The 52,043-nt window shown below is 54.7% G+C and carries 49 protein-coding genes and 4 tRNA genes; 34 read left to right on the top strand and 19 right to left on the bottom strand.

Annotated elements, in window-relative coordinates; genetic code table 11:
• Positions 1–734 precede the first annotated feature (734 nt).
• The gene (locus IE105_RS15555) at positions 735–863 is read right to left on the bottom strand and encodes a hypothetical protein (protein ID WP_267904689.1); all 129 of its coding nucleotides are present in this window, start codon (positions 861–863) and stop codon (positions 735–737) included.
• 309 nt (positions 864–1,172) lie between these two features.
• Here IE105_RS15555 and IE105_RS13095 point away from each other — a divergent pair, with 309 nt between their 5' ends.
• The 3 genes from IE105_RS13095 (at position 1,173) to IE105_RS13105 (ending at position 2,511) form a co-directional block, all read left to right on the top strand.
• On the top strand, positions 1,173–1,613 hold the full coding sequence (locus IE105_RS13095; RefSeq protein WP_189499209.1) for a BLUF domain-containing protein: 441 nt from the start codon (positions 1,173–1,175) through the stop codon (positions 1,611–1,613).
• A 53-nt stretch (positions 1,614–1,666) separates the two neighbouring features.
• Positions 1,667–2,014: a hypothetical protein gene (locus IE105_RS13100; protein ID WP_189499211.1), complete on the top strand. Its 348-nt coding sequence runs from the start codon at positions 1,667–1,669 to the stop codon at positions 2,012–2,014.
• A gap of 287 nt (positions 2,015–2,301) precedes the next feature.
• On the top strand, positions 2,302–2,511 hold the full coding sequence (locus IE105_RS13105) for a cold-shock protein (protein ID WP_189499273.1): 210 nt from the start codon (positions 2,302–2,304) through the stop codon (positions 2,509–2,511).
• Between the two features lie 67 nt (positions 2,512–2,578).
• Here IE105_RS13105 and IE105_RS13110 read toward each other — a convergent pair whose 3' ends face one another.
• The 3 genes from IE105_RS13110 to IE105_RS13120 form a co-directional block, all read right to left on the bottom strand.
• The gene (locus tag IE105_RS13110; protein ID WP_189499213.1) at positions 2,579–2,884 is read right to left on the bottom strand and encodes a SemiSWEET family sugar transporter; all 306 of its coding nucleotides are present in this window, start codon (positions 2,882–2,884) and stop codon (positions 2,579–2,581) included.
• A 245-nt stretch (positions 2,885–3,129) separates the two neighbouring features.
• A tRNA-Asp gene (locus IE105_RS13115) sits at positions 3,130–3,206 on the bottom strand.
• Positions 3,207–3,268: 62 nt separating this feature from the next.
• On the bottom strand, positions 3,269–3,643 hold the full coding sequence (locus IE105_RS13120; protein WP_189499214.1) for an MmcQ/YjbR family DNA-binding protein: 375 nt from the start codon (positions 3,641–3,643) through the stop codon (positions 3,269–3,271).
• 59 nt (positions 3,644–3,702) lie between these two features.
• Between IE105_RS13120 and IE105_RS13125 the strand changes: the two genes are divergently transcribed.
• The 4 genes from IE105_RS13125 (at position 3,703) to IE105_RS13140 (ending at position 7,978) form a co-directional block, all read left to right on the top strand.
• A tRNA-Val gene (locus IE105_RS13125) sits at positions 3,703–3,778 on the top strand.
• Positions 3,779–3,950: 172 nt separating this feature from the next.
• Positions 3,951–6,098: a PQQ-dependent dehydrogenase, methanol/ethanol family gene (locus IE105_RS13130; RefSeq protein WP_189499216.1), complete on the top strand. Its 2,148-nt coding sequence runs from the start codon at positions 3,951–3,953 to the stop codon at positions 6,096–6,098.
• Between the two features lie 57 nt (positions 6,099–6,155).
• On the top strand, positions 6,156–7,145 hold the full coding sequence (gene dusA, locus IE105_RS13135; RefSeq protein WP_233354156.1) for a tRNA dihydrouridine(20/20a) synthase DusA: 990 nt from the start codon (positions 6,156–6,158) through the stop codon (positions 7,143–7,145).
• Positions 7,142–7,978 (top strand): sulfite exporter TauE/SafE family protein, encoded by an 837-nt coding sequence (locus tag IE105_RS13140; RefSeq protein ID WP_233354157.1) that lies wholly within the window; start codon positions 7,142–7,144, stop codon positions 7,976–7,978. Before dusA ends, IE105_RS13140 begins: the two co-directional genes overlap by 4 nt.
• Before the next feature lie 9 nt (positions 7,979–7,987).
• Here IE105_RS13140 and IE105_RS13145 read toward each other — a convergent pair whose 3' ends face one another.
• Entirely contained in the window at positions 7,988–8,512 is a 525-nt protein-coding gene (locus IE105_RS13145; RefSeq protein WP_189499218.1) for a retropepsin-like aspartic protease family protein, read from the bottom strand.
• Between the two features lie 137 nt (positions 8,513–8,649).
• Here IE105_RS13145 and IE105_RS13150 point away from each other — a divergent pair, with 137 nt between their 5' ends.
• From IE105_RS13150 to IE105_RS13180, 7 genes are all read left to right on the top strand, one after another.
• Positions 8,650–9,612: a nicotinate-nucleotide--dimethylbenzimidazole phosphoribosyltransferase gene (locus IE105_RS13150; protein WP_189499220.1), complete on the top strand. Its 963-nt coding sequence runs from the start codon at positions 8,650–8,652 to the stop codon at positions 9,610–9,612.
• A 65-nt stretch (positions 9,613–9,677) separates the two neighbouring features.
• Positions 9,678–10,733, top strand: coding sequence for a Leu/Phe/Val dehydrogenase (locus tag IE105_RS13155; protein WP_189499222.1), 1,056 nt, complete (start codon positions 9,678–9,680; stop codon positions 10,731–10,733).
• Positions 10,734–10,786: 53 nt separating this feature from the next.
• Positions 10,787–11,206, top strand: a complete 420-nt coding sequence (locus IE105_RS13160) for an MAPEG family protein (protein ID WP_189499224.1) — start codon at positions 10,787–10,789, stop codon at positions 11,204–11,206.
• A gap of 9 nt (positions 11,207–11,215) precedes the next feature.
• Positions 11,216–11,515, top strand: coding sequence for a DUF1330 domain-containing protein (locus tag IE105_RS13165; RefSeq protein WP_189499226.1), 300 nt, complete (start codon positions 11,216–11,218; stop codon positions 11,513–11,515).
• Positions 11,512–12,003, top strand: a complete 492-nt coding sequence (locus IE105_RS13170; RefSeq protein ID WP_189499228.1) for a thioredoxin family protein — start codon at positions 11,512–11,514, stop codon at positions 12,001–12,003. Before IE105_RS13165 ends, IE105_RS13170 begins: the two co-directional genes overlap by 4 nt.
• Positions 12,004–12,049: 46 nt before the next feature.
• Positions 12,050–12,733 (top strand): hypothetical protein, encoded by a 684-nt coding sequence (locus IE105_RS13175; RefSeq protein ID WP_189499229.1) that lies wholly within the window; start codon positions 12,050–12,052, stop codon positions 12,731–12,733.
• Positions 12,703–13,248 carry a hypothetical protein gene (locus IE105_RS13180; RefSeq protein ID WP_189499231.1) on the top strand — a complete coding sequence of 182 codons (546 nt, stop codon included), beginning with the start codon at positions 12,703–12,705 and terminating at the stop codon, positions 13,246–13,248. The genes IE105_RS13175 and IE105_RS13180 overlap by 31 nt, the downstream gene beginning before the upstream one ends.
• On the opposite strand, the gene IE105_RS13185 is transcribed toward IE105_RS13180, so the two are convergent.
• Positions 13,229–14,566 carry a DNA polymerase IV gene (locus tag IE105_RS13185; RefSeq protein ID WP_233354158.1) on the bottom strand — a complete coding sequence of 446 codons (1,338 nt, stop codon included), beginning with the start codon at positions 14,564–14,566 and terminating at the stop codon, positions 13,229–13,231. The genes IE105_RS13180 and IE105_RS13185 overlap by 20 nt on opposite strands.
• Positions 14,567–14,773: 207 nt before the next feature.
• Between IE105_RS13185 and IE105_RS13190 the strand changes: the two genes are divergently transcribed.
• Positions 14,774–15,145, top strand: coding sequence for a response regulator (locus IE105_RS13190; protein ID WP_189499233.1), 372 nt, complete (start codon positions 14,774–14,776; stop codon positions 15,143–15,145).
• 12 nt (positions 15,146–15,157) lie between these two features.
• Positions 15,158–16,543 carry a PleD family two-component system response regulator gene (locus tag IE105_RS13195; protein ID WP_189499235.1) on the top strand — a complete coding sequence of 462 codons (1,386 nt, stop codon included), beginning with the start codon at positions 15,158–15,160 and terminating at the stop codon, positions 16,541–16,543.
• Positions 16,544–16,595: 52 nt separating this feature from the next.
• On the opposite strand, the gene rpmG is transcribed toward IE105_RS13195, so the two are convergent.
• The 5 genes from rpmG to IE105_RS13220 form a co-directional block, all read right to left on the bottom strand.
• Complete coding sequence (gene rpmG, locus IE105_RS13200) at positions 16,596–16,763, bottom strand: 50S ribosomal protein L33 (protein WP_189499237.1); 168 nt, start codon at positions 16,761–16,763, stop codon at positions 16,596–16,598.
• A 75-nt stretch (positions 16,764–16,838) separates the two neighbouring features.
• Entirely contained in the window at positions 16,839–17,609 is a 771-nt protein-coding gene (locus IE105_RS13205; protein ID WP_189499239.1) for an NUDIX hydrolase, read from the bottom strand.
• Positions 17,606–19,897 (bottom strand): ribonuclease R, encoded by a 2,292-nt coding sequence (gene rnr, locus IE105_RS13210; protein ID WP_189499240.1) that lies wholly within the window; start codon positions 19,895–19,897, stop codon positions 17,606–17,608. The genes IE105_RS13205 and rnr overlap by 4 nt, the downstream gene beginning before the upstream one ends.
• A 381-nt stretch (positions 19,898–20,278) precedes the next feature.
• Positions 20,279–22,969 carry a type I DNA topoisomerase gene (topA, locus tag IE105_RS13215; protein ID WP_189499241.1) on the bottom strand — a complete coding sequence of 897 codons (2,691 nt, stop codon included), beginning with the start codon at positions 22,967–22,969 and terminating at the stop codon, positions 20,279–20,281.
• Positions 22,970–23,099: 130 nt separating this feature from the next.
• Entirely contained in the window at positions 23,100–23,660 is a 561-nt protein-coding gene (locus IE105_RS13220; RefSeq protein WP_189499242.1) for a hypothetical protein, read from the bottom strand.
• Positions 23,661–23,907: 247 nt separating this feature from the next.
• Between IE105_RS13220 and IE105_RS13225 the strand changes: the two genes are divergently transcribed.
• The gene (locus IE105_RS13225) at positions 23,908–24,096 is read left to right on the top strand and encodes a hypothetical protein (RefSeq protein ID WP_189499243.1); all 189 of its coding nucleotides are present in this window, start codon (positions 23,908–23,910) and stop codon (positions 24,094–24,096) included.
• Between the two features lie 44 nt (positions 24,097–24,140).
• On the opposite strand, the gene dprA is transcribed toward IE105_RS13225, so the two are convergent.
• Both dprA and plsY read right to left on the bottom strand, forming a co-directional pair.
• Complete coding sequence (gene dprA, locus IE105_RS13230) at positions 24,141–25,259, bottom strand: DNA-processing protein DprA (protein ID WP_189499244.1); 1,119 nt, start codon at positions 25,257–25,259, stop codon at positions 24,141–24,143.
• Positions 25,256–25,840, bottom strand: a complete 585-nt coding sequence (gene plsY / locus IE105_RS13235) for a glycerol-3-phosphate 1-O-acyltransferase PlsY (protein ID WP_189499245.1) — start codon at positions 25,838–25,840, stop codon at positions 25,256–25,258. Before plsY ends, dprA begins: the two co-directional genes overlap by 4 nt.
• A 212-nt stretch (positions 25,841–26,052) precedes the next feature.
• Between plsY and IE105_RS13240 the strand changes: the two genes are divergently transcribed.
• Positions 26,053–26,742 carry a sulfotransferase family protein gene (locus tag IE105_RS13240; RefSeq protein ID WP_189499246.1) on the top strand — a complete coding sequence of 230 codons (690 nt, stop codon included), beginning with the start codon at positions 26,053–26,055 and terminating at the stop codon, positions 26,740–26,742.
• A gap of 150 nt (positions 26,743–26,892) precedes the next feature.
• On the opposite strand, the gene IE105_RS13245 is transcribed toward IE105_RS13240, so the two are convergent.
• A tRNA-Cys gene (locus IE105_RS13245) sits at positions 26,893–26,966 on the bottom strand.
• 211 nt (positions 26,967–27,177) lie between these two features.
• On the opposite strand from IE105_RS13245, the gene IE105_RS13250 reads away from it, so the two are divergent.
• The 6 genes from IE105_RS13250 (at position 27,178) to IE105_RS13275 (ending at position 35,900) form a co-directional block, all read left to right on the top strand.
• A complete protein-coding gene (locus tag IE105_RS13250; protein ID WP_189499247.1) occupies positions 27,178–27,837 on the top strand; it encodes a protein-L-isoaspartate O-methyltransferase family protein in 660 nt (219 codons plus the stop codon).
• A 23-nt stretch (positions 27,838–27,860) separates the two neighbouring features.
• A complete protein-coding gene (locus IE105_RS13255) occupies positions 27,861–29,420 on the top strand; it encodes a TolC family outer membrane protein (protein ID WP_189499248.1) in 1,560 nt (519 codons plus the stop codon).
• Positions 29,421–29,621: 201 nt separating this feature from the next.
• On the top strand, positions 29,622–30,926 hold the full coding sequence (locus IE105_RS15440; RefSeq protein ID WP_233354159.1) for a DUF2497 domain-containing protein: 1,305 nt from the start codon (positions 29,622–29,624) through the stop codon (positions 30,924–30,926).
• Between the two features lie 127 nt (positions 30,927–31,053).
• Positions 31,054–34,017, top strand: coding sequence for a valine--tRNA ligase (locus IE105_RS13265; RefSeq protein ID WP_308429118.1), 2,964 nt, complete (start codon positions 31,054–31,056; stop codon positions 34,015–34,017).
• A complete protein-coding gene (locus IE105_RS13270) occupies positions 34,017–34,973 on the top strand; it encodes a DUF3137 domain-containing protein (RefSeq protein WP_189499249.1) in 957 nt (318 codons plus the stop codon). The genes IE105_RS13265 and IE105_RS13270 overlap by 1 nt, the downstream gene beginning before the upstream one ends.
• Positions 34,974–35,021: 48 nt before the next feature.
• Positions 35,022–35,900 carry a DUF3137 domain-containing protein gene (locus tag IE105_RS13275; protein ID WP_189499250.1) on the top strand — a complete coding sequence of 293 codons (879 nt, stop codon included), beginning with the start codon at positions 35,022–35,024 and terminating at the stop codon, positions 35,898–35,900.
• A 14-nt stretch (positions 35,901–35,914) separates the two neighbouring features.
• On the opposite strand, the gene IE105_RS13280 is transcribed toward IE105_RS13275, so the two are convergent.
• Together IE105_RS13280 and IE105_RS13285 are read right to left on the bottom strand one after the other, a co-directional pair.
• Complete coding sequence (locus tag IE105_RS13280; protein ID WP_189499251.1) at positions 35,915–36,856, bottom strand: calcium/sodium antiporter; 942 nt, start codon at positions 36,854–36,856, stop codon at positions 35,915–35,917.
• Between the two features lie 3 nt (positions 36,857–36,859).
• Entirely contained in the window at positions 36,860–37,177 is a 318-nt protein-coding gene (locus IE105_RS13285; protein WP_189499252.1) for a 2Fe-2S iron-sulfur cluster-binding protein, read from the bottom strand.
• A 77-nt stretch (positions 37,178–37,254) separates the two neighbouring features.
• Between IE105_RS13285 and tsaE the strand changes: the two genes are divergently transcribed.
• Genes tsaE through trxA form a run of 6 tightly spaced genes read left to right on the top strand, consistent with a single transcriptional unit; the run spans position 37,255 to position 46,307 of the window.
• Positions 37,255–37,692, top strand: coding sequence for a tRNA (adenosine(37)-N6)-threonylcarbamoyltransferase complex ATPase subunit type 1 TsaE (tsaE, locus tag IE105_RS13290; protein ID WP_189499253.1), 438 nt, complete (start codon positions 37,255–37,257; stop codon positions 37,690–37,692).
• Positions 37,685–38,767: an aminoglycoside phosphotransferase family protein gene (locus IE105_RS13295; RefSeq protein ID WP_189499254.1), complete on the top strand. Its 1,083-nt coding sequence runs from the start codon at positions 37,685–37,687 to the stop codon at positions 38,765–38,767. Before tsaE ends, IE105_RS13295 begins: the two co-directional genes overlap by 8 nt.
• Positions 38,764–39,483 (top strand): nucleotidyltransferase family protein, encoded by a 720-nt coding sequence (locus tag IE105_RS13300; protein ID WP_233354160.1) that lies wholly within the window; start codon positions 38,764–38,766, stop codon positions 39,481–39,483. Before IE105_RS13295 ends, IE105_RS13300 begins: the two co-directional genes overlap by 4 nt.
• Entirely contained in the window at positions 39,480–42,515 is a 3,036-nt protein-coding gene (locus tag IE105_RS13305) for a PD-(D/E)XK nuclease family protein (RefSeq protein WP_189499256.1), read from the top strand. Before IE105_RS13300 ends, IE105_RS13305 begins: the two co-directional genes overlap by 4 nt.
• Entirely contained in the window at positions 42,457–45,975 is a 3,519-nt protein-coding gene (gene addA / locus IE105_RS13310; protein WP_189499257.1) for a double-strand break repair helicase AddA, read from the top strand. The genes IE105_RS13305 and addA overlap by 59 nt, the downstream gene beginning before the upstream one ends.
• 11 nt (positions 45,976–45,986) lie before the next feature.
• Positions 45,987–46,307: a thioredoxin gene (gene trxA, locus IE105_RS13315; RefSeq protein ID WP_189499259.1), complete on the top strand. Its 321-nt coding sequence runs from the start codon at positions 45,987–45,989 to the stop codon at positions 46,305–46,307.
• A gap of 275 nt (positions 46,308–46,582) precedes the next feature.
• Here trxA and IE105_RS13320 read toward each other — a convergent pair whose 3' ends face one another.
• A complete protein-coding gene (locus IE105_RS13320) occupies positions 46,583–47,152 on the bottom strand; it encodes a hypothetical protein (protein WP_189499261.1) in 570 nt (189 codons plus the stop codon).
• Positions 47,153–47,402: 250 nt separating this feature from the next.
• Here IE105_RS13320 and IE105_RS13325 point away from each other — a divergent pair, with 250 nt between their 5' ends.
• Both IE105_RS13325 and IE105_RS13330 read left to right on the top strand, forming a co-directional pair.
• On the top strand, positions 47,403–47,738 hold the full coding sequence (locus IE105_RS13325) for a hypothetical protein (protein ID WP_189499263.1): 336 nt from the start codon (positions 47,403–47,405) through the stop codon (positions 47,736–47,738).
• Between the two features lie 59 nt (positions 47,739–47,797).
• Positions 47,798–48,322 (top strand): redoxin domain-containing protein, encoded by a 525-nt coding sequence (locus IE105_RS13330; RefSeq protein WP_189499265.1) that lies wholly within the window; start codon positions 47,798–47,800, stop codon positions 48,320–48,322.
• Here the strand turns inward: IE105_RS13330 and IE105_RS13335 are convergent.
• Together IE105_RS13335 and IE105_RS13340 are read right to left on the bottom strand one after the other, a co-directional pair.
• Positions 48,319–49,632, bottom strand: coding sequence for a bifunctional folylpolyglutamate synthase/dihydrofolate synthase (locus IE105_RS13335; RefSeq protein WP_189499267.1), 1,314 nt, complete (start codon positions 49,630–49,632; stop codon positions 48,319–48,321). The genes IE105_RS13330 and IE105_RS13335 overlap by 4 nt on opposite strands.
• Positions 49,629–50,519, bottom strand: a complete 891-nt coding sequence (locus IE105_RS13340; RefSeq protein WP_189499269.1) for an acetyl-CoA carboxylase carboxyltransferase subunit beta — start codon at positions 50,517–50,519, stop codon at positions 49,629–49,631. The genes IE105_RS13335 and IE105_RS13340 overlap by 4 nt, the downstream gene beginning before the upstream one ends.
• A gap of 93 nt (positions 50,520–50,612) precedes the next feature.
• Here IE105_RS13340 and IE105_RS13345 point away from each other — a divergent pair, with 93 nt between their 5' ends.
• Both IE105_RS13345 and IE105_RS13350 read left to right on the top strand, forming a co-directional pair.
• Entirely contained in the window at positions 50,613–51,149 is a 537-nt protein-coding gene (locus tag IE105_RS13345; protein ID WP_189499271.1) for a DsbE family thiol:disulfide interchange protein, read from the top strand.
• 36 nt (positions 51,150–51,185) lie between these two features.
• A tRNA-Arg gene (locus tag IE105_RS13350) sits at positions 51,186–51,262 on the top strand.
• The last annotated feature ends 781 nt before the right edge of the window (positions 51,263–52,043 follow it).

The following is a 52,043-nucleotide window of genomic DNA, read 5'->3' on the forward strand; positions in this document are numbered from 1 at the left end:
AACGCTGTGTCCTCTGTGCGTGACCTGCGCCACAGCCCCTAATTTAAACTCTTCTGTATATCGAATGCGACTGCCCATAAGACACTCTCCTTGCTTCCAGTTTTATCCAACAAGGTGTCTACAAAGCTAGGGGCACATCAGGGCTCGGAGAAATTCGGAAGTGGTTTTTGTTTGAGGTGAATGGATTGAAGGCAAAAGGTTGGTTCGACGACTTTTTCCTCCCCCGGACAGGGGGAGGGGGACCGCCGCGTAGCTGGTGTGGAGGGGGAGAGGCCGAGGGTGATATTTACGCTGATTAAGATGTGTTTCTCATAAATCGCGTCTCCCCCTCCGACCGTCTCCGACCGTCGTCTGGGCTCGCCTCATGCGCTTCGCGGGCATTCCGCCCGCTTTGGCGCAAACCCCCTATCCGGGGGAGGAACAGTTCCGCGCATCCCCGCCTGCACCACCCGAACGGCGCGGGCCGTTCGGCACTTCGCTATTGTCTATCCCCCGGATAGACAATCAGAGACGCTTTCGTGTCCCCCCTTTCAAAACCTCCGATACGCTCTCCCGTCCTGCTGATGGCACGAGGGGTACATTGCCTTTGTCTCGGTGGGGTTCGGTGAGCGGGGTGGTGCGCGAGGTAATGTGGCGCGCATCGGTCCATTTGGCGAAGCGACTGATGATGTGAGAGACGTGAGTCACGAGCTTGATGAAGACGCAGATTGCCCCTGAGTTTTGGGGCGTGTGCGTCACGGGGCCGGATCGGCGAGAGCCGGGCCGGAGCAGCCAGCATCAGGTGCGCCCGTTCTCTGACAGGCGGCAGGCGGTGCGGGATCGAAAGTCCCGTATCCGCCGCACCGCCGACGGTGTGAGCTCATGGCGGGCCGCCCGGTCACAGCGTTTTTGATCGAATGTGTTCACCGGACGCGCGGGCTTTGGCTTGTGTAAATCGGTTCTATTTTACTTTGTCCGTCACAGGGCAAAGCCCGCGCTTCGTGCCGCTTTTTATGAGGGGTTACGGGAGTTGCCGCCGGACCTTCGAGGCGGTTGGACAATCGCGCGTGTCTTGAAGGGGGACGAGAGTTAGACAGTGCTCCCTCGTGAGCGTGGTTAAGGGACGACCTCTGTTTAGTGGATATTAAGTTGGCTCAAGTAGCTGGGGAATCTTGGGGTGGCGATTACGACTTATGTCATTGGTGCAATATATTTATAGCTCGATCTGCACCGATAAAATGACGGGGGACAAAGGCGTCCTGATTTCGATCAAGAGTGTCGAAATTTGCGAGCGTTTGGGCTTAACGGGCCGGGTGTTTTCAAACCGCACGCATACGTTCGCCATTACCGAAGGTCCGGAAATGTTGGTGCAGCATTATTATAATGCTGTGAAGGCGGACCCGCTGGTTGAAACGATGGTGCTTCACGGGCAGCGGACCATCGCAGCGCGGGAATTCGATGACTATTCCGTCTGGCTCGATATTAATCATCCGTTTGATCCGCATCCCCAGGTGCATCCGATGACGGCCGGATCGCTTGCGCGCGCCATGCCGGATGTGCCGTCTGTCCGATTGCGGGTCATGGTCGATGCCTTCTTCGACGCGGGTCGATTGGTCGCCCAAGCGCGACGATAGGCGGGCGAACGTGCCACACTTGCCGTGGTCCGGTGAGGGGCCTAGTCAACGGTATGGCTGATCTTGCACTCTATATATCCGGGGGTCTGACCCTGCTTGTCGCTATCACGCATGGCTGGCTGGGGGCCGTCAAAATTGTTGAACCCGTGCAAGCCGCCCCTGCGGCCAAACGAATTCTGCACGCGATCATGTTTTTGTCCGCCGTCTATTGGTTCGCGGCGGGCGGGCTTTTGCTGGCGACGCCGACCTTGTTTGCGGGCGACGTCCGACATTGGGTTGTGATCGGCTGCGCGCTTATGCTGGGCAGTGGTGGGATCGGGAACATCTGGGCCATGCGGGGGCGTCATTTCGGGGGCTACGCGTTGCTCGTTATTTCTGCGCTTGCCGTGTTAGGACGATAAACGGCGGGAGTTGGCGCAGGCGAGGACATTAACTATCATACGGATTTGTCATAATTAGGACGCAAACGACACTTGCTATCACAACAATAGAGCGCCATATGGAAATTATCGACCAAGGGCCAGAATATCGGCCTGCCGCTTGTTTGTGATTTTTGATTACACGCCGACGCAGAATGCTTTTCCTACCAGACGTCGAGACTTTGTAGGCCGAAAATTTTCGGTTCTACGCCCGTAAGGCATGTCGCCGGACCGGGAACCGACGATCTAAAGGATTACACATGTCGGATATGAAAACAGGTACTGTTAAATTTTTCAATACTACTAAAGGCTTCGGCTTTATCGCTCCCGATGGTGGCGGCGATGACATCTTCATCCACATCACTGCTCTTCAGCGTGCAGGCCTCCAAGGCTTGAACGAAGGTGACAAAGTTGAATTCAACACTGCTGTCAACGAACGCTCCGGTAAAACGGCCGTTGACTCGGTTTCGATGGCTTAACGCCAACTCGAATTGAATGTGAAAGGCTCCCATCTGGGGGCCTTTTTTTGCCTGAAAATACGGGGTTTTAGTCGCCGATGACAACGGCGCGAACGCGGTCTCGCGCGCTGACGCTCCGACGACGATTGCGGATGATCAGCGATAAAATGACAAGCGCAAAAGCCAGTGTCACCAAATTTGCGAGGGCCACAGGCCAGCTCTTTACGGCGAGGCCATAGGCCAACCACAGCGCCACACCGGCAGAGAACATGGCGTACATCGGTAAGCTCAACCCCTCTGTCTGGCCTGAGCGAACAGACCCTATCGCTTGTGGTAAGAAAGAGAGCGTTGTCAGGCTCGCGGCTGTGTAGCCGATAATGTCAATAATAGTCATCGCTCCAATTTAGGCATTCTAAATGCGGCGAGAACGCATAGCGATGCAGGGACGGATTGCGAAAATGCCGAGGGCCGGTGTGCCGCTTAGCACAAAGGGGAGGCTATTTACGGCTCAACGGCCTCAAGAGGCGCCAGCGCGGGTTTGATTGAAATGGCGGGGTGCCACAATCCGCCGGGTCGTAAAAATGCAAAAGGCCCAGCCGAAGCTGAGCCTTTTTAGCGGCACGGCCATTTCAAAAGAAATGGCGCGAGTGACGGGACTCGAACCCGCGGCCTCCGGCGTGACAGGCCGGCGCTCTAACCAACTGAGCTACACCCGCTAAAGTGTGAGCGCGCGATAGGCGGAACATCACGAGGCGTCAACGCGAAAACTGACAAGAATTCAGTCTAAACCGAACTTTTTTTGTATGACCTTCGGTAGGGTCGCTGCAACAAGGGCATGAGAGGCGGTCAGACGCTCACTCACATCGTCTGGCGAGAGCAAATCCAGCTTAAGTGCAACCCAGCCCCCGCGCGGAAGATGGGCGTTGCGTTCCGCCACACCCGCTTGGATGAGCAAATCTGCGATATCCGGACTGGCGGTTTTCAAAGTGAGCTTGGATTGGCCCGGGCTGAGAATCGCAAACATCTTGAAACGCTCTGCATCCCCGACTTTGTAGACATGGCTGCCCATCCATTGCTCCGTCATAAACGCGGATGTCAGGGCGATTGCCACCGTATGCACATGGGCGTCGGATGTTGTTGTGTTTACACTCATATTTTCTGCTTGGCAGAATTGCCAAGCCCTGTGAAGCTTGCCATAGGCTGATCCCTTAAGGGCGGTTAGCTCAGCTGGTAGAGCATCTCGTTTACACCGAGAGGGTCAGCGGTTCGAACCCGTTACCGCCCACCATCATTTCAGATGACTGATTTCCGATGTGACCCTGTGTACGGTCATCATCGGGGCATCTCCCATGCGATGGACCGTGGTCTGCGGCAATTCCACCCTTTGGCATTTCTGGTCGCTGCGCTACTGTCATTATGACGACGGCTCATAAAAAGCTGCGTCACTGGGGAGATACAGAATGCGCAAAACGCTCTTATTGGCTGCGACGGCTTTGATTCTATCGGCCTGTGCCGAACAGACGGCCATTGAGACAACAGACACGGGATCGACGGCGATTTTTGCCGTGGTCGATGATGCGCGTATTAAAACGGCCTCAGCCAGTGAAGAATGGCTGACGCATGGCGGAACTTATGATGAGCAGCGTCATTCAACGCTAACGCAGATCAACGCCGACACGGTCGGCGATCTCGGTGTGACGTGGACCTATGATTTAGCGACAAATCGCGGTGTCGAAAGCACGCCGATTGTCGTTGATGGCGTGATGTACGTTACCTCAGCCTGGTCAATAGTCTATGCGCTAGACGCCAAAACAGGGGAAGAACTCTGGGTTCATGAACCTGATGTTGACCGGGCTGTTGGTATAAAAGCCTGTTGTGATGTCGTAAACCGAGGCGTTGCGGTCTATGACGGCAAGGTCTTCGTTGGCGTGATCGACGGACGGTTGCAGGCGCTCGACGCGATGACGGGTAAGCTCCTGTGGGATGTGGTGACGGTTGATCAAAATAAGCCTTACACAATTACGGGCGCGCCGCGCGTCGTCAAAGACAAGGTTTTGATTGGTAATGGCGGCGCCGAGTTGGGCGTTCGTGGTTATATTTCGGCCTATGATGTCAATACAGGCGACAAAGTTTGGCGATTCTACACCGTCCCCAACCCGAACAAACTGCCGGACGGCGAAGCGTCAGATGCTGCGTTTGAGACAGTCGGCAACGTCAGCTGGGGCGATACTGGCGCTTGGACAATAGAGGGCGGAGGCGGAACCGTCTGGGATTCAATCGTATATGATGAAGTGAATGATCGGATTATTTTTGGGGTTGGTAATGGCAGCCCGTGGAACTGGGAACGCCGGGACCCGTCGGGCCTCGATAATTTATTCCTCTCCTCAATCGTTGCCGTTGATGTCGATACGGGTGAATATGCGTGGCATTTCCAGACAACGCCCGGTGATACGTGGGACTATACGGCCACGCAGAGCATCATTCTCGCGGACTTGCCTTTGGGTGAGGAGGGCGCAAGCCGCCGTGTTGCGATGCAAGCCCCGAAAAACGGTTTCTTCTATGTTGTTGATGCCGCGACAGGTGAATTCATCCAAGGCGCTCCGTTTGTGCCGCAGAATTGGACCACGGGCCTGACCGCTGAAGGTCGTCCCGTCGTGACGCCGGAAGCTCTCGATCAGAACACGGCGCATATGCAAACACCGGGTCCGCTCGGCGCGCATAACTGGCATCCGATGGCCTATAATCCAGACCTGCGATTGGCTTATATTCCTGCGCAAGAACTCCCGCAGGCCTACGTGGTTGATCCTTTGGGAACCGAAAAGCCGGCGAAATGGAATACGGGCATCGATTTCGCAGCGGGCGTCCCGCCGGAATTCACCCCCGCAATTCGGGCCATGGTACGCCCGACTCTGAAAGGACGCCTTATCGCCTGGGACCCAATCGCGAATGAGCAGCGTTGGTCCTATGAGCATAATAATGCGTGGAATGGCGGCGTATTATCCACGGCAGGCGGGCTGGTTTTCCAAGGGCAACTGGAAGGCACGTTTGCCGCGTTTGATTCTGCGACGGGCGAGAAGCTCTGGTCGCAAAATGTAAAATCTGGCGCGGCGTCAGGACCTGGCACGTACATGATTGATGGCGAACAATATGTCACCATCACCACGGGCTGGGGGTCAGCTTATGCCCTGACCGTCGGAATTGGATATGACGAAGCTGTATCGCCGACAGTCGGCAAGGTCGTCACGTTCAAATTGGGGGCAAATGAAACGATCCCGCAAGTTGATATGCCGAAGATCGCGATGACACCAAAAGCGGAGAAATTTGGCGATGAGGATCTGCTGAGCGAAGGGTTGGTTCACTATGCTCGCAATTGTGCGACGTGCCACGGCCCCTTCGCGATCAGTTCGGGAGTATTGCCCGATCTTCGATGGTCCGAAATTTCGGGCGATCATGAAGTTTGGTATGATGTCGTGCATGAAGGGGCGTTCGCTGGAAATGGCATGGTCGCTTTTGATGACGTCTTGACCGAAGATGAGATGGAAGCCATCCGCGCCTATGTCATTGCGCAGGGCCATGCTTATACCGAGGCCAGTACTGCGGGGAATTAGGCGCGCGACTCCCTCAAACCCTTTTCAAACCGCGTCGCAGCCCTTAGGTCGCGGCGCGTGAGTGACTTGAGCCAAAATTATCAAATTTCCGTCGCGCCCATGATGGATTGGACGGATCGGCACTGTCGGTTCTTTCACCGTCAGCTGTCGCGGCGTGTTCGCCTTTATACGGAAATGGTTGTTGCTGACGCCGTGATCCACGGACCGCGAGATCGTCTTCTAAGCTTTGATAAGGTTGAGCACCCTATCGCTTTGCAGCTTGGGGGCTCTGATCCGGAGAAATTGCGAAAAGCGTCTGAAATCGGCGCGAGCTATGGCTATGATGAGATCAATTTGAACGTCGGTTGCCCATCAGACCGCGTGCAATCAGGGCGTTTTGGGGCGTGCCTTATGGCAGAGGCGACCTTGGTCGGTGACTGTTACCAAGCGATCTGTGACGGGGCCGGAGACGCGGTCGTAACAGTTAAATGCCGTCTGGGCATTGATGATCAGATCGAATCCGAAACGCTACCGCATTTCATCGACACAGTGGCCAAAGCAGGTTGTGAGACTTTTATCGTCCATGCGCGCAAAGCGTGGTTGAAGGGATTGTCTCCTAAGGAAAACCGCACCGTGCCACCGATTGATTATGACCTCGTTGCACAGATGAAACGCACGTATCCGAATGTGGCGATTATGGTCAATGGGCAGATCGAAACGGTTGCTCATGGACGAGAGATTGCAGACGGGCTTGATGGCTTCATGATGGGGCGAGCGGCCTATCATGACCCATGGTCGTTGACGGACGTTGATCCGGCCTATGGCGATCCCGCCGCAGCTCTGGATCGACATTTAGTCGCCGAAGAAATGGTGCGCTATTTAGAAAAAAATCAGGACATAGACCCCAGCGCGAAGGCCTTGATCCGGCATATGATGGGATTGTTTTCAGGCCAACCCGGCGCCCGGACGTGGCGGCGAACCTTGTCCGAAGGGTTGGGTGCCAAACTGTCACCATCAAAGGCACTCAGCGGCGGGATCGCTGTTATGAGCCAAGGGCAGGCGGCTTGACCGAATTGCTCCCACTTATCGCGCTGCTGCTTGCGGTCGGCGCGTTGGCCGGGTTTACGGCTGGGTTATTCGGGATCGGCGGCGGGGCCGTTATGGTGCCGGCGTTATTTTTTGCCTTTGCATCGCTGGGTGTTGACCCTGAAATCTTGATGCATTGCGCGGTCGCAACCAGCGCGTCTGTCATCATCGTCAATGGATACCGCTCAACCCGCGGCCATCTCGCACGCGACAGCGTCGATTTGGCGATTCTATGCCCCCCCCAAATTTGGCGTAGCTATGGTCTGTGGATCGGGATCGGGTCTTTTATTGGGGCGTGGTGGCTCGCGCCTAAGCTTGGCTCTGATATGTTGACGCTGATCTTTGCGTGTGTGGCCTTTATTGTCGCCGCTCAGTTTATTTTTGGGCGACCTGATTTCCAATTTCGAGACACTGTGCCGGGCGGTATCGCGCCGCCGTTGGTCGGGGGCTCGGTCGGGGTTTTGTCAGCGATTATGGGTATTGGCGGCGGCTCGATTAGCGTGCCTCTTCTAACATTGTGCGGCATGCCTGTTCACCGTGCGGTTGGTACGGCGGCAGGCTTTGGCCTCGCTATCGCAATTCCAGCGACGATCGGGTTTGTCATATCAGGATGGGCGGTTCCAGGCCGTCCGCCCTTCTCGGTGGGCTATGTCAATATGGCTGGGTTTGCTCTGATTGTGATGAGCGCTTGGTTCATGGTTCCGCTTGGCACGGCGATGGCACATAGGCTCAAAGCTGTACCCTTGCGGCGGATTTTTGGGATTTGTCTGGCGTTGGTCGCGCTGAATATGGCGCGAAAAGTAGGGCTGTTTTAATCGCGGGGCTTAACGGCGCAGGATGAGCTGGTTGGGCATGACTTCAACTTTTTGAAGTTCTCCCAGAAAGGTCATTCCTAACAGCGAAATGTGCAACCCTTCGGAGAGGACGAGTGCGCGAACGTTTGTCACGCGGACCCCCCCGATGCGGACTTCTTTGAGCAGGGCATTAGCGGCCATGACCCGGCCATTCGCTGTATCAACGGGTACATTATAGACGAGCGTGTTTACTTTAATGCCCGATTTCCGCGCGTCCTCAAGCGTGAGGGCGACGGTCGATGCCCCAGTATCGACTAAGAACCGTACAGAGCCGCTATTGACGCGACCTTGGGCAAAGAATTGTCCGTTGGTGCGGGGAATGGACACAACCGATCCGCGCGCGAGTGGCGTCTCTTGTTTCGATTGATAGCCGGGCTTGATATCTTCGACTTCGACCTTGGTTTCTTCAACATCCATGTTGTCGGCAAGATAATAGGTCCCGCCAATTGATGCGCCGATAAGGACGGCAACTTGGAACATGAAAGTAGGAGACATAGGCGTTTAGATAGGGGGACGACGTTAAAACGCTGCCAAAGATCACGGTTAATCGTGTGCAAACTTTTGCGGCTGACAAGCATATGTCACGGAATTATGCGGTGACGCCTGTCGCGAACAGTTCTATGGGATTCGTTATGATTGAACCCCGCCCTTTTGATGACGTGCATAATCTGGCTCAAACTGTGCCTGTGCGCGACTCTGACATCTATGCTGACCTTTTGAAACGCGCAGATGGATTGGGTCGAAACCTTAATCCTTTGGGGTCATTGGCGCGGCCATTAGCCCGCATTGCCTCTGTCCAAGGTCAAGCGTCCCCCCGATTAACCCGGTCACTCGTGTCAGTTTTTACCGGCAGTCACGGGACGATGGCCGATGCGCCGCTCCATGTTGCGGCGCGTGTGGCGAACTTGTCCAATGGGTCAGCCGCCGTTCGCGGCGCTGCACAAGCCGCCGGGGCAGCATTCAAAGTTTATGAATTTGGCAATGATTATCCGTCGAGCGATTATCGCGTAGGGCCTTCATTGTCTGAACGCGACTGCGCGGGCGCCATCGCCTTTGGGATGGAAGTCGTCGCAGAAGGCGCGGACGTTATCGTTTTGGGCAATGCCGGTTTTGGCTCGGCCACCGCGGCAGCCGCAATCGCGCGCGGGCTATACGGCGGTGCGGCGGATTATTGGGCTGGCGGGTCCGGAGAGAAAGCGAAAATTCGCATAGACGCTGTCGCGCAAGGCGCGAAAGCCAATTCCGAGCTTCTGTCTGATCCGCTTGGTGTCCTTCGGGCTTTTGGAGGCCGTGATATCGCGGGAACTGTGGGCGCTATTCTGGCGTGTGCGCATCAACATATTCCCGTTATTTTGGACGGTTACGTTGTGTGTGCTGCGGCGGCGATCATCCACGCTTTGAATCCGGATGCTGTGGCGCACTGCCTCGCGGGGCATGTCACGGCAGAACCTGCCCACCGCGCGCTTCTTGACCGGATGGATCTCGATCCGGTTCTGGATCTGGGCATCAATATTGGTGACGGTACAGGCGGGACTTTAGCGTTGAGCTTGTTACAAGCAGCCAGTGCGGGTTTAGCAACCCTCGATCAAGGTTAGAACAGGCAAGCAATTGCGCCTGGAATGATTATGAGGGTTCTACCCTACAACTTTATGCGAAGATCATGAGCATTTTTTCCCACCCCGATTTCGATAATCACGAGGCCGTTCATACCTTTTGCGATCCAGCATCGGGTTTGCGCGCTTTTATCGCTGTACATAATACCAACCGTGGCCCGGCCAGTGGCGGAACGCGGTTCTGGCAATATGCCAATGATGAGGCGGCTCTGACTGACGTCTTGCGTCTATCTCGGGCGATGAGTTTCAAAAATGCGATGGCGCAGCTGGATATTGGCGGCGGCAAGGCCGTGATTTTGCGTCCAGAAGGCGATTTCGATCGTGAAGCACTCTTTACCGCCTATGGCCGATTCGTTGAGACGATTAGTGGTACGTATATTACCGCCGAAGACGTCGGCGTTTCCCCGGCGGACATGGCGACAATAAAAACGCAAACCAATCACGTTGCCGGTCTGTCAGAGGGTGACAATGCGTCAGGCGACCCATCGCCTGTGACGGCCGATGGTGTGTTTCGCGGCATAAAAATTGCGGCCGAGCGCGTGTTCGGATCCAAGGATTTGTCGGGACGCCGCATTTCGGTGCAGGGTCTCGGACATGTTGGTTACGCGCTAGCTGAACATCTGGCAAACGCGGGCGCGGTGCTTAGCGTTGCAGACATAAATTTAGACACGCTGGCGAAAGCGAAAGCGGAATTGGGCGCCATAATTGTGCCTGTTGGCGAAATCCATACAGTTGACGCGGACATCTTCTCCCCTTGCGCTTTGGGCGGCGCAATCCGGCACGAAACATTGTCACGGCTTTCGGCGAAAATTGTGGCGGGTGCCGCGAATAATCAACTCCTGACGTCGGATATGGCCGTGGCTCTGAAACAGCGCGGTATTTTATATGCGCCAGACTATGTCATCAATGCCGGCGGGATCATCAATGTGGCTGCCGAACTGTCCGGCCATTATAATCCGGCGTGGGTGACAGCCAAATTGGACCAATTAGAGGAAACGCTCGCTACTGTCTTTGATCGTGCGGCGAACGAAGACCGGACAACACAGGATGTGGCCGATGAAATGGCCCGTCAACGCATGGCCGCCATTCGAAAGTGGCGTTGACACAAGAGTAAATTACCGCACTGTCCTCCTTCATTGTTTGAGAGGACATGATCATGGACACAACAGGATTTCTGACCCCGGTCATTGCTTTGATTGTTTGGACATTGATGGTCTGGATCATCATGTATGCGCGGCGAATTCCTGCCATGCAGGCCGCGAAAATAGATCCAGATACCGCTAAATCACCAGATGGCGAGTGGAAGTCTAAGCTCCCGATGAATGTTCAAGCGGCGGCGCATAATTATAATCACCTGATGGAACAGCCGACCATTTTCTACGCCTTTATGTTTTGGGCGCTCCTGTCGGGCGTGGGTAGCGCGCTAATTGGACTGCTTGCATGGGTCTATGTTGGCCTTCGGGTTGTTCACAGCGTGATTCAAATTTCTGCGGGTCCGGTTATGCTGCGTTTTAGTGTTTTCACTCTCGCGACTCTCTGCCTGATCAGCATGATCGTTCTCGCCCTACTGACTTAGGAGTCCTTAATGTCGACAATCATTGTGAGTTTTCTCAATTTCATCGACCGTGATCACTACGCAACTTATGCGGCAATGGCGGGTAAAATTCTGATGCGGGACGGGGTGAAAATTATCGTGAATGATGAAAATCCAACCGTCGTGGCAGGTGACGATAGCATTGATAAAGTCGTTGTGCTGGAATTCCGCGATGATGATCATATGATGGCCGTGCTTGGCTCTGATGAGTATAAAGCCGCAATGGTCTATCGTGAAAAGGCGATTAAGATGCGCAGCGTGAAGGTTGATCGTTTTGAGATGCCGTCATGATCCGCGCGGCTTTTTTTGGGCTATCGTTGGCACTGACGGCCTGCGCGACGCAGGGCCATACAGGCGATGGCCATCATTCTATGCAGGATGAGCCGCAACCGTTTCAGGCGGACCGCGATGCCAATGTTGATGTTGACGCTGCGCTTGCGCGTGCGACGGAACGGGGAACCAAAGCCTTGATCGTAATGGGCGGGAACTGGTGTCATGATAGCCGCGCTTTTGCCGCCGCAATTGCGCAGCCAGAAACCGCTACATTGATCGCAGATAAATATGAACTCGTTTGGGTCGATGTTGGCATGAAAGTGCTCAATCAGGATGTCGCTGAGCGGTTTGGTCTTGATGGGACTCCAGGTACGCCAACCGTCATCGTTGCGCGCGGCGACGGGACAATTTTGAACTTTGAAGACGCGCCGACCTGGCGGAATGCCGCGTCCCGAGATTCAGACGACATCCATCAATATTTCGTCGACATGGCAGCCAAAGAGTAGCCAGTACGTCGCGTTGGGCCAAAGCGCCTTAGGGAAGGGGAACTCCATGTTTATTGGTCACTATGGACCTGCCGTTTATGATGTGCTGCGAACTGGCAAAGTTAAGCTCTGGCAGGCCTTTTTGGCGGTTCAGGCGATGGATATTGTCTTTTGCCTATTGGCGTTGTTTGGAATTGAAGGCGCAGCCAGTGTTGTCGATGGCAATTTGGTGTTTGATATTCCGTGGTCACACTCCTTGGTCAGCGCGATTGTGATCGCCTTTTTTGTCGCCTCGATTTACCGCCTTACGTATCGTGGGAATAGCGGCAGTATGCGGGGCTACTGGACCATGTGGCTGTTGGCCTTCTCGCATTGGCCGCTTGATTGGCTCGTGCATCGTCCCGATTTGCCCGTCTACCCAGGTGGCGAGATGATGATGGGGCTATCGCTGTGGGACTTTGCGTGGCCGACTTATGGTCTCGAAGTTCTCCTGCTCGGCGGCGCCATTGCGTTCTGGTTGGTCAAAACGAAAGGGCCGCGCTGGACGGCTATATGCGCGTGGCTGTTGGTCGCGTTGCTTTGCGCGGTGCAGTATTTTTCCGTCACTAAAACAACGTTGAATCAGCAAGCCGGAATTTTGGACGTCACCACGCTCCCAAGCGGTGTGCCGTTCGCGGTGTCAGGGCTGGCTTTCTACATTTTCGTGGCAAATGTGATCGGGTGGCTGGAGAACAAGCGGAGTTATCGCTGATGCTGCGCTCACTGGTAGGTCCGTATAGAACTACCTTTGTTTTGCTGCTCTCTGTTTTTGTGACGAGTTTTATCCTGTCTGTCTTATTTGGGGGCTCCCCAGAAATAAGTTTGTGGCTTTTCACTATCGTTTTTGGGTGGTCGCTATTTGGAGTCTATTTTATTTTTAGAACGGCCAGTGCTTATCGTGTTCGCATTGATCAGACAGCAAGCCTGATTGACTTATATTTGTCAGTCTGTGCTATTTTGGGGTTTTCGCTGTTTTTAGGGACCTCTTCGCCAGTTATGTTCGACGAAAGTGTTATGGGAATGCTGCTAGGGTATTTTTTGGTAATCATATTGATTGCGTCACGTATGATTGCCGGGGCGAAATTAACGCGTCTTGCTGGATTGGAGCAGTCGCTGATAAATAGAGCGTTCAGTTCGATGAATTACTACTTCTGGATGATCGGTGCCCCATTTATACTCAGGCATGCGCGTCTAGACGGTCCCGCGCCTAAAAAATATCATCCCTGATCTTACCGGGTAGGGAGGTCGCCGAAGATTGTTTCGCCTTTGCCAGACGGAGCCCGCGGCCCGTGAAAACGGCGTCTGAGCCGAATTTTGCGCGCGCTATATCCGACGCCCGCTCCGCAGCGCCGCGTTTAGAGGCTTTCAGATCGAGGAGATCGGCGGCGTCGCCGACAGGTTGGCACAGAGCGCTAATGCCAGCCCCAATCAGGCGGTAAGCGCCGCCTTTTACTTCTGCTTCGAGTAAGGGCTCCAACGCATGAAACATGGCGTCAGCGAGCTGGATGGGTTGGCTTAACGTTCGCCGCCTTGTAATCGATTTGAATCGCGCCGTTTTGAGTTTCAAGGTTACGATCGATCCCGCCATATTCTTGGCTTTGCTACGATCCGCCGTTTTTAAACAGACCTGCCACAGCTTATCTTTGAGCGCTTCTAGATCGCAGATGTCGTCAGAGAAAGTTGTCTCTGCGCTGATGGATTTACGCGTATGTGTTGGATTGACGCGGCGATGATCCTCCCCGCGTGATAATCGCGCGAGGCGCAACCCTTGATCACCGAACTTTTCTGCCAGTCGTTTGTCGCTCCATTGGCGGACATCAGCGATAGTGCGTAAGCCGGACCGTTCGAGCTTGGCGGTAAACGCCGGGCCAATGCCGTAAATAAATCCAACGGACTGTTTCGCCAAAAAAGCCTGCGCATCAGTCCGGCCCAGCACCGCAAACCCATTGGGTTTATCGAGATCGGACGCCGTCTTGGCGAGGAACTTATTGTAAGAGAGCCCCACAGACACAGTCACACCGACGTCTTCGAGAATGCGGTTTTGCAAAGCGATCAGACTTTGCGCCGGACTGCGCCCGTGCAAACGCGCCGTCCCCGAGAGATCAAGAAAGGCTTCGTCAATCGAGAGAGGTTCTACAAGCGGCGTTAATTCGCTCATGAGCATCCTGATCCGTCGACCCTCATAGGCATATTTATCCATGTTACCTTTAACGACAACGGCATCAGGGCAAAGTTGCAATGCTTTGAACATCGGCATGGCTGAATGCACGCCGTATATGCGCGCATGGTAACAGGCTGCAGAGACGACGCCGCGCCGTCCGCCCCCGACGAGGACAGGCTTGTCGCGCAAGGACGGATCATCGCGTTTCTCAACCGAGGCGTAAAAGGCGTCGCAATCCACATGGGCAATGCTAAGCGTGTCGAGCTCTGGATGGGACAGAGTCCGTGTTCCCCCGCACACTGTGCATCGATCAGTTACTTTACGCGCAGTCCCGCAGTCCCGACACAAAATAGGCGCGGTCATCCTGTTATCGTCGGCTGGCATGATTTAGGGACTCTTTAAGGTGTTCATGGTATGTTCTATATACGCTGGGGTAGCATGGTTAAGTCAAGCTGAAGGCTAGTTCCACGGTTCTTTAAGGATGCTCTGGCAAAGACGTGAAAGTCAAACAAGACGCTGACCCGCCAAACTCCCCGTTAAGGGAGTGGTGAGAGATCAGCGCCACAGGTGATGGAAGAAATGCTACAAATCATGCCCAAGAAGGTCCTGATCGTTGAAGACAATGAGTTGAACATGAAACTGTTCAGCGATCTGCTCGACGCCCATGGATATGAAGTTCGACAGACCCGCGAGGGCCTGAAAGCCATTTCCATTGCTAAAGAATTTGTTCCCGATCTGATTCTTATGGATATTCAATTGCCCGAAGTGTCCGGATTGGAAGTCACTAAGTGGCTGAAAGATGATATTGGCCTCGCGGGAATTCCTGTTGTCGCCGTGACGGCGTTCGCCATGAAAGGCGATGAAAAACGCATTCGTGACGGGGGCTGTGTCGGATATATTTCTAAGCCGATTACGGTGAGTAGCTTCCTCGAGACGGTCCGTAAATATAGTCAAGCGGCGTAGGGGCTGACGGCTATGTCTGCCCGCATTCTGGTTGTTGACGATCTCGCGCCCAACAGAAATTTGTTGGATGTCAAACTCTCGGCCGAATATTATGATGTCCTGACGGCGTCGAGTGGTGAAGAAGCCCTGGAAATTGCCGCGAAAGAACGTCTTGATCTCATTATGATGGATATCATCATGCCGGGCGGTATGAACGGATTCGAAGCGACAAGAATTCTCAAGAGCGACCCCTCACTCTATCATATTCCCGTCATTATGGTGACAGCGTTAGAAGAATCCAAAGATATGGTTCGGGGCCTCGAAGCCGGCGCAGATGATTTTATTACGAAGCCCATTGATGATTTTAACCTGACAGCGCGTGTTAGATCGCTGCTGCGGCTTAAAATGACGACTGATCAGCTCATGTCACATACGGGCCACACGGCAGAAAACTGCCGGCCGATGTTCGAAAAAATTCAAGGCCGCAAAGGCCGGATTTTGTTAATCGGCGACGAAGGCGGCCAGCCCGCCCGTATTTCCCGGATGATTGGCGAAGCGCATGAGGTCGTGATCGAATACGATCCCGCTGAAGCCATGCGGAAAGCAAAATCGCACTTTGATTTGGTTATCGTCAGTCTCGTCGCGAAATCCTTCGATGGGCTGCGTTTGTGCGCGTCCCTTCGGTTTAGTGCTGAAACCCGCGATACGCCTATTCTTGTGATTGGGGATTCGGACGATCAACAGACGTTCGTAAAAGCTTATGATTTAGGCGTGAATGATTCGATCATGCGTCCGGTTGAAACCCAAGAGCTGCGCGCCCGGATGGCCACTTTGTTGCGTCGAAAATTCACCGCTGATTCGTTGAAGGAGAACTTCAACGAAGATCTTGAAATGGTCATTTCTGACCCGCTAACCGGGCTGGGCAATCGCCGGTTTTTTGACCGTCAAGTTGAACCGCTCTTTGATGAGCTAAAAGACGGCGGCGAAGATTTCTCTATTCTTGTATTCGACATCGACCATTTCAAACGCGTCAATGATATGTTGGGCCACGACATGGGCGATCAAATCCTCAAAGAGGTCGCAGCGCGAATCGTGACGAATATGCGCGCTGTCGACATCGTCTCACGATATGGCGGTGAAGAGTTCATGATTGCGATGCCCGGCACGACACAGGACGAAGCATTTTTCGCCGCAGACAGGGTCCGTCAATCAATGGCAGGAACCCCCATTTTCGTGGATGGGCAAGGGCTATCAATCACAATGAGTTGCGGCGTGGCGCAGGTTATTCCCGGCGAGCAACTCCGCGAAGTCTTCCGTCGGGCTGACACAGCTCTCTACCATGCCAAACGTAATGGCCGGAATCAGGTTAAGGCTGCTGACCTAGGCAGGACTGAGTCAAAAACGGCAACTGCGGCATAAAAAAGCCGCCTCGTAGGGCGGCCCTCAAATCCATAGAAGATTGTCGGCAGATCTACTTGATCTTGCCTTCTTTGAACTCGACGTGCTTGCGCACAACGGGGTCATACTTCCGCTTGACCATTTTCTCGGTCATCGTGCGGGAGTTCTTCTTGGTGACATAGAAGAAACCTGTACCAGCTGTGCTGTTCAGGCGGATTTTAATTGTGGTTGGCTTCGCCATGGTTCTCGTCCGGAAAGGGATGTTATTCGAAGGCGGGCCATTACGAACCGTGCTCGGTCAAGTCAAGTCAACGCATCAGGGAAAGCGCTCTTGTTGAAAGGTTCCATGTCTAGCGCGTGAGAAAAATATTACAGGCGCCGGTGCGGGGCGTCGGACATAGTCCTTAAACACGCCCATCATCATGACCGTTGCGCGCTGCAGCTCCAATTCCTCAATCTCGTCCAATGTAAACCAGCCTACATTGAGCAATTCTCGACTATCGCCGACTTCGGGTGGGGCGACATCGCCGAGGTGGCGGTGAAAAAACCATGCATCAAAGCGTTTGTGTCGATGCGGCGGCGTAATGGCACGACCAAAGACTTCCAGATTTGAAATATCAGGCACCTGTCCGGCCTGACGAAACGCGTCATAGGTCGGGTTGTTCATATTGCGGCGTTGGTGGGCGGCGTCCGTCCCAATCATTAAACCGGTTTCCTCATAGGTCTCCCGAATACAGGACAGGGCAATGGCGCGGGCCTTGCGGGGCGGGACGGCGGCCTCCAGCACGCGTTCTGTTCGTGCAGAGAGATCACCCGCATAAGGCGCGAAACTATCGATTCGGTCGACCCGTCCGCCCGGGAAGACATAGACGCTCGGCATGAAGTCATGACGCTTAGAGCGCTGGCCCATCAATATTTTTGGATTATGACGGTCGCCAATGGTCAACACGACAGTCGCGGCGATGCGCGGGCGCGGCGCTTTTTCAAGTTGTTTACGCGCGGACCGTTCTGTGTCAGTTAGGTGCATGCCCGACACTTTCGACGGTTTCATGGGATCAGATATTTTCGTCGGGTCAGGGAGGGTCATGATCTGCGTTTCCGCTTATGTTTCGATCCACGGGAGCCTTTGGAGCCAGAATGAGATCCGCCGCGATGGCGGGACCCGCCCTTGGGCGGTTTACCGGGCTCGGGCTTGCTAACCATTTCGAGGATCAGCCCGCCGGTGACGGGGGTGGCTTCGACTAGCTTCACGTCCACTTCGCGTCCGAACCGATAGGTTCCGCCAGACTCTGATCCAACAAGGCTTTTCGTTTTCTCATCCAGCACAAAATATTCTTGCCCTAACGATCGCACGGGGATGAGGCCGTCTGCGCCTGTTTCTGACAGGCTCGCAAACAGTCCGAACTTTGTCACACCCGTGATCCGCGCCTTGAATGTCGCGCCGACCCGATCTTTTAAATAGGCCGCGATATAGCGGTCCACGGCATCGCGTTCCGCAACCATTGCCCGACGTTCTGTGACGCTGATGTGATCGGCCGTCTCGGTTAGGCGAACTTCTTCTTCCTTGGTCGTGCCGCCAGCGCCGAGTTTGAAGGTCTTGATTAACGCTCGGTGCAGGACAAGGTCAGCATAGCGCCGGATGGGGCTGGTGAAATGACCATAATGAGTCAGATTTAGCCCGAAGTGACCCATTTTATCGGCCGAGTAGATCGCTTGTGATTGCGTCCGTAAAACCGCCATACCGACAGTTTCGACCAGATCTTTTTCCTTGGCTTGTTCGAGCAGGCGGTTGAACCGAGCCGGGGTCACACGTTGTCCGGGCGAAAATTTCATATTTAACGCGGGGACGAAGTCCGTCAGATCTTTGACGCGCTGAAAGTCAGGGTCATCGTGGAACCGCATGATGGTCCGCACGCCTTTATCAGACAGGGCTTCAGCGGCGGCAACATTGGCTTGAACCATGAATTCTTCGACTAGCTTATGCGCGTCGAATCTGTCGCGCAGCGTGATGGACGTGACGTGACCAGCCTCGTTCACATGAACGCGCCGTTCCGGCAGATCAATCTCGAGCGGCTCGCGCTGTGCACGCGCGCCACGGAGCGCTTTGTAGCAAGCGTAGAGGTTGGATAGCTCCGGCAGCACATCTTGGCTCTCCGGCCCGTTCTGGCCCTCAAACGCGTCTTGTGCTTGGCGGTAGGTGAGGCGTGCGCGGGAGCGGATGATGCCACGGTGGAATTCGTGGGCCGTTTTGAACCCGCCACTGTCAAACGTCATTTTGACGAGCATTGACGCGCGGTCTTCATTCGGGCGCAAAGAGCACAGATCAGACGACAGCTCATGCGGGAGCATCGGTTCGACACGATCCGGTAAGTAAACAGAATTCCCTTTTTCCCACGCATCTTTGTCGAGCGCGGAGCCAGACGTCACAAAAGCTGAGACATCGGCGATGCCGACCCAAACAATCCAGCCGCCGGGATTCTTGGGGTTGTCGTCGGGTGTCGCGCAGATCGCGTCATCAAAATCTTTCGCATCAACCGGATCGATGGTGAGCAGCGGCAGATGGCGCAAATCCTCATGCCCGATCTCGCCGACTTTGGGCATTGTAGCTTGTTTGGCTTGTTCTTTCGCGTCGTCAGAAAATCCGAGCGGAATTTCGTTCTCATGGAGCGAAATGAGCGAAGCCGCGCGTTCATCCTTCATACTGCCGATGGTGTCGATCACTTCGGCTAATCGGAGTTGTCCGCGATTACGCCGGGTTGAGCGGAACATGACAAGATCGCCGTCTTCAGCGCTATCGGGTAGGCCGTCGACGCCGTAATCATGGCGGGCTTTCTTGGACACAGGTTGAATGCGCCAGCCCTTGCCTGTCTTATTTAACACGCCCAAATAGCTCGATGCGCCTTGACCAAGACGTTTCAGCACGTGGCCCGTAATTGTCCCATCTTTGCGCAATTTTATCCGCACCAGCGCCCGGTGGCCCACACCCAATGCCCCGTCCGTCGATCCGCGTTCGGACTTATCATGGATCAACACACGGCGCGCAGCGGCTTTACCGTCCTTGCCTTCCGGTTCTCCCCACATATCGCCATCATCATCGACTTCAGTGACGTTAATTACCATAACGCCGGGCAAGGCATCGGATAAACGGTAAGTCTTTTCAGGCGTGTAGACGATCGCGCCGTCGTCAACCAATGCACTTAAAAGCTGTCGTAACGTGCGTCGATCATCGCCTTTGATGCCCAGCCGTTTGGCTAATCGCTTGCGGTCATAGTGGTCGGGACGCTCGCGCACGATGTCGAGGATGGAATCGCGGGATAATGTCATATAGTGCAGATATTTCATCCGGGGGATGAAATGGCAAGCAATCGCGAGCACAGCGCCCGGCTCTCAGGTAAAATACGATTCTCCGTTCGGCCGCCCAAAACGCATCCAGTCGCAAATTAACCCGATTTTTAGAATGTTAGCAGAGATTTAAGTAATGTCTCGCGAGCATATTTCCCCAAATTGAAATGGGGATAAAAATGCGCGAACTCACCGAACAAGAAATTGAACTTTTTGACAATAGTCGATTTGATTTCATTGGCTCTAACCAATCAAACCACTTGATGGCTCAGCGAAAAGGGGCACATCAATCGCAACCTAGGGCCCGCAATTAGGGACTCTAACCTTTGAAAATAAACCTAATAAAGGTCTGTTTTCAAAGGCGAGACAACGCTTAAAGGCGACATATCAAAAATATAAGGTCGCCCTTTTCCTCTAAGTTTTAGGCGAGGGCGCTTTCTTGACGGGGGCTTTTTTTGCGGCTGGTTTTTTTGCCGGCGTTTTCTTAGCTGTTGTTTTTTTAGCCGCCGGCTTCTTTGCCGCCGGTTTTTTCTTGGCGGCGGGTTTCTTTTTCGCCGCGGGTTTTTTGCGCACGGGCTTTTTCTTCGTGCCCTTGGCTTGCTTCTCCGCAATATACTCCAGCGCCATGTCGATGTTGACGCCGTCAACATCTTGACCGTTGGGGATTGTCGCGTTGATTTTGCCCCATTTGACATAGGCACCATAGCGGCCATCTAGAATCTGGACGGGCGCTTCATCGGTTGGATGTTTACCGAGTTCTTTCAGCACATTTTGTGTCCGGCCTTTGCCGCGCGAAGCTTTCTTCTCCTCGATCAGAGTCACGGCCCGGTTCAGGCCAACTTCCCAGACTTCATGTACTTCACCGAGTGACGCAAAGGTGCGCTGGTGGACGACATAGGGACCGTAGCGGCCAATGCCGGCACTGATCGATTCCCCATCTTCAGGGTGCTTGCCGATTTCACGCGGCAGGCTCAATAGCTGTAGCGCTTTATCGAGATCAATTGTCTGCCAGCCCCAGCCTTTCGGCAAGCTCGCGCGTTTGGGTTTCGGCTTGGGTTTGGTGTCCATGTCCGTATCGGCGGGAAGCGCCAGCTCAACATAAGGGCCAAAGCGTCCGGTTTTAAGCCAGACAGCGTCGCCGAGTTCCGGATGTTTTCCAAGTTCTGTGTCTTGGGCTTCGCTATCTTCGCCGTCGCCGGCCCCAAAGGGACGCGTGAATTTACATTCAGGATAGTTGGAACAGCCCACGAAGGCACCGAATTTACCCAGTTTCAGCGAGAGTTCACCGTCATCACAGTTGGTACATTTGCGCGGATCAGAGCCATCTTCTTTTTCCGGGAAAGCGACAGTTTTCAGCGCAATATTCAGTGCGTCGAGAACGTGGGTGATGCGAAGTTCTTTGGTGCCATCGACATGCGTCGAAAATTCGTTCCAGAAATTGGACAGCATTTGCTTCCATTCCAGATCGCCCGAACTAATTTTATCGAGCTGTTCTTCGAGGTCCGCTGTGTAATTATACTCGACGTATTTAGCGAAAAACTCTTCGAGGAACGCGGTCAGCAAACGGCCTTTATCGGACGGGGTAAACCGGCGTTTATCCAGCGTGACATAGTCCCGATCTTGCAATACTTTGAGGATCGAGGCGTAAGTTGACGGGCGGCCAATGCCGAGTTCTTCCATCCGCTTGACGAGGCTCGCTTCGGAGAAACGCGGCGGCGGTTGAGTGAAATGTTGCTCAGCGACGACAGTTTTGGCGTCCGTGTCTTGGCCCCGTTTGAGCGGCGGCAGCAGTTTGCTATCTGTATCATCATCGTCAGACTTAGACTTGGGCGCTTCGTAAAGTTTCAAAAACCCGTCAAACCGGATGACTTGCCCCGTAGCTCGTAAGGCCAGAGAATCACGTGCATCGACGACGGTAACGGTTGTGCGTTCCAATTTAGCCGAGGCCATTTGGCTGGCTGTCGCGCGTTTCCAGATTAGCTCATACAGGCGCTTTTCATCCCCAGATAGATTGAGGCTAGATGGGGTGCGGCCAAAGCCAGTGGGACGAATGGCTTCGTGGGCCTCCTGCGCGTTCTTGGCTTTGGATTTATACATCCGTGCCGAACTGGGCAGGTAGTCGTCACCATAATTAGATGAAATCGTTGCGCGGCAATCGCTGACGGCTTCGCCGACCATGGAGACGCCGTCTGTCCGCATATAGGTGATCAAACCGACAGTCTCGCTACCGATGTTGACGCCTTCATAGAGCTTTTGCGCCGTTTGCATGGTGCGCGTGGCGGAGAAGCCCAGCTTGCTGCTGGCTTCTTGTTGCAACGTCGAGGTGGTGAAGGGCGGTTGTGGATTGCGGGTGAGGGGCTTGGCCTCCACCGATTTGATCGAGAGGTTGGCGCCCTTGACCTTGGCTTCGGCGTCTTTTGCTTTGGCTTCATCATTGAGGCTGAATTTGTCGAGCTTTTCGCCGTCGAGTCGCACGAGGCTGGCGGAGAACGCGCCGGAGGCTGTGCTCATATCCGCCGTAACGGACCAATATTCGCGGGGGTTAAACTGTTCAATTTCGGTTTCGCGTTCTGTAATCAGTCGCAAAGCGACGGATTGGACGCGACCTGCGCTGCGCGCGCCGGGTAACTTGCGCCACAAAACGGGCGAGAGCGTGAAGCCGACAAGGTAATCGAGCGCGCGGCGGGCGAGATAGGCGTCAACGAGTTCTTGGTCGAGCTGGCGCGGGTTATTGATCGCCGTCAGCACAGAGTTTTTGGTGATCGCGTTAAAGACGACGCGTTCGATCGGCTTGCCTTTGAGGACCTTCTTATTGCCGAGCAGTTCAAGTAAATGCCAGCTAATCGCTTCACCTTCTCTGTCCGGGTCGGTCGCGAGGATGAGTTTGTCGGCGTCTTTTAGCGCGTCTTCGATATCTTTGATGCGCTTGCGCGCGCGCGTGTCTATCGCCCACGACATGGCAAAATCATTGTCCGGATCAACCGAGCCGTTTTTGGACGGCAGGTCACGGACATGGCCAAAACTGGCCAACACACGGTAATTGCTGCCCAGATATTTTTCGATGGTCTTCGCTTTGGCGGGCGATTCTACGACGACAAGGTTCATTGCGGTCCTGTCCAGTGGCGCGTGATATATAGAGACACGATCACGCAAGGGATGCGGCGCGCCATGTGGATGGCGCGGCCGTCGATGTCAATCCGGCGCTCCAGATAGTGCCGTGAGGTCTGTGAGAGGATTATCGCTTGGCCAAGCGCCCAATGCCGCAAGTCGCGCCAAAGTCTTTAAACACGTCGTCGGCGGGCGGGACGTTGAGCTGGATATTATCGCTGCCCGCTTTTACACGGACGTCCGAACCCAAAATAGTCGCGTTATACAAGGCTTTGAAAGACCCTATGCGGCGCGCCCGGTAAACCTTCATGGCGGGCATATAAATCCAGTCTTCTCCCTTAATACGCACACCATCGATACTGATCTTAGGCCGTTTGAGTTTCATGCGTCTTGAGTCCGGTGGTTCCGTCATCATTCCCCGCATATCGATCGGCAAGATTGCAAAACTCACGGAGGGGCGGCCGTTATAACAATTAAACACAATATTGCCGGGCGTGTCGGCCGTGCCGGAATAGACGACCTCGGCGGGTTTTGTGATTCCCAATTCGGCTTTCGAAACAGCATTTCCGCGCCAAGACAGATTGATGATGACGTTTTTCCAGCCTTGGTCCTTTGCATTGTCTGAGACTTCAAAGGCTGACGGGGCCGTGCTGGATTGTGCGCTGGATGAAACCGGAAGCGCTGCCATGGCCGTCACCATGAGACAAATGGCTATCTTAAAGTTAGCTGGGTGAAAGTTGGACAGTGCGTGGGATGTTTTTCTCATACCCAATTTATAATAGCTAAGGTTGAGTTTGAAAGGTTGAATTCCGTGAAGTTGATCTCTGTGATCCCTTGCGCGCCGCTCAATTTTCGATTTTATGCTAAATACAACCTTTAGTCGTTTGAAATATCACCTCACTACTTTTACGAGAGCGATAAGTGGGAGGGTGAATGTGGCATTGGATAAGACACGGATTAGTCTCGTAGATTTAGCGACGATGGAGGAAGCCGACGTCATCGACTATCTGCTCGAACTCGCGGTGGAACTGTCTGAAATTGCGCTAGAAGCGGGAAAGCCCCAGGCCTCGGCCTTACTCACCCTCGCGGCGAGCAATCTTCGAACGGGTACAGGGGGCGCCTAGGCGACAAACAAGGTGAGGGGAATGATTGGCCGTCTTACCCTGCGTTAGCCGCGTGAAATTCGTCCGTCAGGTTCGACCAAGATGTCTGCGTTCAGTTCCATTTCCAGCAAAGCGGCCGCAGCTAGTCCGGCCGATACGCCAGACGCTCGGATTAAATCGTCTTTATGGGTCGGCGTGAACGACGCCGCCTGCATGAGAGCCTCTTTCGCACGCTCGATTTCGGCCTGAACACGCGTGCTATCGAACGGGACGTTGTCATAGGCGTCTATCGGATCAAACAGGGTGGTCGGCATGGCGTCGGCGCGGGACGATTCGAGAAAATCGAGCACATCCTGCGTCGTTTCTATCAAAGCAGCGCCTTGACGAATTAAGCGGTTGCAGCCTTTTGTGCGTGGGTCCAGCGGACTGCCGGGCGCAGCCATAACTTCACGGTTTTGTTCCAGCGCATAACGCGCCGTAATCAATGTGCCGGATCGTTCCGCCGCCTCAATCACCACGACGCCTAAGGATAAGCCAGAAATTAGCCGATTGCGGCGCGGGAAATCACGGGCCGTGGCGCGATATCCGAGCGGCGATTCAGAGACAAGCAAACCGCGCTTGCGCATATCAAGATGGAGCTCCGCATTCTGTTTAGGATAGATATGATCGACGCCGCCCCCGAGCACGCCCACTGTACCTGAATTCATGGACGCTGCATGGGCGGCTGCGTCGATCCCGCGCGCGAGGCCTGAAACAATCGTGAGGCCTGCATCGCCCAACTCTCCCGCAATCTGCGCAGCGAACTTCTGGCCAATTGCGGACGCGTTGCGGGAGCCAATAATCGCGACACAAGGCCGGGACGTTAGGGTTGCGTCGCCCCAAACGCTGATCAGTGGCGGGACAGGGTCAACCGCGCGGAGTAAGTCTGGGTAGTCCGGTTCAATGGCGCAGAGGATCCGAATGCCAAGCCGTTCGTTTGCCTCCATCTCAGCTTCGACTTGCTCAAACGTGGGCGGGCGAATGTCTTTGCGCCGGATTAGAGTGGGGAGATTGTCGAGCGCCTTAGCGGCGGAGCCAAACCGACCTAACAATCCCCAAAAGGCGACGGGGCCGACCGTGTGGGTCCGATAAAGACGAATCCAGTCCCGGCGTTCAGAAAAAGAAAGTTCTCGGGTTTGTCTCAACCTTCTTGGCCGATCTTGGATTCTGTTCCGGCTTTAAGGCGCGCAATATTTTCGCGGTGACGCCAGACGATTAAAACGGTCATAAAGCCAATCATCGTCGTGACGGGCCACGGGAAAAACATCACGGACACAGCGGTTGAAAAAGCGGCGGCGCAAAGCGCGGCAGCAGAGCTATATTTCGTCGTATAGGCGACCAACAGCCACGTCGTGGCCGCCACGAGTCCAACCGGCCAGACCAGACCTAACAGCGCGCCGAAAAATGTCGCGACACCTTTGCCGCCTTTAAAGCGGAGCCAAACGGGATAGCAATGCCCGAACAAGGCTGCAGCGGCGGCAATAAACTGCATAGGCGCGCCAAATAGATGGAGCGCGAGATAACCCGCGCCGGCCGCTTTGCCAGCATCAAGCAAAAGCGTTAGCGCCGCGATACCTTTATTACCCGTACGCAAAACATTGGTCGCGCCAATATTGCCAGACCCGATGTTACGAATATCTGGCCCGCCCGTCAGGCGTGTCAGCACGAGGCCAAAGGGGATCGACCCTAGGAAATATCCAATGAGAGCAGCGAGGGCGATAGTCATACGGCTAAATTGCAGAAGAGAGGGCGCAGAGTCAAAGCTATATAGATTGTAGGGCGCGCATTCGTTTTAGATATTGCGCCCCTGATATCGCATAGAGCGATAGCTGTTTGTATTCGCAGGGGTTTAGGTTCGAGCCTTAATGCCGCCATCGATTTGTTTGCTTGTCATTTTAATTGACGATCTCTAGCCAGATTCAAAACGGGAGGGTGAAATTGACCATAAAAATTATAGGGGCCGGGTTCGGACGAACGGGCACAGCATCATTGAAAACTGCGCTGGAAACGCTTCTTCAAGCGCCCTGTTATCATATGAGCGAGGTTCTCGGGACCGCTGGTCATGTTGACCTATGGATTGATGCGGCGGCTGGAAATCCAGACTGGAATACAATTTTCGAAGGCTATGGTGCGACCGTGGATTTCCCCGGGTCTCACTATTGGCGCGAACTTGCAGATGCGTATCCAGAGGCCAAAATTATACTCTCAGTTCGCGATGCTGAGCGATGGTTCGCATCGACGCAGGACACGATTTTCAGTGAGATGATGCAAGGCCTTCAAGAAGGCACAAAATGGGGTCGAATGGCTGATGCGACTATCACTGATCATATGGGCGGTGATCTCAACGATAAAGAGGCCCTCGTCGCGGCCTTCAATGACCACAGCGCCCGCGTTAAAGCTGCTTTTGGTCCTGAGCGTTTGCTCGTATTCGAAGCCAAAGAAGGATGGACGCCGTTGTGTGAATTCCTCGGCGTACCCGTACCGGAAGGTGACTACCCGCACATAAATTCCAAAGCAGAGTTCGACGCTGTTTTCGGCCTTTTAAGATCACCCATTGGCGCAGCCGTTATGAACGGTGACGGCATTGAGAGCGAAACAGTGCATGAAGATCTATTCAATGCGGACTGAGGCGACGTACACCGCCTGATACCCCATCGTTCTGCCGCGAAGGGGAATCTGCTTGCAAATGCGGGTATTGGCCCCTCGGGGCGCATGTCCTAAAGGACACGCTTTTCTTCCGGCTACGCCGGAAACTCTAGGGCGAAGAAAAGTTAGACTTGGAGGTACCACCCGGAATCGAACCGGGGTGGCTGGATTTGCAATCCAGAGCGTAACCACTCCGCCATGGTACCATCCAAGACGCTGCCTTTACCAAGGGGACGGGGCAGCGTGCAACGTTTATTCTTCAGGCGATGCAGTTAATGCGCAAAAGAGCACTGTAAAAATTCGATCCCCTCACAGACGATAAGGCGCCATGCGCGCAACGGCGTTGCAGGCAACAGCGCGCGCGGCTAGGAGGCAGGCTGAACCTGTTCTGATTAGATGTCTTAAGGACCGCTCCCCATGCCCCAGTTCGATTTCGATGCCGCGCGCGAAACGATGGTTGAAAGCCAGATCCGCCCTTCGGATGTGACTGACCTGAAACTCTTGGCAGCCTTTCGCCGTACGCCCCGCGAACGGTTTGTCCCGGCATCAAAAATGGCGCTCGCGTATGGAGATACAGTCTTGAATTATGGCGATGGGCGCAGTCTTTTGCTGCCGCGTGACTTTGCGAAACTGGTGCAGGCCGCGGATATTCAATCGGACGAGGTCGTGCTCGATATTGCTTGTGCGCGCGGATATTCGACAACGATTTTGTCTGAACTCGCGGAAACGGTCGTGGGTCTGGAAACAGACGACGAAACTGTTGACCGGGCGACGGCGCTGTTGACTGACTTGGATGTGGTCAACGCAGCCGTTGTCAAAGGGGACCTCAAACGTGGCGCGCCGGAACACGGGCCTTTTAATGTGATTATCGTGGGCGGCGCGGTGCCAGAGGTGCCGCAGGCTTGGTTTGGGCAATTGGCCAATGGCGGGCGTTTGGCTGTTATCATCAAAGACGGTCCAGTTGGCCGGGCCACGATTTTCACGAAGTCCGGTAATGCCATTGGCGACCGGGTTGTGTTTGATGCGCATGCGCCGTTTTTGTCCGGATTTGAACCCGCACATAGTTTTATTTTTTAGCCATCCTACTTGATCGAACCGCTATGCGTGTTTTTCGAAACGTCCTGCTGATTACAAGCGCAGCGCTGTCCGTTGCTTGTGTCATGGCTGGATACGCGAATGCGCAAGAGGTTGACCCAGCGCCTCAGGCTGGCGTCTTTGGGACGGATACGTTGCAAACTGTTTTGGCGAGTGTTTACCGAAATAACCCGCAATTGCTGGGCGAACGGGCGCGCCTGCGGGAGATTGACGAAACCTATATTCAAGCGCGGGCGCAGGGACGTCCTTCCTTAACGGCAGGGGGCGAACTATCGCTGCAAGCAACGCGGTCGCCCGGCGATGGGACCAATCCTTTTGTTCCGGCTGGTGGCGGAGGGTGGTCGGATACGACCCCAAGTGCGAGCCAACTCATTGCGATCCAACCGCTGTACCAAGGGGGACGAATTAAAGCGCTCAAACAGCAAACAAAAGCCAGCATTATGGCGGCGCGGGCTGGATTGGAAAACGCCGAAAACAACGTCTTCTTGTCTGCGGCGAAGGCTTATGTCGATGTGCTGCGAGACGAAGAAACCGCGCGTATTCGTCGCAACAATGTGCGCGTTCTGACGCGGCAATTGACCGCGGCGAATGAGCGGTTTGACGTCGGAGAAGGAACCCGGACTGATATTGCGCAATCTGAATCGCGCCTTGCGGGGGCCGAAGCGGGCCTAGCGCTGGCGGACGCGCAAATCGCCAGCAGCCGCGCGATATTCGTACGTTACGTTGGTCGGATGCCCGATCAACTGTCTCCTGTGCCTGCATTCATCGTGCCGGAGAGCCTCGACCAAGCGATTGCGCTGGCGCGCGATAATAACCCACAACTGCTCGCCGCATATTATAATGAGCTGGCCGGTACGGCCGCGATTGATGTGGCGAAAGCGGCGGGACGCCCAACGATTAGTTTGCAAGGCTCACTGGTCCGTTCGCGCGGGACGTTGCTCGGGTTTCAAGATACGGATCAAGCGACGATTGGCGCGAATGTGAGTGTGCCGATTTTCAGTGGCGGCGCTAACGCGTCGCGGGTTCGCCAAGCCAAGCATGCGAAGACACGGCTCGGTTTCGAAGCGCGGGATGTTGAACGGATTGTCGATCAAACGATCACACAGATATGGGCGCAAATGGGCGCGGCGAAACGGATAGTCGCAACGAGTAAACGTCAAGTCGCGGCGTCCGACGTTGCGTTTGAGGGAGTTTCGTTGGAACAACAGGTGGGAACCCGAACGCAACTGGACGTGCTGGACGCGGAGCAAGAAACGCTGAACGCAAAATTGACCTTGATCAATGCCGAACGGGATTATGACGCCGCCGTCTTTCAGCTACTCTCCACCATTGGCGTGCTGGATGCGGATGGGATTGATCTGCCGATTACGCGGCACGATCCAGACGCCTATTTTTCTGATCTACGCGATGATCGCTTTAAGAGAGCCGGGGACCGTTTCCTTCCTGATGTCTTTCGAAATGATGAGCCGGTGTTCCCAAATCTCAATGAAGACGATGCGATCATTGGGGTGTCTGAAGGTGAGGGTGCGCCTCTGGATGCCGAATCGGACTCAGAAGAAGATTGAGGCCTTTTTTGGCGTTTAGACGCCGATGAAGCCGTAATTTCTGAGTCAATTTTTTCTCGCAAACGGCGGGTGATAAAAAGAAAATTCCCTCGTGGATTGTGGACAGACCTGTCTAGACAAGTGGTTAACCATCGCTTAACTCATTGTTACGTAAGGCCCGTAAATTGATTCTGGGCGCTTAAATGGGGATTGCGAGCAGGTATGTCTGAACAGACTCCGGAATCCACTGCAAACATAACTGACGAGGACGGCTTTGCCGTGGCCGAGTCGGAACCGAGTATGGAAGACATTCTCGCATCTATCCGCAAAATAATTTCTGACGACGCTGACCCTGTGCCACTGGATGGCCCTGGTGATGCGCCAATTGAAAATAGCGGTGAAGAATTATCACCTGTTTCAAACGCCACAGCTGAGCCTCTTATAGCGGTTGATGCCGAGGCTGATCCGTTTGATCTCGACTCGCTATTAGGCGACCTGAACGCGGGTGAAACATCTGTCTCCCAGAATGACACTTTCGCCCAGTCTATTGGGATTGGCGACATGGCGTCACTTGACGATGATCTCGCCATTCCAGAGCTCGATGTAGAAACGGATGCGTCCGAAGCTGCGTCTCTTGATCAAGATCAAGATGATATGGATCGGCTTATGAATGAGCTACTCGTCGATATGGATGAGCCGACGATGATGGCCGGGACCGAAGGCCCGCTCGCGGCCGCCGTCGTGCCCCACACTCTCACACCCCAAGTCGGCAAGTCGCAAACAGCCACAGATGATGACGACATGGATGTCGTAAAATCGCTTATAGCGGATCTGACGGATGATGATGTTGATCCGTCCGCGGACGCATCGTCACTAGACGATCTGGATTTAGATCTTGATGCGATGATGAACGAACTCGCCGGGTTTGACACGGATCCCATCTCCGAAACGCAGGCAGAATCTGTGATGGTGACAGAGTCCGATATGGATGACCTCGACCTCATGGAAGACGATATTTTCGAGAGCATTCTCGAAATGACGTTAGAGGATGAAGTTGAAGCCTTTGACGCAAAATCTGAAATTGATCCCAACGTTCCAAGCTTGGCCGATATTGCCGCAGCGGCCGAAGCCGAAGCAATTGTTGAGCCGGCTGTTATGGTGAAATCAGCTGCCGTTCTCGGCGCGAAAACACAACAAGCCGATATTGAGGAGCCTGTTTCGGGCGCTTCAGTCACCCCTGAGCCTGCCAAACCGACACCTTCCGAAATGGAGACACCCATGCCGAGCGCCCTTCGCTCTGACGCGATTCTTGACGATGTGACCGAAAAGGCCTCAATGTCCGCATTTGCAGAACTCAACCAAGTTGTTGAAGACAAGGCGATCCTATCGGAACGCGGTCCTCGCATTGGCGATTTGGTGCAAGATGCGCTCAAGCCGATGCTCAAGGAATGGCTGGACGCGAATATTCAGTCAATTGTCGAGCGCGCCGTGGCCAAAGAAGTCAAACGCATCGCTGACGGTAAATAAGCTGTTCGGTTAGTCGGGCGCTAATCCCCGACTTAACAATGCCGATTGCCTGCGCTAAGCAGGCCGTGATCACACCCGCCCCCGGCACAGGCCGACATGGGGGCGGGTCTTTTTTGTTGAGCGACCCATGCCCGAGATGACACCCGAAAATAATTTGGACTTGCCGAAGCATTTCGATCCGAAAGAGGCAGAGCAGCGCCTTTATGCGGCGTGGGAGGCCGCAGAGTGTTTTAAGCCCACTCTGGATGATGCGAAGCCGCCGTTTTCAATCGTCATCCCGCCCCCCAATGTAACGGGCAGCCTGCATATGGGTCACGCGGTCAATAATACGATTCAGGATATTCTCGCGCGCTTTCACCGGATGCGTGGCTTTGACGTGCTGTGGCAGCCGGGCACGGACCACGCGGGCATCGCTACGCAGATGGTAGTCGAACGCAAGCTAGCCGACGAACAACGCCCGCGCGCCAGCATGACTCGTGATGAATTCACGGCGGAAGTCTGGGATTGGAAAGCCGAGTCCGGCGGGATCATCACCGAACAACTCCGTCGTTTGGGGGCCAGTTGTGATTGGTCGCGGGAGAAATTTACGCTCGGAAATCCGGAGGACCCGACTGACAAAATGGCCGAAGCGGTCACAAAAGCCTTCGTCGAGATGTATAATGACGGGCTGATTTACCGCGACAAACGTTTGGTCAATTGGGACCCGCATTTCCAAACCGCGATTAGCGATCTTGAGGTCGAAAACCGCGATGTGGACGGCTATTTCTGGCACTTCAAATATCCGCTCGCGGGTGGGGAGACCTATACCTACGTCGAGAAGGATGAAGACGGTAACGTCACCCTGTCCGAAGAGCGCGACTATATTTCTATCGCCACGACACGGCCTGAAACCATGCTCGGGGACGGCGCTATCGCAGTGCATCCGGATGATGAACGTTACGCGCCGATTGTCGGCAAGATGGTGCGTCTGCCGCTCACACACCGCCTGATCCCGATCATTACGGATGAATATCCGGATATGGATTTCGGCTCTGGCGCGGTGAAAATCACCGGCGCGCATGACTTTAACGATTACGAAGTCGCCAAGCGCAACGACATTCCAATGTATTCGCTGATGGGGACCAAAGGCGAAATGATCGCGTCCGAGATCATGCCCGACAAATATGTCGGCATGGACCGCTTTGATGCACGCACAGCCGTCGTCGCCGACATTGACGCCGAAGGCTTGCTAATTGCCGTCGAAGACAAAAAAATCATGCAGCCCTTTGGGGATCGATCCAATGCGGTGATCGAACCCATGTTGACGGATCAATGGTTCGTGGCGGCGGACAAGCTCGCAGGCGACGCCATGGCGGCGGTCAATGAGGGCAAGACCAATTTCATCCCGGAAAACTGGAAGAAGACCTACGATCACTGGATGGAAAACATCCAGCCGTGGTGCATCTCACGTCAGCTCTGGTGGGGACACCGCGTTCCGGCTTGGTATGGTCCGAAGGTAATAAAGCGATATCCAAATGGTCAGTTTGAATTATCAACTGATGAACGTCATATCGTAAGCGCCATCAACGAAAATGAAGCTGAGAGTGCTTTCCACCATTACTATCATGGTATGAATACCCACTTCGTTGATGATGAAACCGACTATGTTGGCTACGTTTCAAATTTATCTAACGAGACTGAAGAGTATGCCTTTAAAGGCTATCCTATTCTTCGTGACCCCGACGTCCTAGACACATGGTTCTCATCCGGCCTCTGGCCGTTCTCGACCCTCGGTTGGCCCGACAACACGGCGGAGCTTGAGAAATTTTACCCAACGTCCGTCCTCGTCACGGCGCATGACATCATCTTTTTCTGGGTCGCGCGGATGATGATGCAGGGCCTTCATTTCATGGACGAAGTGCCGTTCAAGGACGTATATATTCATGCGTTGGTGCTGGATGAGCAGGGCAAAAAAATGTCCAAATCGATTGGCAATACGATTGACCCGCTCGATTTGATCGACGGTGTGTCGCTTGATGATTTGGTTGAAAAACGTACGCGCGGGCTGAAGAATCCTGAGAAAGCCCCGCAAGTCGCCAAAGCGACTCGCAAAGCTTATCCCGACGGGTTCGACGCGTATGGGGCTGACGCGCTGCGGTTCACGCTGGCCGCGATGGCCGGGCAGGGGCGCAATATCAAACTGTCTGTCGACCGTGTCGCGGGCTACCGCAATTTCGGCACGAAGCTGTGGAACGCTGCGCGCTTTGCGCAGATGAATGGCTGCCGTTCGCAAGCTGATTTTGATCCCAAGTCTGTCGACAGCGCACTCAACCAATGGGTGATCGCCAAGACGGCTGACGCCGTAAAACAGGTCACGCATTATATCGAAACCTACCGTTTCAATGATGCTGCCGATGCGGCCTATAGCTTCGTTTGGGGGACAGTGTGCGATTGGTATATCGAACTCGCCAAACCGGAACTCCTCGGCGAGACGCCGGGAGAGACCCAAGCCACGATGGCATGGGTGCTCGATCAGTCGTTCAAACTGCTCCATCCATTCATGCCATTCATCACCGAAGAGCTATGGTCGCAAACAGGTGACCGCGACGGTTTTGTCATGCTCGCAGCGTGGCCAGAAGTCGACGCTACGCCTGTTGGCGATAATATTGATTGGCTCATCCGTCTGATTTCCGCGCTGCGTTCTGTGCGAGCGGAAATGAATGTGCCGCCATCGCGCAAAGCATCGTTGGTTGTCATCGCGCCTGAGGATAAACGCTTCGCACAGTTCAGCGATGCCCTCGGCCGCTTGGCCCGCGTCGACGGAATTTCGTTCGCGGCGACCGCCCCCGACGGCGCGTTGCAAACCGTGGTTGACGGGGTCAGCTATGCCATTCCGATGGACGGGTTGATCGACGTGGCGGCGGAAACCAAACGCCTCGACGCAGCCATTGCCAAGGCTGAAGGTGAGATCGCCAAGATTGATAAGAAACTTAGCAATGAGAAGTTCGTCAGCGGCGCGCCGGAGGCTGTGGTGCAGTTGCAAAAAGATCGTCGCGCCGCCTATGCGGACGAAGTTGCGAAGTTACAGGAGGCGCGCGCTGCGTTTGGCTAATGCATCAGTTCACGACCCATCACGCGGAGTTTGACGGCTTTTCGGACTTCTTTGATCGAGAGGTTCATCCCGAGCTTGTCGCGCGTGATTCTGTTCGCGCCAAAGCGGTGCGCAATGGCCTTCTCGGTGGGGCATTAACGGCCGTCATTATTCTGGCCGTTGCCGCGACTGTCTATTTGAAAACGTCCGAGACCGGGATTGGATTTATGATTGGCATTGGCGCCTTCATGGCCGCCTATTTCGTCTACCATTTTATCACCCACGATATACGCGAAGAAACTAAGGGCCGGATCGTCAACGCTATCGTCGGCTATGTCGGCTGGCGGTTCACCCCTGACATTGAGAGTTTTGATACGTCCGCGTTTCGGGATCTATTTCTGATTCCTAAAAAAGTCGACCGGTTCTCTTATGAGGACAGCCTTGCGGGGGAAGCGCACGGCGCAGGGTTTCGATCTGTCGAAGCCCATCTCGAAAAGGAAAGCCGGAACAGCAAGGGCAATCGGACGTGGAGAACGGTCTTTCGCGGTCAGCTGATGACGCTGGATTTCCCGACGAAGACGTTCGGGCGAACGATTGTTTTGCGCGACAAAGGGTGGTTCAACGCGAAGAAACAGGCGGACATGAAACGGATCGGTCTGGTTGATCCCGTGTTCGAAAAACTGTTCGAAGCCTACGGCACTGATCAAGTCGAAGGCCGCGTGATTCTCGATCCAGCCTTCATGCAAAAGATGGTGGATTTAGAACGGGCCGTCGCGGGTAAGAATATCCGGTTCGGGTTTGATCAAGATACGCTTTTCATCGCGGTCGAGACGAAAGACCAATTCGAAGCGGGGTCGATGTTTAAGTCACTGACCACGCCTGATCGGACTCAGAAAATTCTCGATGAGGTCGGCGCCGTGTTTGATATTGTCGATATGTTGCTGAAGCGAGAAAAACGCCCGTCTCACCCATATTGAGCAGGAATCACCACACCTCGTTAATGACTCCCCGTTAACCATGAATCTATGTCAGGATTTGGCCCAGATGGAACGGTTGATCTGCAAGATTTGCGGATAAAGCTTTATGACCTTTTCGGTCATCGCTATTCGGCTGTCTCGCCGTCGCCCGGCGCGCTTATGTTGCTGACTGCGGCGAATATGCTGCAGTCTCCGAACGGGCTCTTTCGCTGTCGCGGGCGGGTTCGCGGTGTGAGTTTTAACAGCAAGCGGTTCAGTGTGCAGGAAGTCTGCGCTAATATCGGCGATTATGACGCCGAGGCTGGGTTTGATGGGCTGATAGTTTCCGTGTCGCATGCTTTGCCGATTTATGGCCGCACGGTTGTCTTGCCCGATCAGGGCGATCAGAGGCCACGCCATATTGATGGCATGAAACAAGTTGCCTTTCCGACGCGACCCTCTGACGCCAAATTAGAAGTCTATGCGGATGATCAGACCGAAGGGCGCTTACTGATTCAACCCGGTTTTATCGACCGATTCGTAGAGTTGAGCGCAGAATTTAACTCAGAGATGAGCGCGAGTGTGGCCTTTGCCGGACGACAAATGCATGTCGTCCTCCCGGGCGGAGATTTGACGCGTTTTTCTAAGGACGTCTCGTTTTATAAACACGATACGGCGGCGGACCATATTGCCAGTGAAATTGGCCGTCTTTTCGATGTGGTTGCGCAAGTGGACGCGTTGCATGTCAGCGCAGATCGGCGTGGCTCGGCAGAGATAGAAAAAGCGCGTAAGGATTATTACCGCACGAAATCTCAATCAGTTGTGCCAATGGTCAAGGCTGCGATGAAAGCCGGGATCGTCACCGATAGTCGGCGGGCGAAATACCTCACGCACGAAGCCGCGATGATCGATCCGTCTCTACACGGACTGATGATGCCAAGCGCCTAATAAGGTTTTTTGCGCTAGAGCGCGCGACTGATGAGCCAGATTAAATAGCCCAGATAGGCGGTTAACATCACGGCACCTTCCCAACGCATCACCTTGCGTTGTGTGGCCGCAAAGACGAACATCATGACAGTTGCGATGATTAGGACGGCTCCGTCGATCCACGAAAATCCTGCCGCGCTTATATCGAACGATAGCGGAAAAAATATGCCGGTGATGCCGAGAATGGCAAGGCCGTTGAAAATGTTCGAGCCCACAATATTAGCGAACGCCAGTTGATTCTCTCGCTTTAGAGACGCCAAAATTGACGCGGTCGCTTCGGGCAGAGACGTGCCAATCCCGACAATTGTAATCCCGATGATGGCTTCGGATATACCGTAACCGCGCGCAATTGAGCTTGCACCCCGGATCAATCCTTCTGCCCCAATCACAAGCAAGGTCACGCCTGCGAAGACGAACATCATGTCGATCGGGAACGGTTTGTGTATTTTCATTGGATTGACGGGCTCCGCAGGGAGGCGGATGTCAGCGCGTATCGAGAGAAAGAGATAGACAACGAAGATCAAGACGAGTGCCGCCGCTCCGAGAATCGGAATGCCGCCGAAAATGATCCAGGCCATACACCCGATCGAACTGGCCATCACAAAGACGAAATCACGGCGGAGTTCCGTCATCTGAGTCGCAATCGGGAGGATCAGAGCTGAAACGCCCAATATCATCAAAATATTGGCGATATTGCTGCCGAGCACATTGCCAAAGGCGATATCATTTGCGCCCTTAGCCGCCGCACCAAAGGTCGCAACGAATTCAGGCATTGATGTGCCAAAGCCAAGCAGGAGAACGCCGATCAAAGCGCGAGACAGGCCGAAGCGTTCTGCGATGCCGACGCTGCCACGGATCAGCATTTCGCCGCCTGCCACTAGCAGGGCTAGCCCGCCAATGACGAGAAGGACGTTCAAGCTTTACTGACTTTCAGGGGTCGTGATCTCGATTCCGTCGAGATCATCAGAGAGCAGGATTTGGCAGCTCAGGCGGGAATTATCCTGAACATTCTCGGCGAAATCGAGCATGCTGTCTTCCATGTCTTCTTTCGCTTTGAGCTTTCCCATCCACGCGTCGCCGACATAAACATGGCATGTCGCGCAAGCGCATGCGCCGCCGCAATCGGCATCAATGCCGGGAATCATATTGGCGACAGCGACTTCCATAACAGATGTGCCGTTTTTCGCTTCGACTTCGCGGGTCTCACCTGCATGATCGCGGAAAATAACTTTGGTCACGGTCGCTCCTTTTACCACTACGGACTGTGCTGCGGGTTAGTTAAGCGCTTGCCCTCAAAAGGCAAGGCGGTAGATGCGTGAGTAAGGTGAGAGCGATTAAACTAAAAACCGAAATCGACACGCTGGCCTTGGGCGCGCGTCTAGCCTCCGTTCTGCAGGCCGGAGATATTGTTCTACTGTCTGGTGGCTTGGGGGCTGGAAAGACGACGCTCGCGCGCGGGTTGATCCAATCGCGCCTCGGTGAAATTGATGTCCCGTCCCCGACCTACACACTCGTCCAAGCCTATGATTGGGGCGACGTTGAATTGTGGCATTGCGACCTCTATCGCTTAGACCGTCCAGATGATGCCTATGAATTAGGGTTGATGGACGCGATGGGCGAAGAGATCGTTCTGATCGAATGGGCAGATAAGCTGGGCGCGCTTTGCCCCGGTAACGCCCTACGCATTGATTTAAGCTTTGACGGGGATAGCCGCATCGCCACACTCTCGGGTTGGGAAGAACGAAATGTCTGAACGACGTGTATTTTTAGAAGAGTTCGTCGCCCGCGCTGGATGGGGTGAGGCGGATCGGGAGGACATCCAAGGGGATGCTTCAACGCGGAGCTATTCGCGCTTAACGATGGGCGACCGTAAAGCCGTCCTGATGAACGCGCCAAAAGGGGACGAAGATTTGGGAGAACCGGAGGGTGCAAGCGTCGAAATACGCCGGGCTCTTGGTTACAATGCGTCGGCTCGACTGGCCGGACCAAATTTGGAAGCGTTTTTAACGGTGGCGGCGGAATTGTCGATGCGGGGCTTGTCTGCGCCGCATATTATTGCGGCTGATGTTGATTTGGGATTCGCCTTGCTCGAGGATTTTGGAGACGGTGATTTCTGGCGGGTTATTCACGCTGACCCAGCGATGGAACGCCCGCTCTACGAAGCTGCGGTTGATGTTTTGGCCGTGATATACCGGTCCAGCTTTCCGTCTAAACCCTCTTTCCAGGGCCATACGTGGCACATCCGCGAGTATGATGAAGTCGCGCTTTTGGCGGAAACTGATCTGTTTCTTGATTTCTATGCGCCGGATGTTGGTCGTCCGGTCAGTGACGTCGCGCGCGCGGAGTTTTACGACTTATGGCGCGCGGCCTTCGTCTGTTTGGAAGCGCACGCGCCGGGGCTTTGTTTGCGGGACTTTCACGCGCAAAACCTGTTCTGGCTACCCGACCGCAAAGGCCAAGCGCGCATCGGTTTGATCGACTTTCAAGACGCGCTAATGGCGCATCCGGCTTATGATTTGGCGAGCTTCCTTGAAGACGCCCGCCGTGATGTCGATCCTGAGCTATATGAGCCGCTCAAACAGCGGTTCTGCGAGAAAGCTGGGTTACGCTATGATGATGATTTTCAAGCCGCATATGCGGTGATGGCGGCGCAGCGCAATACCAAGGTCATTGGTTTTCCTGTCCGCGCGGATGTGAAATTCGGAAAGCCGCAATATCGCAGTCTGATTCCGCGCGTACGCGCGTATCTGAAACGCGATCTCTCGCATCCGGCCTGCGCCGGTTTGCGCCGCTGGTTTGAAATAAACGTGCCAGAGGTGATGCAGTGATCGAAACGGCAATGGTGATGGCGGCGGGTCACGGGACGCGGATGCGGCCGCTGACCGATGATCGATCCAAGGCGATGGTTGTCGTCGCGGGTCGTCCGTTGATTGACCATATGCTCGACCGTCTCGATGATGCGGGCGTCAAACGCGCTATAGTCAACGTCCATGCACACCCCGATCATCTCGAAGCGCATTTAAAGGCCCGAACTCGCGGTCCGAAAATCAAAATATCCTGTGAGCGGGCGGCACTGTTAGAAACGGGCGGGGGAGTCGTGAAAGCCTTACCTTTGTTAGGCGATGCCCCGATCCTGATTTGTAATATTGATGCTGTGTGGACCGAGTTCTCGCCCGTCATCCAAGCCCTATTCCAAGCGTGGGATGAGGAAGAGATGGATGATCTATTCCTGCTCGCCCCGACGCAGGATTGTCTCGGCTTTGATGGGCCTGGGGACTTTGATATGAACCGGTTGGGGCAGCTGGATTGGCGAACCGGAGCCACTGCGCCGTGGGTTTATGCCGGGGTGCAAATTTTCACACCGGCACGGGCGAAAGGCTATCCGCAGACTCGATTTTCGCGCACTGAAATTTGGCGCAAGACCATCGCGCGGCGACGTGTTTTCGGCCTCCCGATTCCGGGCTATTGGATGCATGTCGGTGATCCGCGCGCCGTCAAAGCGGCAGAAGCCGTCGTCGCCCAAGATACCGGGGTGTCCGCTTGAGCGTCGTCTATAATATGCCGTCGGGCGTGCCGTTTCTACGGTCACTGGCGCATGGTTTACAGACCCATTATGGCGATGACCTTCAAAACGGATTAGTCTTGTTACCGACCCGTCGCGCCGCCCGGGCGTTAGAGTTTGCGTTTGTTCACGCGGCGGCTGCGCGCGGCGTTCAAGCCGCGCTCCTCCCGCGGCTAAGACCGTTGGCGGACGTAAATCCGGACGAACCGCCATTTGAGCCGGGCGAGCTGGCGGGGCGGGTTAAACCCGCTATTGATCCGGTGCAGCGCCGGTTTGAAATCGCCAAGCTCGTCGCCCGCTACCATGAACGTGCGTCTGATCTTCCCCTCGACCCGGCGACGGCGCTGCATATGGCGGATCCGTTGATCGACATCATGGATGATGCGGCGATGGAGCAAGTCAGCATTACCGACCAACCGGAATGGCAACGCGTGTGTTCTGAGGCGGCGACACATTTTCAACATGCCGCGCAGCTCTATCAAATCGTTGAGCAATATTGGCCGGAACGGTTGGCCGAATTGGTGATGATGGATCCTTCTGAACGGCGTGTCGCATTGTTGAATGCGCTATCAGACATTTGGTCGGAGACGCCGCCGGATTATCCTGTCATTGTTGCGGGATCGACAGGGACGCTGAAGGCGACCGCGCGTCTCATGAAGGTCGTTGCAAATATGCCGCGCGGGATGGTCGTGCTGCCGGGGTTGCAAGATGAGCTTCCGGATAAAGTCTGGAATTCGATTGATGCGCGCCACCCGCAATCCTCGCTCAAAGGTCTGCTCGGTGTAATGGAGATTGATCGCCAAGACGTGCCGATTTGGCCGTGGGTGGTTGGGGCTGAGGACCGTTCGCTGGCCCGAAAGCGACGCCGTATTCTCGCGGAAGCTTTGTTGCCTGTTGATGCAACAGGGGACTGGTTGGAACGGATCGTGACGTTGACGGCGGGTGAGGGCGCGGATGTTTTCGAGACAGCGTTAGAAAGCCTGTCTTTGATTGAGGCCAACACAGATGCCGAAGAGGCGCTCGCCATTGCTTTGATTATGCGTGAAACGCTTGAGACGCCGGGACGGACGGCCGCGCTCGTCACACCGGATCAGCTTTTGTCTCAAAGGGTGCGCGCGCGACTGGCCCGGTGGGGCGTCGATGTTGCGATGAGCCAAGGTGTACCCGTGGAGCAAACACCCGTGGGTGTGTTCCTAACGTCACTGCTGGAGATCGCCCAAGATCCAAATGGCCCAATCGAAATCTCCCTTATCCTCTCCAGTGAGCTAACGTCTTTGGGGCAAGCAATTGGTGACGTTAAAGCGGAATGGGAAGTAATTGAACGTAAATTTTTCAGGGGCTTAAGGCCATCAATTGATGTGGTCGATACACTTGAACTAGTACAATCCTTATATGCGGCAGCGGCGCCATTGCTGACACTGCAAGACACGGCGACACCCGACATTTGGGCCTCTGCCCTGATCGATACGGCTAATGCTTTGGCGACAACGGACGTCGTCTTTGGCGCTGCGCGTGTCTGGGTGGGCGACGGTGGCGGGCAAGCTGCGAGTGTATTGGACGGGATTATCGCCCACGGCGCGTCACTGCCAGTGACGGATATTCAAGGCTTCGCGCAGCTGCTCCGATCACTGCTGCAAGGCGCAGTCGCGCGGCCCATAGGTGACACGCATCCCCGGTTACAAATCTTAGGACCGCTTGAAGCGCGATTGCTGGATGTTGATGATATTATTCTCGGCGGGCTCAATGAGGGCACGTGGCCGGGTGGTGTGAATTCTGGACCCTTCTTGTCACGCGGTATGCGCGAGCAGATGAAACTTTCGCTCCCTGAGCGGCGCTACGGTTTGGCGGCGCATGATTTCGCAGAACTGTCCGCCAACCCGACTGTTTATCTGACACGATCCGAAAAATCCGACAGCGGACCGACTGTTGCTAGCCGTTGGGTCTGGCGTCTGAAAACAATCATTGCGGGCACGGTGACGCCAAAGCCGGACGAAAAGCCGAAAGACCTAGAGAAGAGACAGGATGCCAAAGTGGCTGATCTGCTTGGGACCGGGCAACATTATCTTGATTGGGCGCGTCAGATGGACCGCCCTAAAAAACTGACTCCCGTCTTGAGACCCAATCCGAAACCGCCTGTGGACAAACGCTGGGCGCGACAGGGTCGACAGATTTCTATTACCGGTGTCTCCAAATGGATACGCGACCCCTACAGCCTATTCGCACGCGAAGTGTTGCGATTAAAACCTCTCGATGCATTGGATGCGCCCCTCGACGCGCGCCACTTTGGTTCGGCCATGCACGAAGGTATTGAGTGTTATATTCGCGCCTATTTATCTGGTGATATCAAATCATTACACGATCCAGTGAATGTAGAAAAACTGCAAAAGCACTTGCGATCCCAGCTTCTCTCCCACGGGTTTGAACCTGACGAAGTGTTCAAAGAAACCCCCCGTTTGGAAGCGGTCAGCGCAGCCTTAATGGCTTGGTTTGCGCAGCGTCATACGGATGGGTATGACGTCGTCGGCACGGAAGTGAATGCGAAGTCTAAGCTCAGCGGACTGGACTTTGATCTCAAAGGTCAGCTCGATCTCGTCGAGCAATCCCCGACCGGATATGCCTTCACCGATTTCAAAACAGGAAGCCCGGCGACGGTTAAAACCGTTGCAGCTGGGTTTGATCTGCAATTGCCGTTGGCGGCGTGGCTCGCGGCGCAAGGCGCGCTGGACGGTCACAAAGCGGGGGAAACGGATCAGCTTGGCTATGTGCGGATCAAAGGCTCCAATGATGACTTCTCACACGCTTACGTTTCGGCACCTGCCCGTAATGCGGCGTCTGCGGGTGAACTCGCAGCAGAGGCGATGAATATCCTGACAAAGCTGATTACGGCTTATGATGATCCGGACACGGGTTATCCGTCACAGCCGCGCGCACAATATACGGATGACTATGGGGACTATGACGATCTCGCCCGACGGGATGAATGGTCCGCCGTCAGTGACGGCGGGGAAACATAGCATGACCCGTCTCACGATTACAGATGCGACAGTACGCCAACGTGATGCGGCGGATCCGTCCGTGCCGCGAATCGTCAATGCGAATGCCGGGTCCGGCAAGACGAAGGTCCTCGTTGACCGAGTCTCCCGTATCCTCTTGCAGGGGACTGACCCGGATAAAATCCTCTGCCTGACGTATACGCGCGCTGCCGCGTCCGAAATGCAGGAGCGCTTGTTCGAGACTTTGTCGAAATGGTCTATCGCGCAGGATGACCGGCTCAAAGACGTGCTGGCTGACCTGTATGGTATGCCGTTCGAGCAGATCAGGCCGAGTTTAAGCATCAATGTCGTACGGACCTTGTTCGCGCGCGCGTTAGAAACACCCGAAGGCCTTAAGGTCATGACGATCCATGCGTTTTGTGAACGCATCATAGGGCGGTTTCCGATTGAAGCGGGCATTATGCCCGGATTTGATCCGCTGGATGAGCCGGAGACGAAAGCATTGCTCGTCGCGGGGCGGAGAGCGCTTCTAGCGGAAGCACGCGACACAGAAGACCTGCGCGGAGCCTTGCACTATATGGCGAAAGCCAAGGCGGACTCGACAATAGACGCGATGATGTTCTCCGCCGCGCGAGATTTCGAAAAAACGCAAAAATGGGTCGGGGCTGGTGGTGTTGGACCGTTTCGAACTGATTCCGGTTTGGCCGCCAATGAAACGGCGCAGACAATTGCGAGTTCGGCTTGGCAATCGACTGACTTTGGCCATGTTAGAGCGATCGCCGCACTTTGCGCGTCATCATCCTCAAAAGCCGCACAGAGCTTTGTTGATCTCGTCAAACAGTTGGATGCGGAAGTGGATCCGGGCGCAGCCTTTGACCTCTACTCCGATGTGTTCTTGACAAAAGATGGCAGCCCGCGAAAACGGGTGCTGGTTAAAGGCGTCACGGATCAGGATAATTTTATCAGCGCGGGAAGCGCTGAATTCGACCGTATTTACACTGCTGTCCTAAAGATAAAAGCCGTCCGCATTGCTGAAATGAGCGAGGCGCTTCTCACATTGGGGCATAGGCTCGGACAGCTTTATCAACGCGATAAACACTCGGCACGTGGCTTGGACTTCAACGATTTGATATTGAAAACACGCGACCTTTTGATGCGCCGCGATGTGTCGGATTGGGTGGCCTATAAACTGGACGGCGGGGTCGAACATGTTTTGCTCGATGAGGCGCAGGATACATCGCCCGTTCAGTGGGAAATTATTGATGCGCTGACGCTGCCGTTTGAGCAGGAGAGTCCGGATCGTTCCACCCGGCCGCGAACATTCTTCGCGGTTGGCGATCCAAAGCAATCGATTTACCGCTTTAACGGTGCGGCCCCCGATATCTTCATGGAGAGTGTGCGGACGCGGACTGCGCCGGGTGACAGCCCTGTACAGCTCCGCATGTCGTTTCGCTCCGCGCAACAAGTGCTCAATGTCGTTGATGCGCTCTTTTTGGACCAAGGCGGTATGGCGGCGATGTTTGACGCGGCCGCGCGGCCTGAACCGTCCGATTTGGTTCGTCACGACGCCGCACGGACCGATGACGGTCTTGTCGAGCTGTGGCCACTCGCCCCAAAGTCAGAAATGGCGGAGGAGAATAAGCCGTGGGATACAACGCCTGTTGATGGCCAAAGTGATGGTGATCCGCGTGTCCGCCTCGCGCGCGAAATTGCCGGATCGATTAGACATTGGATTGATAGTGGCGAACCTGTTTTTGACAGGGACCTGAAACGACATAGACCCATGCATGGCGGCGATGTGCTGATCCTCGTGCAGAACCGGGTTGGGGGATTGTTTGATGCGCTCATTAAGGCGTTGAAGGTCGAAAAATTGCCTGTCGCGGGCGCGGATCGATTAGTCTTGCAAAACGCGCTGGTCGTCCGCGATTTGTTGGCGATCACCCGCTTTGTGCTGTTGCCACGCGATTGTCTTAGCCTCGCGGAAGCGCTGAAATCCCCGCTGTTCGACCTCAATGATGATCAGCTGTTCGCGCTCAGCGTGGACCGAACGGGGACACTGTGGGAGGCCGTGCAATCGCGCGACCTGGACTTGGCCGCAGCCATTCAAACCATTCGCGATGACGCTGGTTTGGCACCCTATGACTTCTTTGCGCGGTTGCTTGATCGCACAGGCCCGAAGGGGGTCACGTACCGTGAAGCTTTATTTGCCCGCTTGGGCCTAGAAGCGCGCGAAGCCTTGGATGCATTTCTTGCGATTGCGTTGGCGCATCAGCAACATCAGGCCCCAAGCTTACAACGGTTCGTGCAAGTTTTCACAACGGATACGGTTGAGATTAAGCGCGACAAAGATCCGGCGGGGCGCGAAGTTCGCGTTATGACTGTTCACGGCGCAAAGGGGCTCGAAGCCCCGGTCGTCTTCCTCCCTGATACGACACGGGCGCCGCGAGCCTCCTCCGGTGGTCTAATCAAAGCGGGCGATAGCTTTATTCTCGCGCCCTCATCGAAGGACAGCACACCTCTCGTCGATGGCTATAAAGCCGCGAATGATCTTGAGGATCAGCGTGAATATATGCGGCTACTCTATGTTGCGATGACCCGCGCCGAAAGCCGTCTTGTCGTCTGTGGGTATCATCACGGCGCGAAAGATGACGGTTATGCCGACGGGAGTTGGTATCACTGGGTCAATAAAACCATGCTGGCGATGGACGGGGCTGAGCCGTTCTCCACCGCCTTTGACGTGGATACGGGGACGGGTCGACGCTATGGTGCGCGGCCAGAAAAAAGCGCGCAAAGGTCCGACGATAAGCAGAAGGGGCTGGCGGCTCTGCCAGACTGGATCACCGTGCCTGCCGCAATCGAAGCCCGAAGACATCAGACAGCGTCGCCCAGTTCGCTTTTGGCGCGCCAAGCGCCGATCGCGCGCGTGCCAGGGCAGGGGCGTCTCTTACGGGGTATCTTGATCCATCGCCTTTTGGAAATCTTACCAGACCATGCGCCGTCACGACGCCGCAAACTCTGTGAGCGAATGCTGGCGGAATATCCTGACTTTAACGAGGCCGAGCGAGACGTCATTCAGACCGAAGTGTTTGGCGTTCTGGATAATCCATCTTTCGCAACTGTGTTCGCCGAAGGGTCGCGCGCCGAGGTCAGTTTAGCGGGGCGTGTGCCGTCGATACGGGGCGGAGAGGTTTACATCACGGCGCAAGTGGATCGCCTCAATGTCACGCCAGACACGATTTATTTAGTTGATTATAAGTCTAATCGTCCTGTGCCGACGCGGATTGACGAGGTCGATGAAAGCTATCTTGCGCAGATGGCGGCATACCGGGAACTGGCCCGTGCGATCTGGCCGGGGCGGGATGTACGATGCGGATTACTCTGGACGGATACGCCCAATCTGATGTGGCTGCCTGACAATGCGATGGATGCCGTCTTGACGCAAGTGAACGCCCTTCCTACCTCCACAATACACAACGCTTAAAGGAATCCCTCATGAGCACTATCGCCGTCACAGACGAGACTTTTCAATCCGAAGTCCTGAAATCCGACACCCCTGTGCTCGTTGATTTTTGGGCTGAATGGTGCGCGCCGTGTAAAGCGATGGGCCCAGCGCTCGAAGCCGTGTCAAAAGACATGGAAGGCAAAGTCAAAATTGCGAAAGTCAATATTGATGACGCGCCCGATACACCCATGCGCTACCACATCCGCAATGTCCCAACGATGATGATCTTTAAGGACGGCGAAGTCGTCTCCACCAAGATGGGCGCGATGACGAAAACGAAATTGGCCGAATGGCTGGCTGAACACGCTTAATTTAATTGCCTCTGAACCGGGATTGTCCGGTTCAGAGTGAGATGCCAGCTTTTAGCCTTTTTCTCCGACTGTGGGATCAGCCTCTAAAGGGGCTAAAAATACCGTGACAGGGTTAGGTGTGAGGTTTTTGTTCGCACCCGTTATCGCAACGTCGACGAGAGCGGAGGCCCCGAATGTCATTATACCGCCGACAAAGATGCGCCCCCCGACGGGAATGCGTTTTAAAAATTCAGCCTCGCCAGAAACGACATGGCTGCCAGGCGGAAGTCCGGCGATCAGAGTTCCGCTGGGGATGGACGTCTATTGGCGGCAGTTCCCATATCTATCAACATACTCCCGGCGGCAATGCCCAGACCAACCCCGGTGCCGGCGGTTGCGCCTGTGGCTGTACTGACGCCCTGATAGTTTCCGAACCCAAACGTAAATATATTCGCTAGTGAAGCGAGAGATTGCGACATAGCGGCATAAGTTAGCCCTCCGGTCAGGCCAACGCCGAGAGACGTTGATGTTGTCTTTAGCGCGGTCGCCCCCAAATCAACGCTGCCGCCACCGCGATAACGAGATGGGGCAACAAAATATTCTGCCGGGGCGAATCCCTCTTTTTCTACCTTCACAATCCCCTTTTGAGTCCGGGGTATCTCAAACGCGCATGGCGTTGCTTCGCAGATCAAGCGTTTGACGGCGCCGGGTTGTCGAAGAACGGGGTCAGACGGAATATAGGTGAAAGACGCTGTCGCGTCTTGGGGCACTGTATCGACGCGGACGTGATCATTAAAGCCGCGGTCAATCGTCGAGCAGGCGCCAAGAGTGAGTGACAGAGTGATGAGTGCAATGCGTCCGACCATGCGTCCTCATAGCAGACAATTGGACAACCGAGGACAAGGCTTGATTATCGGCTTTGACAACGAAAGCCTGCGCGCTCCGATTTTTTGGCGCGAGATGTCTGTGTACCTGATCACGTGACGAAACGCCCGCTTTGTACGGGAATGACGGTGAATGAACGCAGTCTTCTACACAATAGGCGAAACGGAGCTCCGTTTTCTTGGAACGACGCGCCGAGATGCGGGTTGTTTGTCCAGAACATAGGAGAGATTTATGCCCGACCTAGATCCGCAAATGACAACATTAGCTGTCGACACACAAATTAGTGGAGACGCCGCTATGCCCGGCTTGGCGAACCCCGTCACGGCCGATGAAATTACGGATATTTATTCCAATCCACGGACGCCAGTTGCTGAACGCCAACACGCTTTGCAGCAATTACGACGAGAAATGGTCGGTCGCGCCAGCGCAGATTTTCGCGATGATACGACGGCCCTGATCGCAAAGATTGATGAGGGCCTGTCTTATCTCGGAGAGAGTGGCGACGGCTCCGCTGATCCCGATGTGTTGCGCCTGCGCGATACGGCGGTTGACCCAGAAAACCTTTAATGTCCTCCGCGCTTTTCGCGCGGGACACTAACTAACAACATTTCACAATAGGATTATTTATGACGACCCTCATGACCCCCAAATCAAAGATTCCGACGATTGAGCTTCCCCTCGTATCGGGCGGAACATTCAATATGGCCGAAGCCAGCCCTGAGAACTTTCAAATTATTGTGGTTTACCGTGGTCTTCACTGCCCAAAATGTAAGGCGCAATTGAAAGCAATTGATCCCCGTGTAGCGGATATACGTGCCGATGGTCACGATATTGTCGCGGTATCAATGGACACAGAGGAGCGCGCTCAGCAGGCGAAAACGGATTGGGAGCTTGAAGATTTACCCATCGCTCACAGTTTAGAACTGCTTGACGCTAAATCGCTTGGCTTGTTTATATCCGACTCGATTTCAGACAAAGAGCCAAAGATTTTCTCTGAGCCGGGCATCTTCGTTGTTCGACCGGATGGCACGCTCTATGCCGAAATTGTACAAAATACGCCGTTCGGCCGCCCCGACATGGAAGACATCGTTGATGGACTGAATTTTGTCGTCAAAAACGATTACCCCACACGCGGTACGTCCGTCGCTTAAGCATTTTCCGCCAAAACCCGCCCCGCCAGATAAAGCGATCCACAGATGAGGATTCGTGGCGGGGTGATCGGCTCTTCGATGGCTTGGCGGGATAGGGCGTCGCCCATATCGACCGCTTTTTGCAGGGCGTCGGTGAGATTGCTGCCGACGATCGCCGCCATCCCCCGCGTGGCAGCCAACTCGACCAATACGTCCGGCGACAAGCTCGCATGGTCAGGAATATCAACGGCGACGAGGCCCGCCGCTAACCCTTCGAAATAGTCTAAAAATGCGCTCGCATTCTTATTGGCAAGGATGCCCATAATGAGGATCAGGGGCCGGGGTGATCGGGCCTCTAGAGACGCCATGTGAGCGGATAGCGCCTGCGCTGCGTGTGGATTATGGCCGCCATCGAGCCAGACTTCGGCGCCAAGGTCCGCCGCAATATCAACCAGCGGACCGCTCATGAGCGGCTGCATCCGTGCAGGCCAAGTCGCTGCGCTGAGACCCGTGGCGATATGATCGGGAGAGATCCCAATATCCCGTGCCACAGCGATGGCTAACCCCGCATTCATAATCTGATGATCGCCCGCTAGCGCAGGTAAAGGCAGATCGAGTAATTCCTTATCCGTTTCAAATAGTAACCGTCCTTGTTGACGATACGCACGGAAATCTTGACCCCAACTTTGAATCGGGGCGCGCGCTTTACGGGCTTCGGCCTCTAAAACAGCGTCGACGAGCTCATGCTGTGGACCCGTGAAAACGGGAACGCTCGGTTTGATGATCCCGGCTTTTTCACGCGCGATTCCGGCCAAGTCTCGGCCGAGAAACTCCGCATGGTCATAGTCGATCGGCGTAATGGCGCAGGCGCGCGGAGCGAACACATTGGTCGCGTCATAGCGTCCACCCAAGCCGACTTCGATAATGGCGTAATCCGCGTCATGTTCCGAAAAAGCGAGAAAGGCCGCCGCTGTTGTTGCCTCAAAAAATGATAGCGGCGCACCCGCGTTGGCATCACGAACCCGGTTCAGCACATCAATAAGGGTCGCGTCGTCAATCTCTTCGCCCGCCAGAACGATCCGTTCATTGAACCGGACAAGGTGAGGGGAGGTATAGACATGCGCACGCGCGCCGCTCGCTTCCAGCATGGCGCGGAGGTGAGCAACGGTGGATCCCTTACCATTGGTGCCCGCGATATGGATGCTGGGCGGCAAACGGTCCTGAGGTCGACCCAAGGCCTCAAGCACCTGTTCGATCCGCGACAGGCCGAGGTCTATTATACGGGGGTGGAGACGCCGGAGGTCTTCCAGCGCCGTCTCTAATTTGTTCACGCTGAAATTGGGTCCGGTGTCGGCTCAACTGTTAGCGTATGCTCTTTTTGCATGAGGACAGCGATCAATTTAGCCAAAGTGGCGCGCAACTCGCTGCGCGGCACAACCTTATCGACCATACCTTTTTCTTCGAGATATTCTGCGCGTTGAAAGCCTTCAGGGAGTTTTTCGCGAATGGTTTCTTCAATCACGCGCGGTCCAGCGAATCCGATCATCGCGCCTGGCTCGGCCAAATGTATGTCGCCCAACATGGCGTAGCTTGCGGTGACACCGCCTGTCGTAGGATCGCAGAGCACGACAATATAAGGTAGTCCGGCTTCGCGTAGGCGTTGTACAGCAATCGTTGTACGTGGCATTTGCATGAGGCTAAGTGCCCCTTCTTGCATCCGCGCGCCGCCAGCGGCCGTGAACACAATCATTGGCAAACCTTTGGCTAATGCGACATCAGCCGCAGCGATAAAGCCTTCGCCCGCCGCCATGCCCAGCGATCCGCCCATAAAAGCAAAGTTTTGCACGAGGACGGTCGCGCCAACCCCATGAATCGTCCCGACACCGATGCTCATGGCATCGTCATTACCTGTCTTGGCGCGGGCTTTTTTTAAGCGATCCGTATATTTTTGATCATCTTTGAATTTCAGCGGGTCTGCAACGACACTTGGCGTCGGAAAGCTTTCATACTGGCCGTCATCGAATGTATATGCGAATCGAAGTTCGGGTCCGATCCGCATATGATGCCCTCCCGGCGTGACATGCATCAGGCCAGGCAGGTCAGCCGCGAAAATCATCTCGCTCGTCTTTGGGCATTTGAGCCACAAATTGTCGGGCGTGTCCCGTTTGGTGAAAATTGATTTCACGCCGGGAGGCGTCAGTTTGGTCAACCAGTTCATCCGCGCCTTATGCTGCGGTTCGGCGCGAGGGGCAAGCTGACGCTGCAATCCTCATTCACTTGCGTTAGACGCGAAAAGCCTTAATCGCCCCTTATGTCGTCCGTGATAAAAGGCCTAATCCCACTCGCCCTCTTTGCGATGATCGGGGTGTTTATGGCCATTGGCCTGACCCGTGACCCCTCAAAACTTCCGTCTGAGCTGATCGACCGTCCTTTACCGACTTTTGAGATGGAAACGCTTTCGGGTGAACCGATCGTGACGGCGGACTTGCTGGGTGAGGTCGCGTTGCTGAATGTGTTTGGGTCGTGGTGTGTGGCCTGCCTGACGGAACATCCGCTTCTGATGGCGCTGTCTGAGGCCGGTGACGTGAAAATCATGGGTGTGAATTGGCGCGATACGCGGGCGAAGGCCGAGCGTTGGCTAACCCGTTACGGCAATCCTTATGGTACGATTATCTTTGATGCAGAATCGCTCCTTGCTATCGATCTGGGTGTCACTGGCGCGCCAGAGACGTTTGTTATCGATCGCAAGGGCCAAATTCGCTATAAACATACAGGACCCATTACCGAAGATGTTTGGACGGACATCCTCCGCCCACTTATCGACACACTCAATGCCGAAACCCCCTAGCCTCGCGCACTGAGCCTCGCTATAGCGCCGCGACTAGCACCCGTAGCTCAGCTGGATAGAGCGCTGCCCTCCGAAGGCAGAGGTCACTGGTTCGAATCCAGTCGGGTGCGCCAATGTTTTCAATGGTTTAGGCTAAGGTTTCTCGAAACCGCTTTGAGGTTATGCCTACCATTTTGCCTACCCTTCCATCTTTATGGGTCATGAACGAGAAGCAATGAATCGATAGGTGAAAACCGCGCATTTGAGCCGCAACAGGCTCCTCAGGGGTATAGCGGAAGAGACAGCTTCTTTTTGTTCCAAGCAGGCTTGGGTCATTATTGCTCGACAATCCGCTTTGTCGCTTGAGGCAAATTCACATATCCACTCCCCAGAATGGACCTTAGAACTCGCACCGAAAATGGGACATTCCTGGATGAGCGCGGCCTTTAAGCAACCCGTTCTGTGTCTCGATGTAATCGGTAATTCGGGAGAGGTGGCTTATGGGCCGGATTTAACGCGGATTAAGAGATTTGCGATGGTGCATTTGCTACATAAGTTCGAAAAAGTATGACTCAGGATTCACGCCTGTCACCAGAAGATTTTCGCGCGCGAGTACACGCCACATTAAAGACCTTCATATCTCTTGTCATTTCAAAATGAACGAGAGGTGGGTCGAGATCAAACTCTAGCCAATCTTCTGTTCGGCTTCTTCTAATTCAGCAATGGTCAAACCGTAAAGCTCACAGACTATAGTTTCTAGCTTTTTGTCGTTTTTCTCCAAGACCGAGGTCAGGTCACGAGCTACTGTAGCTTGTCCGTCGTCATATAAAACGGCACAGATTTCGGCCTGGGCCAAGAGAGACTTTGCTCACCTTTATTGATTGATATTAGGCGACGGCTTTGCGGTATTGCAAC

Source organism: Algimonas arctica (assembly GCF_014652695.1).
Lineage (GTDB): Bacteria > Pseudomonadota > Alphaproteobacteria > Caulobacterales > Maricaulaceae > Litorimonas > Litorimonas arctica.

Coding starts and splice junctions, on each gene's coding strand:
- IE105_RS13330 (WP_189499265.1), top strand. CDS start 47,798: ATGACGACCCTCATGACCCCCAAATCAAAGATTCCGACGATTGAGCTT.
- IE105_RS13250 (WP_189499247.1), top strand. CDS start 27,178: ATGCCCCAGTTCGATTTCGATGCCGCGCGCGAAACGATGGTTGAAAGC.
- IE105_RS13100 (WP_189499211.1), top strand. CDS start 1,667: ATGGCTGATCTTGCACTCTATATATCCGGGGGTCTGACCCTGCTTGTC.
- IE105_RS13120 (WP_189499214.1), bottom strand. CDS start 3,643: ATGAGTGTAAACACAACAACATCCGACGCCCATGTGCATACGGTGGCA.
- IE105_RS13130 (WP_189499216.1), top strand. CDS start 3,951: ATGCGCAAAACGCTCTTATTGGCTGCGACGGCTTTGATTCTATCGGCC.
- IE105_RS13105 (WP_189499273.1), top strand. CDS start 2,302: ATGAAAACAGGTACTGTTAAATTTTTCAATACTACTAAAGGCTTCGGC.
- topA (WP_189499241.1), bottom strand. CDS start 22,969: ATGAACCTTGTCGTCGTAGAATCGCCCGCCAAAGCGAAGACCATCGAA.
- plsY (WP_189499245.1), bottom strand. CDS start 25,840: ATGACTATCGCCCTCGCTGCTCTCATTGGATATTTCCTAGGGTCGATC.
- IE105_RS13150 (WP_189499220.1), top strand. CDS start 8,650: ATGATTGAACCCCGCCCTTTTGATGACGTGCATAATCTGGCTCAAACT.
- IE105_RS13165 (WP_189499226.1), top strand. CDS start 11,216: ATGTCGACAATCATTGTGAGTTTTCTCAATTTCATCGACCGTGATCAC.
- IE105_RS13110 (WP_189499213.1), bottom strand. CDS start 2,884: ATGACTATTATTGACATTATCGGCTACACAGCCGCGAGCCTGACAACG.
- IE105_RS13160 (WP_189499224.1), top strand. CDS start 10,787: ATGGACACAACAGGATTTCTGACCCCGGTCATTGCTTTGATTGTTTGG.
- IE105_RS13175 (WP_189499229.1), top strand. CDS start 12,050: ATGTTTATTGGTCACTATGGACCTGCCGTTTATGATGTGCTGCGAACT.
- rpmG (WP_189499237.1), bottom strand. CDS start 16,763: ATGGCGAAGCCAACCACAATTAAAATCCGCCTGAACAGCACAGCTGGT.
- IE105_RS13095 (WP_189499209.1), top strand. CDS start 1,173: ATGTCATTGGTGCAATATATTTATAGCTCGATCTGCACCGATAAAATG.
- IE105_RS15440 (WP_233354159.1), top strand. CDS start 29,622: ATGTCTGAACAGACTCCGGAATCCACTGCAAACATAACTGACGAGGAC.
- addA (WP_189499257.1), top strand. CDS start 42,457: ATGACGATCTCGCCCGACGGGATGAATGGTCCGCCGTCAGTGACGGCG.
- IE105_RS13325 (WP_189499263.1), top strand. CDS start 47,403: ATGCCCGACCTAGATCCGCAAATGACAACATTAGCTGTCGACACACAA.
- IE105_RS13220 (WP_189499242.1), bottom strand. CDS start 23,660: ATGGCAGCGCTTCCGGTTTCATCCAGCGCACAATCCAGCACGGCCCCG.
- IE105_RS13270 (WP_189499249.1), top strand. CDS start 34,017: ATGCATCAGTTCACGACCCATCACGCGGAGTTTGACGGCTTTTCGGAC.
- IE105_RS15555 (WP_267904689.1), bottom strand. CDS start 863: ATGAGCTCACACCGTCGGCGGTGCGGCGGATACGGGACTTTCGATCCC.
- IE105_RS13155 (WP_189499222.1), top strand. CDS start 9,678: ATGAGCATTTTTTCCCACCCCGATTTCGATAATCACGAGGCCGTTCAT.
- IE105_RS13265 (WP_308429118.1), top strand. CDS start 31,054: ATGCCCGAGATGACACCCGAAAATAATTTGGACTTGCCGAAGCATTTC.
- IE105_RS13145 (WP_189499218.1), bottom strand. CDS start 8,512: ATGTCTCCTACTTTCATGTTCCAAGTTGCCGTCCTTATCGGCGCATCA.
- IE105_RS13275 (WP_189499250.1), top strand. CDS start 35,022: ATGTCAGGATTTGGCCCAGATGGAACGGTTGATCTGCAAGATTTGCGG.
- IE105_RS13195 (WP_189499235.1), top strand. CDS start 15,158: ATGTCTGCCCGCATTCTGGTTGTTGACGATCTCGCGCCCAACAGAAAT.
- trxA (WP_189499259.1), top strand. CDS start 45,987: ATGAGCACTATCGCCGTCACAGACGAGACTTTTCAATCCGAAGTCCTG.
- IE105_RS13340 (WP_189499269.1), bottom strand. CDS start 50,519: ATGAACTGGTTGACCAAACTGACGCCTCCCGGCGTGAAATCAATTTTC.
- IE105_RS13320 (WP_189499261.1), bottom strand. CDS start 47,152: ATGGTCGGACGCATTGCACTCATCACTCTGTCACTCACTCTTGGCGCC.
- IE105_RS13295 (WP_189499254.1), top strand. CDS start 37,685: ATGTCTGAACGACGTGTATTTTTAGAAGAGTTCGTCGCCCGCGCTGGA.
- IE105_RS13345 (WP_189499271.1), top strand. CDS start 50,613: ATGTCGTCCGTGATAAAAGGCCTAATCCCACTCGCCCTCTTTGCGATG.
- IE105_RS13170 (WP_189499228.1), top strand. CDS start 11,512: ATGATCCGCGCGGCTTTTTTTGGGCTATCGTTGGCACTGACGGCCTGC.
- IE105_RS13185 (WP_233354158.1), bottom strand. CDS start 14,566: ATGCCAGCCGACGATAACAGGATGACCGCGCCTATTTTGTGTCGGGAC.
- IE105_RS13190 (WP_189499233.1), top strand. CDS start 14,774: ATGCCCAAGAAGGTCCTGATCGTTGAAGACAATGAGTTGAACATGAAA.
- IE105_RS13255 (WP_189499248.1), top strand. CDS start 27,861: ATGCGTGTTTTTCGAAACGTCCTGCTGATTACAAGCGCAGCGCTGTCC.
- IE105_RS13205 (WP_189499239.1), bottom strand. CDS start 17,609: ATGACCCTCCCTGACCCGACGAAAATATCTGATCCCATGAAACCGTCG.